Source organism: Herbaspirillum frisingense, assembly GCF_047325095.1.
Lineage (GTDB): Bacteria > Pseudomonadota > Gammaproteobacteria > Burkholderiales > Burkholderiaceae_D > Herbaspirillum > Herbaspirillum frisingense.
Window position 1 is genome coordinate 567,173 of sequence record NZ_CP168558.1, and the last position, 57,209, is coordinate 624,381.

Annotated in this window: 52 protein-coding genes and 2 tRNA genes (1 of these 54 cut by a window edge); 39 read left to right on the forward strand and 15 right to left on the reverse strand. The window is 62.2% G+C overall.

Annotated elements, in window-relative coordinates; translation table 11 throughout:
* The first annotated feature begins 51 nt into the window (after nt 1-51).
* From ACEOAC_RS02615 to ACEOAC_RS02635, 5 genes are all read left to right on the forward strand, one after another.
* A complete protein-coding gene (locus ACEOAC_RS02615; RefSeq protein ID WP_413628671.1) occupies nt 52-1,245 on the forward strand; it encodes a gamma-glutamyl-gamma-aminobutyrate hydrolase family protein in 1,194 nt (397 codons plus the stop codon).
* Between the two features lie 292 nt (nt 1,246-1,537).
* Complete coding sequence (locus tag ACEOAC_RS02620) at nt 1,538-1,846, forward strand: DUF883 family protein (protein ID WP_077236255.1); 309 nt, start codon at nt 1,538-1,540, stop codon at nt 1,844-1,846.
* 11 nt (nt 1,847-1,857) lie between these two features.
* Nucleotides 1,858-2,268, forward strand: coding sequence for a phage holin family protein (locus ACEOAC_RS02625; RefSeq protein WP_006461320.1), 411 nt, complete (start codon nt 1,858-1,860; stop codon nt 2,266-2,268).
* Between the two features lie 30 nt (nt 2,269-2,298).
* A complete protein-coding gene (locus ACEOAC_RS02630; protein WP_413444755.1) occupies nt 2,299-2,727 on the forward strand; it encodes a hypothetical protein in 429 nt (142 codons plus the stop codon).
* Between the two features lie 444 nt (nt 2,728-3,171).
* Entirely contained in the window at nt 3,172-3,897 is a 726-nt protein-coding gene (locus tag ACEOAC_RS02635; RefSeq protein WP_006461322.1) for an OmpA family protein, read from the forward strand.
* 147 nt (nt 3,898-4,044) lie between these two features.
* Here ACEOAC_RS02635 and ACEOAC_RS02640 read toward each other — a convergent pair whose 3' ends face one another.
* Nucleotides 4,045-4,605, reverse strand: a complete 561-nt coding sequence (locus tag ACEOAC_RS02640) for a c-type cytochrome (protein ID WP_006461323.1) — start codon at nt 4,603-4,605, stop codon at nt 4,045-4,047.
* 233 nt (nt 4,606-4,838) lie between these two features.
* Here ACEOAC_RS02640 and ACEOAC_RS02645 point away from each other — a divergent pair.
* A tRNA-Arg gene (locus ACEOAC_RS02645) sits at nt 4,839-4,914 on the forward strand.
* 293 nt (nt 4,915-5,207) lie between these two features.
* On the opposite strand, the gene rfbD is transcribed toward ACEOAC_RS02645, so the two are convergent.
* The 5 genes from rfbD to ACEOAC_RS02670 form a co-directional block, all read right to left on the reverse strand.
* A complete protein-coding gene (gene rfbD, locus ACEOAC_RS02650) occupies nt 5,208-6,128 on the reverse strand; it encodes a dTDP-4-dehydrorhamnose reductase (RefSeq protein ID WP_413444756.1) in 921 nt (306 codons plus the stop codon).
* On the reverse strand, nt 6,125-6,670 hold the full coding sequence (rfbC, locus tag ACEOAC_RS02655) for a dTDP-4-dehydrorhamnose 3,5-epimerase (RefSeq protein WP_241811257.1): 546 nt from the start codon (nt 6,668-6,670) through the stop codon (nt 6,125-6,127). Before rfbC ends, rfbD begins: the two co-directional genes overlap by 4 nt.
* Before the next feature lie 22 nt (nt 6,671-6,692).
* The gene (gene rfbA, locus ACEOAC_RS02660; protein WP_413444757.1) at nt 6,693-7,595 is read right to left on the reverse strand and encodes a glucose-1-phosphate thymidylyltransferase RfbA; all 903 of its coding nucleotides are present in this window, start codon (nt 7,593-7,595) and stop codon (nt 6,693-6,695) included.
* A complete protein-coding gene (gene rfbB / locus ACEOAC_RS02665) occupies nt 7,592-8,671 on the reverse strand; it encodes a dTDP-glucose 4,6-dehydratase (protein WP_077236249.1) in 1,080 nt (359 codons plus the stop codon). Before rfbB ends, rfbA begins: the two co-directional genes overlap by 4 nt.
* Before the next feature lie 237 nt (nt 8,672-8,908).
* Nucleotides 8,909-9,694 carry an alpha/beta fold hydrolase gene (locus tag ACEOAC_RS02670; protein ID WP_413444758.1) on the reverse strand — a complete coding sequence of 262 codons (786 nt, stop codon included), beginning with the start codon at nt 9,692-9,694 and terminating at the stop codon, nt 8,909-8,911.
* A 202-nt stretch (nt 9,695-9,896) separates the two neighbouring features.
* Between ACEOAC_RS02670 and ACEOAC_RS02675 the strand changes: the two genes are divergently transcribed.
* The 12 genes from ACEOAC_RS02675 (at nt 9,897) to ACEOAC_RS02730 (ending at nt 20,711) form a co-directional block, all read left to right on the forward strand.
* Nucleotides 9,897-11,414: an HD domain-containing phosphohydrolase gene (locus tag ACEOAC_RS02675; protein ID WP_413628672.1), complete on the forward strand. Its 1,518-nt coding sequence runs from the start codon at nt 9,897-9,899 to the stop codon at nt 11,412-11,414.
* Nucleotides 11,415-12,006: 592 nt separating this feature from the next.
* Entirely contained in the window at nt 12,007-12,351 is a 345-nt protein-coding gene (locus ACEOAC_RS02680) for an ATP synthase subunit I (protein WP_006461330.1), read from the forward strand.
* Nucleotides 12,348-13,169: a F0F1 ATP synthase subunit A gene (gene atpB / locus ACEOAC_RS02685; RefSeq protein WP_006461331.1), complete on the forward strand. Its 822-nt coding sequence runs from the start codon at nt 12,348-12,350 to the stop codon at nt 13,167-13,169. Before ACEOAC_RS02680 ends, atpB begins: the two co-directional genes overlap by 4 nt.
* Nucleotides 13,170-13,245: 76 nt before the next feature.
* Complete coding sequence (gene atpE / locus ACEOAC_RS02690) at nt 13,246-13,491, forward strand: F0F1 ATP synthase subunit C (protein WP_006461334.1); 246 nt, start codon at nt 13,246-13,248, stop codon at nt 13,489-13,491.
* Between the two features lie 74 nt (nt 13,492-13,565).
* Entirely contained in the window at nt 13,566-14,036 is a 471-nt protein-coding gene (locus ACEOAC_RS02695; RefSeq protein WP_006461335.1) for a F0F1 ATP synthase subunit B, read from the forward strand.
* A 1-nt stretch (nt 14,037) separates the two neighbouring features.
* Nucleotides 14,038-14,571, forward strand: a complete 534-nt coding sequence (locus tag ACEOAC_RS02700) for a F0F1 ATP synthase subunit delta (RefSeq protein ID WP_077236246.1) — start codon at nt 14,038-14,040, stop codon at nt 14,569-14,571.
* 45 nt (nt 14,572-14,616) lie between these two features.
* Nucleotides 14,617-16,158 (forward strand): F0F1 ATP synthase subunit alpha, encoded by a 1,542-nt coding sequence (atpA, locus tag ACEOAC_RS02705; protein WP_006461337.1) that lies wholly within the window; start codon nt 14,617-14,619, stop codon nt 16,156-16,158.
* Nucleotides 16,159-16,188: 30 nt separating this feature from the next.
* A complete protein-coding gene (atpG, locus tag ACEOAC_RS02710; RefSeq protein ID WP_077236245.1) occupies nt 16,189-17,061 on the forward strand; it encodes a F0F1 ATP synthase subunit gamma in 873 nt (290 codons plus the stop codon).
* Nucleotides 17,062-17,118: 57 nt separating this feature from the next.
* Entirely contained in the window at nt 17,119-18,519 is a 1,401-nt protein-coding gene (atpD, locus tag ACEOAC_RS02715) for a F0F1 ATP synthase subunit beta (RefSeq protein WP_006461339.1), read from the forward strand.
* 116 nt (nt 18,520-18,635) lie between these two features.
* The gene (locus ACEOAC_RS02720) at nt 18,636-19,058 is read left to right on the forward strand and encodes a F0F1 ATP synthase subunit epsilon (protein WP_006461340.1); all 423 of its coding nucleotides are present in this window, start codon (nt 18,636-18,638) and stop codon (nt 19,056-19,058) included.
* Nucleotides 19,059-19,384: 326 nt separating this feature from the next.
* On the forward strand, nt 19,385-19,846 hold the full coding sequence (locus ACEOAC_RS02725; protein WP_413444509.1) for a CoA-binding protein: 462 nt from the start codon (nt 19,385-19,387) through the stop codon (nt 19,844-19,846).
* A gap of 52 nt (nt 19,847-19,898) precedes the next feature.
* Nucleotides 19,899-20,711, forward strand: a complete 813-nt coding sequence (locus ACEOAC_RS02730) for a polyphosphate kinase 2 family protein (RefSeq protein ID WP_102662774.1) — start codon at nt 19,899-19,901, stop codon at nt 20,709-20,711.
* A 27-nt stretch (nt 20,712-20,738) separates the two neighbouring features.
* On the opposite strand, the gene ACEOAC_RS02735 is transcribed toward ACEOAC_RS02730, so the two are convergent.
* The gene (locus ACEOAC_RS02735) at nt 20,739-21,530 is read right to left on the reverse strand and encodes a transporter substrate-binding domain-containing protein (protein WP_077236243.1); all 792 of its coding nucleotides are present in this window, start codon (nt 21,528-21,530) and stop codon (nt 20,739-20,741) included.
* Nucleotides 21,531-21,770: 240 nt separating this feature from the next.
* Here ACEOAC_RS02735 and hemE point away from each other — a divergent pair, with 240 nt between their 5' ends.
* The 7 genes from hemE to fmt all read left to right on the forward strand — a co-directional run bounded on the left by hemE (nt 21,771) and on the right by fmt (nt 31,123).
* Complete coding sequence (gene hemE / locus ACEOAC_RS02740) at nt 21,771-22,880, forward strand: uroporphyrinogen decarboxylase (RefSeq protein WP_039873801.1); 1,110 nt, start codon at nt 21,771-21,773, stop codon at nt 22,878-22,880.
* A gap of 718 nt (nt 22,881-23,598) precedes the next feature.
* Nucleotides 23,599-25,776: a primosomal protein N' gene (locus ACEOAC_RS02745; protein WP_413628673.1), complete on the forward strand. Its 2,178-nt coding sequence runs from the start codon at nt 23,599-23,601 to the stop codon at nt 25,774-25,776.
* Between the two features lie 207 nt (nt 25,777-25,983).
* Nucleotides 25,984-27,717 carry an arginine--tRNA ligase gene (gene argS / locus ACEOAC_RS02750; protein WP_413445603.1) on the forward strand — a complete coding sequence of 578 codons (1,734 nt, stop codon included), beginning with the start codon at nt 25,984-25,986 and terminating at the stop codon, nt 27,715-27,717.
* A 20-nt stretch (nt 27,718-27,737) separates the two neighbouring features.
* Entirely contained in the window at nt 27,738-28,394 is a 657-nt protein-coding gene (locus tag ACEOAC_RS02755) for an SPOR domain-containing protein (protein WP_413628674.1), read from the forward strand.
* A 108-nt stretch (nt 28,395-28,502) separates the two neighbouring features.
* Nucleotides 28,503-29,210: a thiol:disulfide interchange protein DsbA/DsbL gene (locus ACEOAC_RS02760; protein WP_413443918.1), complete on the forward strand. Its 708-nt coding sequence runs from the start codon at nt 28,503-28,505 to the stop codon at nt 29,208-29,210.
* 109 nt (nt 29,211-29,319) lie between these two features.
* A complete protein-coding gene (locus ACEOAC_RS02765) occupies nt 29,320-30,126 on the forward strand; it encodes an SDR family oxidoreductase (protein ID WP_413443919.1) in 807 nt (268 codons plus the stop codon).
* A gap of 43 nt (nt 30,127-30,169) precedes the next feature.
* Entirely contained in the window at nt 30,170-31,123 is a 954-nt protein-coding gene (fmt, locus tag ACEOAC_RS02770; RefSeq protein WP_241811248.1) for a methionyl-tRNA formyltransferase, read from the forward strand.
* 10 nt (nt 31,124-31,133) lie between these two features.
* Here the strand turns inward: fmt and ACEOAC_RS02775 are convergent, their stop codons facing one another.
* Entirely contained in the window at nt 31,134-31,718 is a 585-nt protein-coding gene (locus ACEOAC_RS02775; protein ID WP_413443920.1) for a 5'-methylthioadenosine nucleosidase, read from the reverse strand.
* Nucleotides 31,719-31,932: 214 nt separating this feature from the next.
* On the opposite strand from ACEOAC_RS02775, the gene metH reads away from it, so the two are divergent.
* The 4 genes from metH to ACEOAC_RS02795 all read left to right on the forward strand — a co-directional run bounded on the left by metH (nt 31,933) and on the right by ACEOAC_RS02795 (nt 38,316).
* On the forward strand, nt 31,933-35,676 hold the full coding sequence (metH, locus tag ACEOAC_RS02780; protein WP_006461352.1) for a methionine synthase: 3,744 nt from the start codon (nt 31,933-31,935) through the stop codon (nt 35,674-35,676).
* Nucleotides 35,677-35,783: 107 nt separating this feature from the next.
* Entirely contained in the window at nt 35,784-36,068 is a 285-nt protein-coding gene (locus ACEOAC_RS02785) for a WGR domain-containing protein (RefSeq protein ID WP_077236299.1), read from the forward strand.
* A gap of 277 nt (nt 36,069-36,345) precedes the next feature.
* A complete protein-coding gene (locus tag ACEOAC_RS02790) occupies nt 36,346-37,509 on the forward strand; it encodes an MFS transporter (protein WP_274620020.1) in 1,164 nt (387 codons plus the stop codon).
* 117 nt (nt 37,510-37,626) lie between these two features.
* The gene (locus tag ACEOAC_RS02795) at nt 37,627-38,316 is read left to right on the forward strand and encodes a MarC family protein (RefSeq protein ID WP_006461355.1); all 690 of its coding nucleotides are present in this window, start codon (nt 37,627-37,629) and stop codon (nt 38,314-38,316) included.
* A 23-nt stretch (nt 38,317-38,339) separates the two neighbouring features.
* On the opposite strand, the gene ACEOAC_RS02800 is transcribed toward ACEOAC_RS02795, so the two are convergent.
* The 4 genes from ACEOAC_RS02800 to ACEOAC_RS02815 form a co-directional block, all read right to left on the reverse strand.
* Entirely contained in the window at nt 38,340-38,993 is a 654-nt protein-coding gene (locus ACEOAC_RS02800) for an LON peptidase substrate-binding domain-containing protein (RefSeq protein WP_077236298.1), read from the reverse strand.
* Between the two features lie 22 nt (nt 38,994-39,015).
* Nucleotides 39,016-40,545, reverse strand: coding sequence for a SpoVR family protein (locus ACEOAC_RS02805; RefSeq protein WP_077236230.1), 1,530 nt, complete (start codon nt 40,543-40,545; stop codon nt 39,016-39,018).
* Nucleotides 40,542-41,810 carry a YeaH/YhbH family protein gene (locus ACEOAC_RS02810; RefSeq protein ID WP_006461358.1) on the reverse strand — a complete coding sequence of 423 codons (1,269 nt, stop codon included), beginning with the start codon at nt 41,808-41,810 and terminating at the stop codon, nt 40,542-40,544. Before ACEOAC_RS02810 ends, ACEOAC_RS02805 begins: the two co-directional genes overlap by 4 nt.
* Nucleotides 41,811-41,912: 102 nt before the next feature.
* Nucleotides 41,913-43,835: a PrkA family serine protein kinase gene (locus tag ACEOAC_RS02815; protein WP_006461359.1), complete on the reverse strand. Its 1,923-nt coding sequence runs from the start codon at nt 43,833-43,835 to the stop codon at nt 41,913-41,915.
* A 1,184-nt stretch (nt 43,836-45,019) separates the two neighbouring features.
* Between ACEOAC_RS02815 and rpmH the strand changes: the two genes are divergently transcribed.
* The 7 genes from rpmH to ACEOAC_RS02850 all read left to right on the forward strand — a co-directional run bounded on the left by rpmH (nt 45,020) and on the right by ACEOAC_RS02850 (nt 50,334).
* On the forward strand, nt 45,020-45,157 hold the full coding sequence (rpmH, locus tag ACEOAC_RS02820; RefSeq protein ID WP_006461360.1) for a 50S ribosomal protein L34: 138 nt from the start codon (nt 45,020-45,022) through the stop codon (nt 45,155-45,157).
* 26 nt (nt 45,158-45,183) lie between these two features.
* A complete protein-coding gene (gene rnpA / locus ACEOAC_RS02825; protein ID WP_413443921.1) occupies nt 45,184-45,597 on the forward strand; it encodes a ribonuclease P protein component in 414 nt (137 codons plus the stop codon).
* 6 nt (nt 45,598-45,603) lie between these two features.
* Nucleotides 45,604-45,945 (forward strand): membrane protein insertion efficiency factor YidD, encoded by a 342-nt coding sequence (gene yidD / locus ACEOAC_RS02830; protein WP_102662790.1) that lies wholly within the window; start codon nt 45,604-45,606, stop codon nt 45,943-45,945.
* Nucleotides 45,946-45,961: 16 nt separating this feature from the next.
* Nucleotides 45,962-47,677, forward strand: a complete 1,716-nt coding sequence (yidC, locus tag ACEOAC_RS02835) for a membrane protein insertase YidC (protein ID WP_006461363.1) — start codon at nt 45,962-45,964, stop codon at nt 47,675-47,677.
* Nucleotides 47,678-47,827: 150 nt separating this feature from the next.
* Entirely contained in the window at nt 47,828-49,228 is a 1,401-nt protein-coding gene (mnmE, locus tag ACEOAC_RS02840) for a tRNA uridine-5-carboxymethylaminomethyl(34) synthesis GTPase MnmE (protein WP_241811241.1), read from the forward strand.
* A 326-nt stretch (nt 49,229-49,554) separates the two neighbouring features.
* The gene (locus tag ACEOAC_RS02845) at nt 49,555-50,148 is read left to right on the forward strand and encodes a nitroreductase family protein (protein ID WP_077236226.1); all 594 of its coding nucleotides are present in this window, start codon (nt 49,555-49,557) and stop codon (nt 50,146-50,148) included.
* A gap of 109 nt (nt 50,149-50,257) precedes the next feature.
* Nucleotides 50,258-50,334: transfer RNA gene (locus ACEOAC_RS02850), tRNA-Asp, on the forward strand.
* A 262-nt stretch (nt 50,335-50,596) separates the two neighbouring features.
* On the opposite strand, the gene ACEOAC_RS02855 is transcribed toward ACEOAC_RS02850, so the two are convergent.
* Nucleotides 50,597-51,484 (reverse strand): LysR substrate-binding domain-containing protein, encoded by an 888-nt coding sequence (locus ACEOAC_RS02855; RefSeq protein WP_077236225.1) that lies wholly within the window; start codon nt 51,482-51,484, stop codon nt 50,597-50,599.
* Between the two features lie 172 nt (nt 51,485-51,656).
* Here ACEOAC_RS02855 and ACEOAC_RS02860 point away from each other — a divergent pair, with 172 nt between their 5' ends.
* Both ACEOAC_RS02860 and ACEOAC_RS02865 read left to right on the forward strand, forming a co-directional pair.
* Nucleotides 51,657-52,469, forward strand: coding sequence for a class II aldolase/adducin family protein (locus tag ACEOAC_RS02860; RefSeq protein ID WP_413444993.1), 813 nt, complete (start codon nt 51,657-51,659; stop codon nt 52,467-52,469).
* Between the two features lie 68 nt (nt 52,470-52,537).
* The gene (locus ACEOAC_RS02865; RefSeq protein WP_413444992.1) at nt 52,538-53,851 is read left to right on the forward strand and encodes an MFS transporter; all 1,314 of its coding nucleotides are present in this window, start codon (nt 52,538-52,540) and stop codon (nt 53,849-53,851) included.
* 96 nt (nt 53,852-53,947) lie between these two features.
* On the opposite strand, the gene fusA is transcribed toward ACEOAC_RS02865, so the two are convergent.
* The gene (fusA, locus tag ACEOAC_RS02870) at nt 53,948-56,053 is read right to left on the reverse strand and encodes an elongation factor G (protein ID WP_006461379.1); all 2,106 of its coding nucleotides are present in this window, start codon (nt 56,051-56,053) and stop codon (nt 53,948-53,950) included.
* Nucleotides 56,054-56,283: 230 nt separating this feature from the next.
* On the opposite strand from fusA, the gene ACEOAC_RS02875 reads away from it, so the two are divergent.
* The gene (locus tag ACEOAC_RS02875) at nt 56,284-56,919 is read left to right on the forward strand and encodes a TetR/AcrR family transcriptional regulator (protein WP_006461380.1); all 636 of its coding nucleotides are present in this window, start codon (nt 56,284-56,286) and stop codon (nt 56,917-56,919) included.
* A 95-nt stretch (nt 56,920-57,014) separates the two neighbouring features.
* On the opposite strand, the gene ACEOAC_RS02880 is transcribed toward ACEOAC_RS02875, so the two are convergent.
* On the reverse strand, nt 57,015-57,209 hold the 3' end of the coding sequence (locus ACEOAC_RS02880) for a recombination-associated protein RdgC (protein ID WP_413444991.1). Its footprint extends 732 nt past the window's final position; the window shows 195 of its 927 coding nt (coding positions 733-927); its start codon lies off the right edge, out of view; the stop codon is at nt 57,015-57,017.

Consider the following 57,209-nt stretch of genomic DNA (forward strand, 5'->3'; position numbering starts at 1 on the left):
TGGCCCATGATGCGCGCGGCAGTTCATCCATCCAGATCACTTATTGCAGCCATGTCCGACATCCAAGATTCCGAAGCCAACCTGCCGCCTGACCGCACCCCGGGTACGGCCGCGGCCAAGCCTGTCTCCGCCGACGCCTCCGGGGCGCCGGCCGCCTCCCAGAACCCTGCCGGGACGCCGCCGGTTGCGGGCTCCACCGTGAGCGTTGCCGCCAGCCCCGTGGTCCAGCCCGTAGTGCCTACGCCGGTCGATCCTGCTGCTGCTGCCGCCGCTTCCGTGCAGCCTGGACCTGGTGCCCAGCCTGCAGCGGAAGCGACCCAGGCACAGGCGCAGCAAAGTCCGCAGCAAAGTCCCTATTCCTCCTTGCCCCCGCCGCCCCATCATGCCGGCGACGCGCCCTGGGCGCAGACCTGGCGTTTCCTCACGGCGCGCCTGCGCCAGCTGTCGGACAAGGCCGGTCGCCGGGTCATGCAGCGGACGTTGAAGATCGGCGTGTCGGCCCGTATCTTCCATCCGGAAAGCGGTGCCAAGGGCCTGCGCAGCAAGACCCTGCAATATCTGGAGGAATCGATTGCGCAGTGGGTCATGTCGCGCGATGTGCTGGTCTTCATGATCCCGACCGTCAATACCAATGGCCTGGTCCACCCCAGCAATATCCGCCTGCGGGACTATGCCAAGCACCTCGATGGGCTGGTCTTGCAGGGTGGGGCCGACGTCTCGCCGCAGAGCTATGCCCAGGCTGCCACGCGCCCGGAGTGGAGCGGTGACCGGGTGCGCGACATGTACGAACTGGAGCTGCTGCACGAGTTCATCGAGGCCGGCAAGCCGGTGCTGGGGATCTGCCGCGGTTGCCAGCTGATCAACGTGGCCTTTGGCGGCACGCTGTATCAGGACATCGCTACCGATGTGCCGACCGCCATCCTGCACGTCAATGACCAGTACGACAGCAATTATCACGCGCTGCATTTCCCCCAGGGCTCGTCGTTGGCAGGGATGGTCAAGACCGAGAATGCCATCGTCAACTCGATTCACCACCAGGCGGTACGTGACCTCGGGCGCGACCTGTCGGTGGAAGCGGTATCGGGCCCGGACCAGATCGTGGAGGCCATCCGCTATCGCAAGGCGCCGTTCGTGATGGGCCTGCAGTGGCACCCGGAATTCCACCGCGCCGGTGGAGCCGAGCTGCTGGATTGCACCCCCATCCTTGACAGTTTCCTGCGTGCCGCGCGGGAAACCCGCTTCTGATGGTCGGCCGGTTCTGGTTCTGATGGCCTCTCGACACGCCCTGTGTCGGGAGAATCCGCCGGAACCTAACGTCCACCGCATCATCGAACCAGTTTGCGCTGGCGCAAGCCTGCTCCAATGCATGTGCAGCAGGCTGGCAAGGCGCTATCCGCCAGGGAGCGGACTCTGTAGAATCAAAAGCTCGTCGCAACGCAGCAAACCTGCTCGCCTCAGCCTGGACATGGGGCAAGTGGCGAAAGGGATGCGACGACTTGCTAGTCTTTTCCATAACCGGCAAAAAAGGAGAATTTAAATGCCTCAATCCCCCGCACTGAAGACCGTCCGCAACGACATGAAGACCCTGGTCAAGGACGCCCAGGCATTGTTCGCCGAGGCCGCTGCTGCCACCGGTGAAAAGGCTGACGAATTGCGCGCCAAGGGCCTGACCCTGCTGGAAGCTGCTGCCGAAGCGGCCCAGGGCGCACAGGCTGCCGCCATCGAGAAGGGCAAGGAAGTGGCTGCCAAGACCGACGACTATGTCCACGAAAATCCGTGGCGCGCCGTGGCCATTTCGGCCGGGCTGGGCCTGCTGGTGGGCCTGGTCATCGGTCGTAGCAAGTAAGCGCCGCGCCGATGGCGACGCCCCACAAGGAAAGTCCGGCGGCTTCCACCGCCCAGGCCGCCCACCCCGGATTGACGGCGGGGCTCCTGGGCCTGGCCAAGAACCTGCTCGGCCTGATCATCAGCCGTATCGAGCTGGCATCGCTGGAGATGTCCGAAATCGGTGCCAACCTGCTGCGCTTTGCTGTCATCTTCGTGCTGGCGGCGGTGGGCTTGTGGTTTGCCATCGCCTTCTGGTCGGTGCTGATCGTGATGCTGGCCTGGGACGCCTGGGGCTGGAAGATCCTGGCCCTGCTGGGCGCCTTTTTCACTGCGGCGACGGTCGGGCTGGTGTGGTACGCCCGCTCGGTGCTGCAGCAGGGCAAGCTTTCGCTGCCGCAGACCATGACCGAGCTGCGCAAGGATCGTGATGCACTGTTGTAAGTGCAAGTTTTCCATCAGAACGAGGACAGCATGACAGACCTGGATCACGGCATGACCCATGAGGAGCGCAAGCGCAAGGTACTGGCGCAGGGTGCGCTGTATCGGCTGGGTGTGATGGAGTCGCGTGAGGTGGTGCGCGAAAATCTCAGCGCCGAGTCGCTGGCCAAGGGGGCCTTGAGCCGCGTTGGCCATTTTGCCGCTTCGCTGTTTGGCGGCGGCAAGACGGTTCAGTCGATCAAGTCGATCAGCAGCGGCGGGCTGGGCAACCTGAATCTGCAGACGGTGACGCCATTGCTGATGACAGGCGCCTCGCTGCTGTCGCGTCGCTGGCTGCGCAAGCCGCTGATGATGGGTGGCGTCATCGCCGCCGTGGGTGGGCTGGCCTATTATTTCAGCCAGCGCGGAGGGTCGGGCGGCAACGGGACGGTGGAACTGGAAGGACCGTCGCAGCCTGACTAGTTCTGCTTGGTTCTGTTTGCACCGGCCGTTTCACCCAAAGGCATCCGTTCATCCGGATGCCTTTGTAATTTGGCGGGTGCATTTCCCGAGCAGGAACATATCGGGCCGGCGAATGCTCTGAGGAAGACCGGCCGATGGCCCGGACAACAAGACTAGGGCCTGTTCACATTTAATCTGCGAGATGCGTTGGCGCCAGAAGGCGTGGTGGCAAGGCGCGCGTCAGGGCTGGTGGTGGTACCACCAGTCCTGACATGCAACGCCGCCAGCGCGCCTTCTGGCGCCAACCCTCCGGGAGAGGCCGCCAAGCGTCGCCTGCCGTTGTTGCAGCTCCTTGCCGTAGCACCACTACGGCGCGTCGCTGCGCCTAGGCAGTCAACGCTTGGCGACCTCTCGCACTCGTAGATTAAATGTGAACAGGCCCTAAAAGACAAGAAAGGACATGACATGAAGAAACTCTCCATTGCGGCGATCGCCGGTGTGCTGGCGCTTTCCGGCTGCGCCGACATGAGCCCGACGCAACGTGGCACGGCTACCGGTGCAGGTATCGGCGCCGGCCTGGGTGGCATCATCGGCGCAGCCACCGGTGGTGGTGGTGGCGGACGCGCCCTGGGTGGTGCGGCTATTGGTGGCGCCATCGGCGCGGTAGCGGGCAACATCTGGTCCAACCGTATGGAAAACCAGAAGCGCGCCATGGAACAGGCAACCCAGGGCACTGGCGTGCAGGTCACCCAGACCGCGGACAACCGCCTGAAGCTGGAAATCCCGAGTGACATCTCCTTTGATACGGGTCGTGCCGACATCAAGCCCGAGATGCGTCCGGTGCTGGATCGCTTCGCCGCCACGCTGGTGGAAAATCCGGCAACCACGGTCACCATCGTTGGCCACACCGACAACACCGGCAGTGATGCCATCAACGACCCGCTGTCCCAACAGCGTGCAGCCCGTACGCGCGACTACCTGAGCTCGCGCGGCGTAGCGGCCAATCGTTTCGTGATCATGGGGCGTGGTTCACATGAGCCGCTGGTGCCGAACAATTCGGATGCCAACCGCGCCAAGAACCGTCGTGTGGAAATCTTCGTGGCCGAGCAACAGGCTGCAGCACCCGCCCAGCAAGCTCCGGCAGGCTATGCGCCGGGTGGCTATCCCCCGCCGCCTCCGCCGCGTTATTGAGCTTGGGATGGCCAGCCGGAAGGTGCCATGCGCGCCGCCGGCAACTGGCGCCTTCGCAGCATGGCAGGGCGGCCGGAAATGAAAAATCCCCGAATTCGATTCGGGGATTTTTTTTGACGACGAATGATTTCCGGCGGGATGCAGGTCTTACTTGGCGGGTGCGTCTGCAGCGGGAGCGGCACCTTCAGCGGCGGCGGGCGCCTTTGCTTCCGGTTCCTTGAACTTGCCACCGGACTGGTTGGCCATGTAGGCCACGGTACGCTGGATTTCCACATCGTCCAGGTCCGGGTTGCCACCCTTGGCGGGCATGGCGCGCAGACCGTTGATGGCGTGCGTGACCAGGGTGTCATAGCCTTGTGCGATCCGGGCTTGCCAGGAAGCGGCATCGCCCACCTTGGGCGCGCCTGCCACGCCGGCGCCATGGCAGGCGGCACAGGTGGTCTTGTAGACTTCTTCGCCCGAGAGCAGTTGCTTGGGGCCGTTGGCATCGCGGAAAGTGAAGCCGTCATCGGAGACGGGCTTGATGCGCGCCGCGATCATCTCGGGCGTCTGACTGTCGGAGCCGGCCCCGGTCTTCTGGCCGTTGGTCACGTACTGCACCAGTAGCACGATGCACACGATGGGGACCATAAAACCTGCGACTACCGCTGCGATCAATTGCTTGGGAGTCTTGATTGCCGACTCGTGTTCATGCTGAGCTGAGCTCATTGGCGTCCCTCCGTAATGTTTCCTCGAAATTGGGGCGGAAAACGTCGGTTCCCTTTGTATCGCCTGGCATTGCGTGGAACTAGGATCAGGCAGGGCTTTCATTGCGCTCTCTCGCCGAACTCTTGATTATAGTCACAATGCTTTCCGTTTGACACGGAAAAACCGCGAGCGCCATGGACGTCCAGAGGGAAAGGGGGTATCCTTCAGGCCTTTCCGGGGTTCGCCCCGTCAGCGCGGCTGTAGCTCAGTGGATAGAGTATTGGCCTCCGAAGCCAAGGGTCGTGGGTTCGATCCCCGCCAGCCGCGCCACTTTCCCCCTTCGCCGTCACCTGCCCGCCGCCCTGTGCCCTGCAATGTCGGGCCGTCCTGTCCGGAACTCCTTCAGCCAGTCTGGAAAAGAATTAGTCATTCCGGCAAAGCAGACATCCATGCGATACAAAATTATCAAAACAGCAACGTATTCTGCTGGGAAATATTATCCTTTGCTTATACGGCAAATACTTTGCGCGATATCAATGTCCAGCCGGCGCAGGTCGACATTGTGAGATGTTTGATATGTCTCTCAGCCTGCAGGCTGCGGATGCGCGGCACGGCATTGACGCTTAGTCTTGTCCCGTTTCTTGTTTCATTTCGCGCAGACACTCATCCAGCGCCTGGTCCCAGTCGGGAAGAGTGATGCCGAAAACGCGCGTGAGCTTGTCCGTGCACAAGCGGGAATTGCTCGGACGTTGCGCCGGCGTCGGATACGCAGCACTGGAAATGGGTGCCACCTCGGCGGGCGATAGCTGTGCTTGCAGGCCCAGGGCAGGCATGGCTTCCACAATGCGGCAGGCGTACTGCTGCCAGTTGGTGGCGCCGCGCGAGCTGAGGTGATACACGCCGCAGGTGTGTTGCATGCGAGAGCTCAGCGTCATCCTGCCGTCGTCCCCCAGCATGCGCGCTACGACGTCCGCTATCGTGCGAGCCCAGGTCGGCGCTCCCCACTGGTCGGCAACAATGCTCAACTGCCTGCGCTGCTGCGCAAGTTGCAGGATGGTGTTCAGGAAATTGCGGCCGTGGGCAGAATAGACCCAGCTCGTTCGCAGTATCCAGGCGGCATCGCACTCTTCCAGCACGGCGATCTCACCATCCCGCTTGCTGCGACCGTAGACGTTCAGTGGTGCCGTCAGGTCATCTTCCCGGTAGGGTTCAGACTGCATGCCATCAAACACATAATCGGTCGAGAAGTGAATTAGCCCGATACCGTGGTGCCGGGCCGCGCGCGCCAGTACCCGGGGGGCGACGGCGTTGATGGCAATGGCCACCTCAGGTTCGCTTTCGGCCTTGTCGACAGCAGTGTAGGCCGCCGGATTGATGATCAGGTCGGGCCGGGTCCGGTCCACGTAGCGGAGGATGGCCGCACTGTCTTCAAGATTCAGCTCAGAGCGTGTGGGAGTGAATAATTCTTCGCCATGCAGTCGTTGCGCCAACGCTTGGCCCACCTGCCCCGATGCGCCAGTGAGCAGGATGCGCAAGCGCTTCATTCGAACACCGCGGCCTGCGCCAGCGGAATCCCGTTTCTATCCTTGTCGGACAGGATAGGTTCCCCTTGCAGTTGCCAATCGATGGCCAACGCCGGGTCATTCCAGAGAATGGTGTGTTCCTGTTCCGGCATCCAGTAATCGGTGGTCTTGTAAAGGCATTCGGTCTCATCTTCCAGGACCGAGAATCCATGCGCGAATCCCGCCGGCAGCCAGAGTTGCAGCTTGTTGCTTGCGCTCAGCACCTGGCTGAACCACTGACCGAAAGTGGGCGAGCTGCGACGGATATCAAGCACCACATCCAGCACTGCACCCCGGGTGACCCGCACCAGCTTGCCCTGTGCCTGCGGGAGCTGGTAGTGCAGACCGCGCACGACGCCGCGCGCGGAGAGGGAGTGGTTATCCTGTACGAAACGGACATCGGCCCCGGTCCGTGCGCGGAAGTCGCGCTCGTTGAAGCTTTCGTAGAAGAAGCCGCGACTGTCGCTGAAGACCTGGGGTTGGATCAGCATCAGGCCCGCTAGGGGAGTGGGGGTGACCAGCATGGAATGGTAGCCGCGATGGCAGTTAATAACTCATTTCGGTCAGCAGCTGAAGCAGATACTTGCCATAGGCATTGTTCTTCAACGGCTCGGCAAGCCTCTCCAGCTGGAGGGCATCGATATAGCCTCGACGATAGGCGATCTCTTCGGGGCAGGCGACTTTCAGGCCCTGACGCTTCTCGATGGTGGCGATGAACTGGCCTGCATCCAGCAGCGATTCATGGGTGCCGGTATCGAGCCAGGCGATGCCGCGTCCCATCAGTTCCACCTGCAATTGCCCACGTGCCAGGTAGCTGCGGTTGATATCGGTGATTTCCAGCTCCCCACGTGCCGAGGGGCGGATGGTGCGGGCAATGTCGACCACCTGGTTGTCGTAGAAGTAGAGGCCGGTCACTGCGAAATTGGATTTCGGCTGCGCCGGTTTTTCTTCGATGCCGATTACCCGGCGTGACGGGTCGAATTCGACCACACCGTAGCGTTCCGGATCCTGTACATGGTAGGCAAAGATGGTCGCGCCATCGGTACGAGCATTGGCCTGGCGCATCGGCGGTTCCAGGTCGCGTCCGTAGAATATGTTGTCTCCCAGAATGAGCGCACAAGGATCATTGCCGATGAAATCCTGGCCGATCAGGAAAGCCTGCGCCAGTCCGTCGGGCGAGGCCTGTACCGCATAGCGGATCTGCAGGCCCCATTGCTGGCCGTCTCCCAGCAGTTCGGCAAAGCGCGGCGTATCGCGCGGAGTGGAAATGAGCAGGATATCTCGGATGCCGGCCAGCATCAGGCTCGATAGCGGGTAGTACACCATCGGCTTGTCGTAGATCGGCATGAGCTGTTTGGAGGCAACCTGGGTGGCCGGGTAAAGCCGCGTGCCAGAGCCTCCGGCGAGGATGATGCCCTTGCGGCGCACCGGCGGGGTCGTATCGCTCATATCAGTGCTCCCGGTGGATGATCGCCGTATTGCTGCCGCAGCCAGTTCAGGTAATCGCCCGAGCGCACCTGGCGTACCCATTCACCATGCGCCAGATACCACTGCACCGTTTTGCGGATGCCGGTCTCGAAGGATTCCGCCGGTTGCCAGCCCAGTTCGCGTTTGATCTTTCCGGCGTCGATGGCATAGCGACGATCATGTCCGGGCCGGTCCTTGACGAAGGTGATCAGGTCGCGATAGCTGCCCTGCGGTCGCGCCGCGAGTTCATCCAGGATATCGCAGAGGGTGTGCACCACGTGCAGATTGGTATGTTCGTTGCCCCCGCCGATGTTGTAGGTCTCGCCTACCGTACCGTTGGCCAGAACTGTTCGCAATGCGGCACAGTGATCGGTCACGAACAGCCAGTCCCGAATCTGCATGCCGTCGCCGTAGACAGGAAGGGGATTTCCCGCGAGGGCGTTGGAAATGACCAGCGGGATCAGCTTTTCCGGGAAGTGAAAGGGACCGTAGTTGTTGGAGCAGTTGGTGGTCAGTGTCGGCAATCCATAGGTTTGATGATAGGCCCGCACCAGATGGTCGGATGCCGCCTTGGACGCCGAGTAGAGGCTATTGGGCGCATACGGTGAAGCTTCCGTAAATGGCGCATCTTCCGGCGCCAGGCTGCCATAGACTTCATCGGTGGAGATGTGCAGGAAGCGGAAGTCCGTTTTTTCCGGGCCCGGCAGCGTCAGCCAATACTGCAACGCCCTGTTGAGCAGATTGAAGGTGCCATTGACGTTGGTACGGATGAACTCGTCGGGACTGCGGATGGAACGATCGACGTGGCTTTCGGCGGCGAAGTGAATGATCGCGCGTGGCCGGTAGCGCGAGAGCAAGGTAGCCATCGCTGTCTCATCGCAGATGTCGGCTTGCACGAAGGCATAGCGCGTATCTTTCTCGACCGCATCCAGGTTATAGGGATTGCCGGCGTAGGTCAGCTTGTCGATGTTGAGCACGGGTTCGGCCGTGCTCTGCGTCAACCAGTCGAGGATGAAGTTGCTGCCGATGAAGCCGGCACCGCCAGTGATGAAAATCATGGGGCGGCCCGGTTCAGCAGGGTTGACGGCGGCAGACCACCTGCAGGTTGACGAGGGTAATCATGCTGGTCCTGTTGATTGGTACGGGATAGCGCGATTATGTCAGAGTCGCAGGCCGGTTCGCAGCATTTGGACGCAATCGTCTGCGGGGTCAGTCTGCATGCGCCGAAATCCGGCAAGGCAGCCGGGTGTGCCCCTGCCCCGGCCGAAGCAGCCGGGGCAGGGGGGGCAGCCTGCTTACCGGGTGGCCGCCACGGCATCCAGGATCACCTTGGCCACGTCGGCCGGACGCGATTGCTGCGGCACATGGCTGGTCGGCAGTTCGGTGGTCTTGGCGTTGATCTGCTTGGCGAAGGCGCGTTCCAGGTCGGGCTGGATCATGCGGTCGTTCTTGCTGACGATGTACCAGCTGGGACGGGTCTTCCAGGCGGCGGTCTCGACCTTGTCGCCGAAGGCTTTCAGGGCGATCGGACCTTGGGTCGCGGCCATCACGGCGGCCTGCTTGGCCGGCACGTCCTGGGCAAAGTCAGCGGCCAGAGCGGCCGGCGGCAAGCTGGCGAAGCCGGCCTTGTCCACCGACAGCTTGGCAATGCCCGGGGGAACCGGCAGGTCCTTGCCCAGATCGCCGGTGGCCTGGCCGGCGTCCGGTGCGAAGGCGGCCACATACACCAGGCTGGCGACCTTGTCATTGTTGCCGGCTTCGGTGATCACGGTGCCGCCCCAGGAGTGGCCGACCAGCACCACCTTGCCCGGTTGGTTGTCGATGGCGCGCTTGGCTGCAGCCACGTCGTCGGCCAGCGAGGTCAGCGGATTCTGCACGGCGGTGACCTTGATCCCCTTGGCTTGCAGCAGCGGGATTACCTTGGCCCAGTCGGAGCCGTCGGCGAAGGCGCCGTGGACGATCACCACCGATGGCTTTTCGGCAGGTTCGGCAGCCATGGCGCTGCTGCCGGTGAAGGCGGCGGCGATGGCGAGCATGCCGAGGCCGGTCTTGAGGCTGAAGAGGCGGGAAGTTGCTTTCATGATGTTCTCCTTGGGAAGGTGGTTGGGGTGTTCGTTTCAGTGAGGCCAGTATAGGAATGCGCTCCGGCCACCGGTATCGGTCAATTGACCGACCCGGGGTGGCAGCGGGTGCGGCGCAGCGATGGTGGCCCCTCATGCCGGCCCTGCCCATTCACCGAAGAGTTGATTGCCTCACGCTCGGAGTTGCCGCTACAGTGTCGGGATGCTTCCCGACGTCATTTCATCCGGCAGTGCCGCGCCTGCCCCAGCCAGCGATCTGGCTGCCTCCGATCCGCTTGCCTGCGGTGTTCCGATGATTTCCGCCGAGGTCGCAGTGCATGTCCTGGCGCTGGTGGGCGATCTCAGCATGGGGCAACCCCCCGCCCAGTCGCAGCGCGCCGCACGGTTGGCGGCCCAGGTGGCGCAGTTGGACGGCGCCGGTGCGCAAGACATCCTGCATGCGCGCCTGGTGGCCTTGCTGCGCTGGTCGGGCTGCACCGCCAATGCCGCAGGTTTCGCCAACCTGCTGGGCGACGACGTCGGTGGTCGGGAGGCCATGCTGCGTCATGGCTTGCCGCCAGACCATCCGCTGACCTTTTCCAATATCGAACCGCTGGCGCGCATCCATTGCGAGGTCGCCGGCGATGTGGCCGGCATGCTGGGCCTGCCGCCCGCGGTGGAGGCCGGACTGCGCCATGTCTGGGAGCACTTCGACGGCAGCGGGGCGCCACAACAACTGAGCGGCGACCAGGTGCCGGCACTGGTGTATTACACCAGCCTGGCGGGCGACCTCGACATCCTGGGCCGCACGCACGGTACTGACAGTGCCATCCGCATGCTGCTTGCCTCCGGTGGTATCAAGTACCCGGCACCCTTGGCAGAACGGGTAGCAGCGCAGGCCGGCGCATGGCTGGCTGCGCTGGACGGGCAGGACACGCTGGCATCCTCTGGTGAGCTGCCCGCCCATGAGGTGCCGCTGAGCATCGTGGCGGACCTGATCGAACTGAAGCTGCCCTGGTTGACCGGTTATTCGCGTCGCGTCAGCGAACTGGCGGCGCGGGCTGCCGCGCTGGCGGGTCTGCCACCCTTGCAACAGCAAGGGCTGGTGCGTGCCGCCTTGCTCCACGGCATCGGTCGGGTTTCCGTTTCCAACACCATCTGGGAGCGCGCGGGGCGTCCTGGCGTGGACGACTGGGAGCGCATCCGCCTGGCACCCTACTGGACGGCGCGCGCCGGCGCATTGATTCCGGCCCTGCGCGAGCACACGGCCCTGGCCTCCCAACTCTATGAGCGCCTGGATGGCACGGGCTATTTCCGCGGGTTGGACCGCGATACCCTCGGCCAACCCGCGCGCCTGCTGGCGGTGGCTGCCGCCCACGCCGCGCTCTGCGCCCGCCGCCCATGGCGGGCCGCGTTGACCATGGGCGAGGCTGCCGACCTGCTCACTCAGCAGGCGGCGGACGGCCTGTTCGACGCCGATGCCGTGCGCTGGGTGCTCGCTGCCGCCGCCGGCGACGCCGGCAATTCCTTGCCCGTGCCGGTCCGCAAAGGGTTGCTGTCGGAACGCGAGGTCGAGGTGTTGCGGCGCATCAGCCTGGGTGAAAGCAACAAGGAAGCCGCCCGGGTGATGCAGATCAGCCCGTCCACGGTGCGTACCCACGTGGAGAGCATTTTCCGCAAGCTGCATTGTTCTACGCGGGCTGCAGCCACACTCAAGGGCCTGAACCTGGGCCTGATCTGAAGACCGTATTTCTACTGCATGCCAGGCGGGCCGATCCTGCCCGTCGCGGTCCGGGCTCACGTTTCTTGAGTTGATTCGCTGTGCTGCAACATATGACCTCGAACGCGAGCTTGGTCGTCTGACAACTTCCAACTTCCTGACAAAATGTCAGTACAATCGCCGCTCGATTGCGAGCGCCCGGCTAATTTCCGTAAATCATTGAATTTGCGGGATATTTTTCTGGCCCTGCAGGACATTTTTGATTAAATTGAGCGCTGTTCGCAAAACCGGCGCCGTTTTTGGCCTTTTGTGCATTCTTGCCAGCAATTTCAGTGCAGCTTGTGCAAACCTGAACAAACAGTCAGCAGGGGAGAACCCGCTCCGCGCGAAAAGAGGAGGGCTGCCATGCATGGATCAGCAATCGCTCTTGTTGCAGTGCAAAAAATCGAAGTGGCTGCCTTTTTGCCACAACTCGCCGCGAAGTGCCCCAGATAAGGCCCCGATCTGGCCGCAAAAGGTTTGACTTACCGGAAAACGAACCTTTATAATCGCCGGGCTTTTAAGCTGCCGTCTGCCCTTAAGGGGTGCGGCGCATGCACGATATTGGATAGATATGCTGCGCATCATTCTCTTGCAGCTCGTAACCACGGTCGTCGCTGCTTTGGTCGCAGGTATGTTGGGTGGACTTTCGGCGCTTTGGTCTGCTCTGCTGGGCGGGATTTGCTGTGTCGTCCCCAACGCCCTGTTTGCCCTGCGACTCCATGTCAGTGCACAGAAACCCGGTGGTACCAACCCGATGGCCTTTTTCTTCGGGGAATTTATCAAGATTGCTACGACGTTTGCGCTCATGGGCGCGACCGTTTGGTTGTACCACGGTGTCAATTGGCTCGCATTTCTGCTGAGCTTCATCGTGGTGCTTAAGAGTTATTTCATTTTACTGTTTAGACACCGACCATGACCGTAGAAGCCGCTGAGCACGCGCCGACAGCCTCTGAATATATTGTCCACCACCTCGGACACCTTTCCACCCATCACCAGACCAAGATCGTCGATTTCTCGATCCTGAACGTGGACACCATTTTCTGGTCCGTGTTCTGCGGCGTGATTGCCTGCTTCTTCATGTTCCTGGCCGCCCGCAAGGCGACCTCGGGCGTGCCGGGCCGCTTCCAGGCCTTCGTCGAGATGGTCGTGGAAATGGTCGAAGACCAGTCCAAGGCCATCGTGCATGGCGACCGCACCTTCATCGCTCCAGTGGCACTGACCGTGTTCGTCTGGGTTGCCCTGATGAACTCGCTGGACTTCCTGCCGGTGGACCTGGCCTCCGGCATCCTGGGCCTGTTCGGCCTGGGTGAAATGCACCACCGCATCGTTCCGACCGCCGACCTCAACGGCACCCTGGGCATCGCCCTGGGCGTGCTGGCCCTGATGCTGTATTACAGCGTCAAGATCAAGGGTGCCGGTGGCTTCATCCACGAACTGTTCGCAGCACCGTTCGGCATCTACCTGGCGCCGTTCAACCTGCTGCTGAACATCATCGAATTCGCCGCCAAGACCGTGTCCCTGGGCATGCGACTGTTCGGCAACATGTATGCAGGCGAACTGTTGTTCCTGCTGATCGCATTGCTGGGATCGACCGCGACCGCATTCGGCTTCATCGGCCATGTGATCGCCGGTTCTATCTGGGCAATTTTCCACATCCTGATCGTGTTGCTCCAAGCATTCATCTTCATGATGTTGACACTGGTTTACCTGGGCCAGGCGCACGAAGCGCACTAACACAAGGCTTGCAGTACCTGTTTTTCAGTTTGTTTTTTTGGTTTTGTATTTAATTAACTTTTCTTAAGGAATTGTCATGACTGATGTCTCTTTCGTTGCTCTGGCTTGCGGTTTGATCATTGGCCTGGGTGCTATCGGCGCTTGTATCGGTATCGCGATCATGGGCGGTAAGTACCTCGAAGCATCCGCACGTCAGCCTGAACTGATGAACACCCTGCAAACCAAGATGTTCCTGCTGGCCGGCCTGATCGACGCCGCCTTCCTGATCGGCGTTGGTATCGCCATGCTGTTCGCATTCGCAAATCCGTTCATCGCCAAGTAATTCGCGCTTCATAGCCGATTCTCATCTGCCGGACGATTGGTTCCGGCACTCGTTATTCTGAGAAGGAAATTACCGTGAACTTAAATGCAACATTGATTGCGCAGTTCGTGGTCTTCTTCATCCTCGCCGGCTTCACGATGAAATTCGTGTGGCCGCCGTTGATCAAGGCGCTCGACGAACGCGCCAAGAAGATTGCGGACGGGCTGGCAGCCGCTGACCGCGGTAAGGCCGATCTGGCCGCCGCCGAAAAGCGCATCCAGGGCGAACTGGCATCGGCACGTGATGAAGGCCAGAAGCGCATCGGCGAAGCCGAAAAGCGCGCTCAGCTGATCATCGAAGAAGCGAAGAAGACGGCCGCTGAAGAAGCAGCCCGCATCGTCGCCGCTGCGCGTGCCGACGCCCAACAGCAAGTGAACCAGGCGCGTGAAGAACTGCGTGGCCAGGTCGCAACGCTCGCCGTCAAGGGCGCGGAACACATCCTCAAGCGCGAAGTGAATGCTGCGGCCCACGCCGACTTGCTGAATCAACTGAAGACAGAGCTGTAATATGGCCGAACTCGCAACGATCGCTCGTCCTTACGCTGAAGCCTTGTTCCGTGTGGCCAAGGCAGGCAGCCTGGCAGCCTGGTCCGATCTCGTCGACGAGATGGCCCAGGTGGCAGCGCATCCTGAGGTGCAGGCCCTGGCGCAGAACCCTTCCGTATCCCATGACAAGCTGGCTGACGTCTTCGCTGCCGCCTTGAAGACCCCGCTGTCCGTCGAGGCGCAGAACTTCGTCAAGACGCTGGCTGACAATGGCCGTCTGGTGCTGCTGCCGGAAATCGCCCAACAATTCCATGCGCTCAAGAACGCATCGGAAGGTTCGGCCGATGCGAACATCGTCAGCGCCTTCGAGCTCAGCGATGCCCAGGTCAAGGATGTGGTCTCGGCACTGGAGAAGAAGTTCGGCCGCAAGCTGAACCCTTCGGTGACGGTGGACAGCAGCCTGATCGGTGGTGTGCGCGTTGTGGTCGGCGATGAAGTGTTCGATACCTCCGTGCGCGCGAAGCTGCAGCAGCTGCAAGCTGCTCTGGCCGCGTAAGTGCCTCTGGCTGGCTAAGCGAAAGAACAATTTTTAGGAGTTAGTATGCAACTCAACGCATCTGAAATCAGCGAGCTGATCAAGAGCCGGATCCAAGGCCTTGGCGATACCGCTGAGATTCGCAATCAGGGCACGGTCATTTCCGTGTCCGACGGTATCTGCCGTATCCATGGTCTGTCCGACGTGATGCAAGGTGAGATGCTGGAATTCCCGGGCAACACCTTCGGCCTGGCGCTGAACCTGGAGCGTGACTCGGTGGGCGCCGTTATCCTGGGCGAATACGAACACATTTCCGAAGGCGACGTTGTCAAGTGCACCGGCCGCATCCTGGAAGTGCCCATCGGTCCTGAACTGAAGGGCCGCGTGGTTAACGCACTGGGCCAGCCGATCGATGGCAAGGGTCCGATCAACGCCAAGCTGACCGCCCCGATCGAAAAGATCGCTCCGGGCGTGATCGCGCGTCAGTCCGTGTCGCAACCGATGCAGACCGGCCTGAAGTCGATCGACTCCATGGTGCCCGTCGGCCGCGGCCAGCGCGAGCTGATCATTGGCGACCGCCAGACCGGCAAGACCGCTGTCGCGATCGACGCCATCATCAATCAAAAGGGTCAGAACATGACCTGCATCTACGTCGCGATCGGCCAGAAGGCTTCGTCGGTCAAGAACGTGGTGCGCGCACTGGAAGCGCACGGCGCGATGGAATACACCATCGTCGTGGCCGCTACCGCCTCCGAATCGGCTGCGATGCAATACGTTTCGGCCTACTCGGGTTGCGCCATGGGCGAATACTTCCGCGACCGCGGTCAAGATGCCCTGATCGTCTATGACGACCTGTCCAAGCAAGCCGTGGCCTACCGTCAGGTGTCGCTGCTGCTGCGCCGTCCGCCGGGCCGTGAAGCCTACCCTGGCGACGTGTTCTACCTGCACAGCCGCCTGCTGGAACGTGCTGCCCGCGTGAACGCCGACTACGTCGAGAAGTTCACCAACGGTGAAGTCAAGGGCCAGACCGGTTCCCTGACCGCACTGCCGATCATCGAAACCCAGGCGGGTGACGTGTCGGCCTTCGTTCCGACCAACGTGATCTCGATCACCGACGGCCAGATCTTCCTGGAAACCTCGCTGTTCAACGCCGGTATCCGTCCTGCGATCAACGCCGGTATCTCGGTGTCGCGCGTCGGTGGTGCTGCCCAGACCAAGGTCATCAAGAATCTGTCCGGCGGTATCCGTACCGACCTGGCACAGTACCGTGAACTGGCTGCCTTCGCGCAGTTCGCTTCCGACCTGGACGAAGCCACCCGCAAGCAGCTGGACCGCGGTGCACGTGTGACCGAACTGCTGAAGCAGGCTCAGTATACCCCGCAGTCGATCTCGATCATGGCCGTGACCCTGTTCGCCGTCAACAAGGGCTACATGGACGATGTCGAAGTGAAGAAGATCCTGGCCTTCGAAGCCGGTCTGCACAACTTCATGAAGACCAGCCACGCTGACCTGTTGAAGAAGATCGAAGACACCAAGCAACTGGATAAGGATGCTGAAGCAGCCCTGGCGGCCGCCATCGCTGACTTCAAGAAATCCGGCGCGTACTAATTTTTACTGAAGCTATAAGGAGTCTTACTCATGGCTACAGGTAAAGAGATACGTGGCAAGATCAAGAGCGTAGAAAATACGAAGAAGATCACCAAGGCGATGGAAATGGTCGCTGCATCCAAAATGCGCAAGGCGCAGGACCGGATGCACGCAGCCCGCCCGTACAGCGACAAGATCCGCAACATTGCGGCCAACCTGTCGCAGGCCAATCCGGAGTACGTGCACCCGTTCATGGTCCAGCAGGATACGGCCAAGCGCGTTGGTTTCATCGTCGTCACGACCGACAAGGGTCTGTGCGGCGGCATGAACACCAACTCGCTGCGTCTGTTGACCACCAAGTTCCGTGAACTGGAAGGCCAAGGCAAGTCCATCGAGACCGTCGCCATTGGCAACAAGGGTCTGGGTTTTCTGAATCGTATCGGCGCCCGCGTGGCCGCCAACGTGACGCAACTGGGCGATACGCCTCACCTGGAAAAGCTGATCGGCCCCGTCAAGGTGCTGCTCGACGCATACCAGGAAGGCAAGCTGGACGCGGTGTACCTGGTGTACACCAAGTTCATCAACACGATGAAGCAGGAAGCCACCCTGCAGCAGCTGCTGCCGCTGACCAGCGACAAGCTCAAGGCTGACGAGGGTGCGCACTCCTGGGACTACATCTATGAGCCCGATGTGCAATCCGTGGTGGACGAGCTGCTGGTGCGTTACGTCGAAGCACTGATCTATCAGGCCGTCGCCGAGAACATGGCGTCCGAGCAATCGGCGCGCATGGTGGCGATGAAGGCGGCGAGCGACAACGCCGGTAGCGTGATCGGCGAGTTGAAGTTGGTCTACAACAAGACTCGTCAGGCCGCGATTACCAAGGAACTGTCGGAAATCGTCGCCGGTGCGGCCGCAGTTGGCTGATCAGCTAACGTAGCGCAGCGAAGCAGAATTTAAATTTTATCTATTGAAGGAACGAAAATGGCTGATGGCAAAATCGTTCAGTGTATCGGCGCTGTGGTGGACGTGGAGTTTCCCCGCGATGCGATGCCCAAGGTTTACGATGCCTTGAAATTGGAAGGTTCGGATCTGACCCTGGAAGTCCAGCAGCAGCTGGGTGACGGCGTGGTTCGTACCATTGCGCTCGGTTCGTCGGACGGTCTGCGCCGCGGCCTGACCATCTCGAACACCGGCAAGGCAATCACGGTGCCGGTCGGCACTGCGACCCTGGGCCGCATCATGGACGTGCTGGGTAACCCGATCGATGAATGCGGTCCTGTCTCGCACGAGCAGACCGCTTCGATCCACCGCAAGGCTCCTGCATACGACGAACTGTCGCCGTCGCAAGAGCTGCTGGAAACCGGCATCAAGGTGATTGACCTGGTCTGCCCGTTCGCCAAGGGTGGTAAGGTCGGCCTGTTCGGTGGCGCCGGTGTCGGCAAGACCGTGAACATGATGGAACTGATCAACAACATCGCCAAGGCGCACAGCGGTCTGTCCGTGTTCGCCGGTGTTGGTGAGCGTACCCGTGAAGGTAACGACTTCTATCACGAAATGGCAGAAGCCAAGGTGGTGGACCTGGAAAACCCGGCCAACTCCAAGGTGGCCATGGTCTACGGTCAGATGAACGAACCGCCGGGCAACCGTCTGCGCGTGGCGCTGACCGGCCTGACCATCGCCGAAGGCTTCCGTGATGAAGGCAAGGACGTTCTGTTCTTCGTCGACAACATCTACCGTTACACCCTGGCCGGTACCGAAGTGTCCGCGCTGCTGGGTCGTATGCCGTCCGCCGTGGGCTACCAGCCGACGCTGGCCGAAGAAATGGGCCGTCTGCAAGAGCGCATCACCTCGACCAAGACCGGTTCGATCACCTCGATCCAGGCCGTCTACGTCCCTGCGGATGACTTGACCGACCCGTCGCCGGCAACCACCTTCGCCCACTTGGACTCGACCGTCGTTCTGTCCCGTGACATCGCCTCGCTGGGTATCTACCCCGCCGTCGATCCGCTGGACTCGACCTCGCGCCAGCTGGACCCGCAAGTGGTCGGCCAGGAACACTACGAGACCGCCCGCGCGGTCCAGGGTACCCTGCAGCGCTACAAGGAACTGCGTGACATCATCGCGATTCTGGGCATGGACGAACTGGCTCCGGAAGACAAGCTGCTGGTGGCACGTGCACGTAAGATGCAACGTTTCCTGTCGCAGCCCTTCCACGTCGCCGAAGTGTTCACCGGTTCCCCGGGCAAGTACGTTTCGCTGAAGGACACGATCAAGGGCTTCAAGATGATCGCCAGCGGCGAACTGGACCACCTGCCGGAACAAGCGTTCTACATGGTCGGTACCATCGAAGAAGCAATCGAAAAAGCCAAGAAGATCAACTAAGACTGACCGGCTTCGGCCGGTTCCGCTGTTTGGCGGGGCAGGCAGGGCAGGGAAGCATTCTTTGATTTTCGGCGCCGCCACCCTTAACGGTGGCGGTCCATCGACTAGGAAACGACATGGCACATACTATTCACGTGGACGTGGTCTCGGCGGAAGAGGAAATCTTCTCCGGCGAGGCGGAATTCGTCGCGTTGCCGGGCGAAGCGGGTGAGCTGGGTATCTACCCACGTCACACCCCGCTGATCACGCGCATCAAGCCAGGTGCTGTCCGTATCAAGGTGTCGGGTCAGGCGCACGAGGAATTCGTGTTCGTGGCCGGTGGCCTGCTGGAAGTGCAGCCGGACGCCGTGACCGTGCTGGCCGACACCGCGATCCGTGGTGCCGACCTGGACGAAGCCAAGGCCGCCGAAGCCAAGCGTCTGGCCGAGGAAGCGCTGGTCAATCGCGACTCCAAGATCGACCACGCCGCAGCCCAGGCCGAACTGGCCGCCGCAGTGGCACAGCTGGCTGCGATCCAGAAGTTGCGTCAGAAGCGCTGATCAACTCGGCGTGTCCTCACTCCAGTGGGGACGAAGGCAGTAAATCGAAAGGCAGCCTCGGCTGCCTTTTTTCATGCTCATCGCGAATCGGTCGCCGTACTCTGTACTGCATCTTGCGGCGCAAGCCGACCTTTCCCGTCCCAGACGTACCTCCTTCTGGCTGCCTTACTTAACCTGTATCAAGCTGCCTCTCGGCACGCCTGCCGTCATGCCCATGTTCGGGTAAAGTGAGCCCTTCGATGCGCCGTGGCGAACCAAATCGGCGTGCGTAAATCATTTAGATGATATGGGCCCCGAGCGCCCATTCATCCTCAGCAGGAGCACACATGTCTTCAGCCGTCTCGCCTTCTTCCTCCGCCGCCCTGTCCTCACGCGTCAATGGCAAGCACATCATCGCCGTGGTCGGACTGTCCAACCGCCCCGAGCGGGCCAGCTTCGACGTTGCCGCCTACCTCCAGTCGGCGGGCTATCGCATCGTTGCAGTCAATCCCATGTACGCCGGGCAGACCATACTGGGCGAACAGTGTCACGCCAGTTTGCAGGAGGCCAGCACGGCCTTGGCGGGGCAGGGCCTGAGGGTGAGCATCGTGGATTGCTTCCGCAAGTCGGCCGACATCCCACCGGTGGTGGAAGAAGCCATCGCCATCGGTGCCGACTGCGTCTGGATGCAGCTGGACATCGTCAATGAAGCAGCGGCGGCCCGCGCCCGCGCCGCAGGCCTGAAGGTCGTCATGGACAAGTGCATCAAGATCGAGCACGCCATGGGGGAATTGCACGGCGTGCTGTAAAGGGCTCCACCTGCAATACGGACATTCACTGATAGCGACAAAGCGAGATAGCATGGCAAAGAAGATCGGCCCACCATTCACCGTCCATCCCAAGTTCGTCCTGAAAGAGAGCGAAGCCTCCAACAAGCCCCTCTCCAGCGGCGACAAGGAAAAGGACAAGGCCACCGTCCAGGCCCTGGCCGCCAAGATCGGCCTGCAGCAGCAGATGCTCTACGCCGGTCACAAGCACAAGGTGCTGGTGATCCTGCAAGGCATGGATACCAGCGGCAAGGATGGCACCGTCAATGACGTGTTCGCCGCCGTCAATCCCCAAGGTATCCGCATCGCCAACTTCAAGGGGCCGACGGCCATCGAGCTGGCACACGATTACCTGTGGCGCGTACATGCGCAGGTACCGGTAGCGGGGGAGATTGCGGTGTTCAACCGCAGCCATTACGAGGACGTGCTCATCACCCGCGTCCATGACTGGATCGATGACAAGGAATGCCAGCGGCGCTATCGTCAGATCAACGATTTCGAGCGCATGCTGTGGGAAACCGGGACGGTGGTGTTGAAGTTCTTCCTGCACATCTCCAAGGCCGAGCAGAAATCACGCCTGCAATCCCGCATCGACGACCCCAACAAGCACTGGAAATTCGATCCCCAGGATCTGGCCGAGCGCAAGTTCTGGGATGCCTACCAGCAGCGCTATCAGGAGGTGCTGCGTGCCACCAGTACCCTGCATGCGCCCTGGTATGTGGTGCCGGCGGATTCCAAGACCCATCGCAACCTGCTGGTGGCCAATGTGGTCCTGGAAACACTGCAGAAGCTGAAGCTGAAATTCCCCGATGCCAAGCCGGAACTGAAGAACCTCAAGTTCGACTGAGCGCCCGGCCATCGGGATGCCGGCGGACTACTTCAGCCACTTGTCGAAGATCTGCTGGTATTCGCCAGTGGCCTTGGCCAGGTGCAGCCAGGTGTCCACATACGCCTTGAAGGCCACATCGCCACGCGGCAGCAGGTAGGCTTTTTCGGCGAACTGCAGCGGCTGGTCCGGAGTCACCGGGCAAAGTTCAGGATGCAGCTTGGATTGCCACAGGGTCTCGCTGGCATCGGTCACCATCACGTCGGCCTTGCCATCCACTATCTGCTGGAAGATCGTCACGTTGTCCGGGTGCAGCAGGAGCGTGGCGCGCTTGTAGCGGGCACGGGCGAAGCGCTCGTTGGTGCCGCCCGGATTGACGATGGCGCGGGTACCCGGCTGGTCGATCATGTCGAAGTTACGGAACTTGTCCTTGTCGGCACAGCGGATGATGGGGGCCTTGCCATCCACCATGGTGGGTTCCGAGAAGGCGGCCTTGCGGGCGCGGTCCAGGGTGATGGAGACGCCACCCATGGCGATGTCGCACTGGGCGATGAAGTCGTTCATCAACGTGCTCCAGGTGGTCTTGACGAACTGCGCCTCTACGCCCAGCGACTTGGCCAGCGCCTGCCCCAGTTCCACATCCATGCCTTCGAAGGTCTGGTCGGGCCGGTAATAGGTGAAGGGCTTGTAGTCGCCGGTCATGCAGATGCGCAGCTTGCCGGCCTTGAGTACCTGGTCCAGGCGCGACGCCGGGACGCTGTCCTCGGCGCGGGCCGATGACAAGGTCAGTGACAGCACAGCCAGACCTGCCAGCAGGACGGCGCGGATAGTGTTCTTCATGGATTCTCCTTGTGGATGATTGCGCGGGATCGGCCCGATCTCTGTTCGGTTCTTGTGCGGTTCTTGTTGATTTGAAAGGCCGGCTGGGCGAGTACTTCGCCAGCCGGGCCATCATAGCAAAACCCGCTGCCACGACCTGCATCAATATCAGCGCACGCCGATAGCGACAATTAGCCCGGAAGCCCCGCCCGTAGGATGCGATAATGCCGGATTGTCCTCAGAGCGCATTGCAGGCCGACCATGTCTTCTTCCACGTCTCCGTCCACCTCTCAGTCCACCTTCGCTCCGCTGAAGAACGATACCTTCCTGCGAGCCTTGTTGCGCCAGCCCACCGACTACACGCCGCTGTGGCTGATGCGCCAGGCCGGCCGCTACCTGCCCGAATACCGCGCCACCCGCAGTCGCGCAGGTTCCTTCATGGGCCTGGCGACCAACCCGGACTACGCGACCGAAGTCACGCTGCAGCCGCTGGAACGCTATCCCCTGGACGCCGCCATCCTGTTCTCGGACATCCTCACTGTTCCCGACGCCATGGGCCTGGGTCTCTATTTCGCCGAGGGCGAGGGCCCCAAGTTCGAGCGTCCCCTGCGCGATGAAGCCGCGATTCGTGCGCTGCAGGCCCCGGACCTGGAGCGCCTGGATTACGTCTTCAAGGCGGTCACCCAGATCCGGCGCGAGCTCGATGGCCGGGTTCCGCTGATCGGCTTCTCCGGCAGCCCCTGGACGCTGGCCTGCTACATGGTCGAAGGTGGTGGCTCGGACGATTTCCGCCTGGTCAAGAGCATGCTCTACAGCCGCCCTGACCTGATGCATCACATCCTCAAGACCAACGCCGCTGCGGTAGCCGCCTACCTGAATGCGCAGATTGCCGCCGGTGCGCAGGCCGTGATGATCTTCGATACCTGGGGCGGTGCGTTGGCCGATGGCATCTACCAGCAATTCTCCCTGGCCTACATGCAGCAGGTGGTCAGCCAGCTCCAGCGCAAGCAGGATGGCCAGCAGATTCCGGTGATTGTCTTCACCAAGGGCGGTGGCCTGTGGCTGGAGCAGATCGCCGCCATCGGCGCCGACGCCGTAGGCCTGGACTGGACCGTCAACCTGGGCGACGCACGGCGCCGTGTGGGCGACAAGGTCGCCCTGCAAGGCAACCTGGACCCCAACGTCCTCTTCGCCGGCGACGACGCCATCCGCGCTGAAGTCCGCAAGCTGCTGGAGTCATTCGGACGTCCTGGCCCCGGCAGTGGCCACGTCTTCAACCTGGGCCATGGCATCTCCCAGCACACCCCGCCGCAAGCCGTGGCGACCCTGGCGCAGGCGGTGCACGAGATGAGTCGTGCCATGCGCGGCTGATCGTGCGCGTATCTGTCGTTATCTGTTCATATCTGTGCAGCGGGATAAGTTAATATGCACATCCTTGCCGGTCGGACCTGACTTATACACATTCGCCGGCGTTTTCTGATTGAGAATCAAACTTATTGGAATATGAACGGCAAGTGCAAGAGGGTGTTTGTAAGTCCTTGATTTTCATGGATTTATTTTTCTCGAATAAACACCTGGTTTGTCCGTAAGCCGCTATGGTATTAGCTCTCGGACTTGTCAAGAGGCACTTGTCAACAAAGTTATCCACAGGCGCTGTGCATAATGGGCAAAAGCGTTTACAAAACCGCCGCTTATCGAAGTATTTGAAGAATTACTTTAAGTTTGTAGGACAGTACGCGTAGGTCGGTGCAGGAAAAAGCCGGGGTTTTTTTGTCAGCCAGCACTTGACAAATGCCCTCCGCTTGATCCGCAAACCGGGACTTATGCACATAAAAGGCATGCCGCATTTGCACAAACCGTCTAAGCAAATTTTTTTCCCGTGCTAAGGCGAACAATTTTAAGTCATTGATTTTATTGGACTAATTTTTTGCCCTGCATTTGGGCAGCGCGCCGTAAGCCTCGCCCAGTCTACGCGTGGCGATGTCAAGAGGCATTTGTCCCCAAAGTTATCCACAGGGTTTGTGGATAGGTTGAAAAATGACGATTAAACCGGGGCTTAGGCCGGTTTTTCAGGATTTACATTAAGTTCGTGGAACAACGTCTGCTTCAGGTCGCGCTCGATACGCCCCTGCATACCGTCTTTGATTACCGCTGGAAGGCCAGTTCGCCGGATGAGCCGTTGCCGGCGATCGGCCAACTGGTGGTGGTCCCCTTCGGCCGCCGCGAAGCCGTCGGCGTGGTCGTCGGCCAGGATGCGCAGACCGACCTGCAGGCCGACAAGATCAAGGACGTCATCGCCGTGCGGCACCAGTTGCCGCCGATGTCAGCGCATTGGATGGCACTGTGCGGCTTTGCCGCCGACTACTACCAGCGTCCGCTGGGTGAGGTGATGCTGCCGGGGCTGCCCAAGAATCTGCGGGCCCTCACCACGGTGGCGCTGGACAAGGCACTTAAGGCCCTGGGCCGGCTTGCGCCCGCGACCAAGGCCAAGCTCAGGTCCAGGAAAAAGGCGGCGGTGGCCCCCACGGTGGAGGAAGCCATCGTCGATCCTGTGATGGCCGACCCATCGCCGGACCTGCTGCAATTGGGTGTCGCGCCGTCGTTGAACCCGTCCCAGCAGCAGGCGGTCGATGCGATCGTCGGCGCCGAGGGTTTCGCCCCGTTGCTGCTGTATGGCGTCACCGGTAGCGGCAAGACCGAGGTCTACCTGCAGGCCGCCGCCGCTATCCTGCGTCGCGCGGCAGAGCAGGCCAGCTCATCCGGTTCGTCTGAGCCTGGCCAGCCGGCACCGGCCCCCGCCCCCGCACAGATCCTGGTGCTGGTGCCGGAAATCAACCTGACTCCGCAGCTGGAAGGCAACATCCGCGCACGTTTCCCGCATCTGAATGTGGTCGCCCTGCACAGCGGCCTGGCCGAGGGCGAGCGTGCCCGCAACTGGCTGGCGGCCCACCTGGGGCAGGCGCACATCGTGCTGGGGACGCGGCTGGCGATCCTGTCGTCGCTGCCGTCACTGAAGCTCATCGTCATCGACGAGGAACACGACCCCTCCTACAAGCAACAGGAAGGTCTGCGCTACTCCGCACGCGACCTGGCCGTCTGGCGTGCGCACCAGCTGGGCATCCCGGTGGTGCTGGGTTCGGCCACACCCTCGCTGGAAACCTGGCAGCACGCCCAGGCCGGCCGCTACCGCCGCCTGGAACTGCGCCAGCGCGCTGCGCTGCAGGCGGTGCTGCCCAGCGTCAAGGTGATCGACATGGAGCGCGACAAGCCCGTCGACGGCCTCACCTCGACCCTGATCGCGGCCGTGCGCAAGCGCCTGGAGCAGGGCGAGCAGTCGCTGCTGTTCCTCAACCGGCGTGGCTATGCGCCGGTGCTGGCCTGCGATGCCTGCGGCTGGATCAGCAACTGCATGCGCTGCGATGCCTTCATGGTGGTGCATCGCCCCGAGCGCCGCCTGCGCTGCCACCATTGCAGCCTGGAACTGCACATCCCACGCGCCTGCCCGACCTGCGGCAACGTCGACCTGCAACCGTTGGGACGCGGCACCCAGCGGGTCGAAGAGGGCCTGCATGGCATCTTCCCCGAGGCCCGCATCCTGCGCATCGATGCCGACTCCACCCGCCTCAAGGGCTCGGCCCAGAGCGCTTTCGACAGCGTGCACCGGGGCGAGGTCGATATCCTGATCGGCACCCAGATGGTGGCCAAGGGGCATGACTTCAAAAAGCTCACCCTGGTGGGCGTGCTCAATCCCGACACCGCCCTGTTCTCGCACGACTACCGCGCCAGCGAGCGCCTGTTCGCGCAACTGATGCAGGTGGCCGGCCGCGCCGGCCGTGCCGGGCTGTCGGCCGATGGCAGTTCGGGCGAAGTGCTGATCCAGACCCGCTATCCGCATCATCCGCTGTACCAGGCCGTGATCCGCCACGACTACGATGGCTTTGCCGGTGAATTGCTGGACGAGCGGCGCCAGGCGCATTTCCCGCCCTTCATGTACCAGGCACTGTTGCGCGCCGAAGGTCGCGAACTGGAGATCGCCATGGGCTTCCTGAAGGAAGCGGCCACCTTGCTGGACGCCCCGGCCATCACCATCAACGAACCGATCCCGATGACCATGATGCGGGTGGCCAATGTCGAGCGTGCCCAATTGCTGATCGAATGTCCCTCGCGTCCGACACTGCAGGCTTTCCTCAAGGAATGGCTGGCCTTGTTGCGGCAGATGAAGACCCGCGCGCGCTGGTCGCTGGAAGTCGATCCGGTCGATATCTGAGACGGCCCGGGCCGGTTTTTGTTGTGATTACGGCATCTTTGCCTCAGCAGGGCGCCGGACTGCACGCAAGCCGCTTGTTCATGCAGCCAACACGGTACGCCTAGCCGGTATAATCTCGGCTGCTCAACCAATTGCAAGCGATCCCTCCGCGCGGCGCCTCACAGCCGGTCCAGCGCCACGGCCGCTTCCGCTTTACCCCTCATTCCCATGCTCGCACAACAGAAACAACGCATCTCCGACCTGTTCTCGTCCGCCCTGCAGCCGCTGCTGGCCGACAGCGGCCTGACGCCGACCATCACCCTGGAGCGCCCGCGTGACGCCTCGCACGGCGACATCGCCTGCAACGTTGCCATGCAACTGGCCAAGCCGCTCAAGAAGAACCCGCGTGAGCTGGCCCAAGCCATCGTGGCCGCCGTGATGGCCGACCCGGCCCGCGAAGGCCTGGTGGAATCGGTCGAGATCGCCGGTCCGGGCTTCATCAACCTGCGCGTGGCCGCAGCCGCCAAGCAGGCGGTGGTGAAGGCGATCCACGAACAGGGCGAGGCCTTTGGTCGCGGCACTGCAGGCGCCGGCCAGAAGGTGCTGGTCGAGTTTGTCTCCGCCAACCCCACCGGTCCGCTGCACGTGGGCCACGGTCGTCAGGGTGCGCTGGGTGATGCGTTGTCGTCGCTGCTGGACGTGCAGGGCTACGATGTCCTGCGCGAGTTCTACTACAACGACGCCGGTGTCCAGATCGCTACGCTGGCAAGCTCGGTGCAGGCGCGTGCCCGCGGCTTCAAGCCGGGCGATGCGCAATGGCCGGAATCGGCCTACAACGGCGACTACATCGCCGACATCGCCCGCGACTTCCTCGACAAGAAGACCGTCGCCGCCAGCGATGGCGAACCCGTCACCGGCAGCGGTGATGTCGACGATATCGAATCGATCCGTCGCTTCGCCGTCGCCTACCTGCGTCATGAGCAGGACCTGGACCTGCAGGCCTTCGGCGTGAAGTTCGACAATTACTACCTGGAGTCCTCGCTCTATGCCGACGGCAAGGTGGCCGCTGCCGTGGACGCGCTGGTCAAGGCCGGCAAGACCTACGAGCAGGATGGCGCGCTGTGGCTGCGCACCACCGACTATGGCGACGACAAGGATCGCGTCATGAAGAAGACCGACGGCACCTATACCTACTTCGTGCCCGATGTCGCCTATCACATCAACAAGTGGCAACGTGGCTACGGCAAGGTCATCAATATCCAGGGCAGCGATCACCACGGCACCATCGCCCGCGTGCGTGCCGGCCTGCAGGCAGCCGGCGTGGGCATCCCGCAAGGCTATCCCGACTACGTGCTGCACAAGATGGTCACCGTCATGCGCAATGGCGAAGAGGTCAAGATCTCCAAGCGCGCCGGTTCCTACGTCACCCTGCGTGACCTGATCGAATGGTCGGCCGGCGAGGCCGTCGAAGGCGAGGAACGCGACCTCACCCGCGGCCGCGATGCCGTGCGCTTCTTCCTCATCTCGCGCAAGGCCGATACCGAGTTCGTCTTCGACGTCGACCTGGCCCTGGCCCAGTCCGACGAAAACCCGGTCTACTACGTGCAATACGCCCATGCGCGCATCTGCACCGTGCTGGGCAAGTGGGGTGGCAACGAGGATGAGCTCAAGGACGTGACCGACCTGTCGCCGCTGACCGCCCCGCGTGAAGCGACCCTGCTGGCCAAGCTGGCCGAATACCCGGACATGCTGGCGCATGCCCTGCAGGAGCTGGGACCGCACCAGGTTGCCTTCTACCTGCGCGATCTGGCAGGCGAACTGCATAGCTACTACAATGCGGAACGCGTGCTGGTCGACGATGTCCCAACCAGGTCCGCACGCCTGGCGCTGTTGTCCGCCACCCGTCAGGTACTGCGCAACGGCCTGGCCCTGCTGGGCGTATCGGCCCCGGCCAGAATGTAAACAAGCAGCTAAAGAGAAACGTGAAACCGTTGAACGCGAAACATCACAAGCAGGCCGGCGGCACGCTGCTCGGCCTGATCCTGGGTTTGATCGTCGGCCTGGGTATCGCCGTGGGCGTGGCCCTGATGATCACCAAGTCGCCCATTCCCTTCGTCAACAAGGTGGTGCGTCCCGAACGGGCCGATCCGACCCCGGCCCAGGCGGCCGACCCCAACCGTCCGCTCTACGGCAACCGCGACATCGCCCGCGAGGCCGCGCGTGACCAGCAGCAGTCGCAGACCCCGGTGCCGCCCAATACCGCCGCTGCCCAGCCGGTGCCGCCAGTAGCGCCAGCGCCGCAGGCCGCGACCCCGCCGGCCAAGCACCCTGACACCAGGACGGCGGACGCCAAGCCATCTGCCGCCGCGCCGTCGGCCTCCAAGAACGACAGCAACGACGACAAGTGGACCTACTTCCTGCAGACCGGTGCCTTCCGCGACCAGGCCGATGCCGAGAGCGCTCGCGCCAAGCTGGCCCTGCTCGGTTTCGAAGCCCGCGTCACTGAACGTACCGCCGACAGCGGCGTGCTCTATCGCGTGCGCATCGGTCCCTTCGACCATGCCGAAGCGATGAACCGCACGCGCAGCAAGCTGTCCGATAACGGGGTCGATGCCGCCATCGTGCGCATTCCCAAGTAATCCACAGCACACCCACGGTGCCGGCGGCAAGGGATGACCGGCCGGCACGGGGTACAGACCGGCGCACAGGCCGGTTCCAAACGACTATCCATCAGAGAGGGTAATACCATGCGTTTCCATCAAAAGCTGCTGGCAGCCGTCAGCTTTGGCGTACTGGCCTTCGCCGTCAGCGTCGGCGCCTCGGCCTCGCCTGCCAATCCGCAAGTGGGCAGCGACTACCGCGTGCTGGAACAGGCCCAGCCGACTGACTCCGGCAACAAGGTCGAAGTCACCGAATTCTTCTGGTTTGACTGCCCGCACTGCGCCGCATGGGACCCCTCGCTGACCGCCTGGGTCAAGAAGCAAGGCGACAAGATCAACTTCAAGAAGGTGCCGGTGGCCTTCCGCGACAGCTTCGTGCCGCAGCAGAAGCTGTACTACACGCTGGAAGCCATGGGCAAGGCGGATGAGCTGACCCCCAAGATCTTCCACGCCATCCACGTCGAGAACCAGCGCATCAACACCGACAAGACCATCCTGGCCTACATCGAGAAGATCGGTCTGGACAAGCAGAAATTCCTCGACCTGTACAACTCCTTCGGCGTGCAGACCAAGGCCCGCCGTGCTGCCCAGCTGCAGGAAGCCTACAAGGTGGATGGCGTGCCCATGATCGCCATCGACGGCCGTTACGTGACCTCGCCGGCCGTGGTCGGCGTGGCCCTGGCCAACCAGCCCGAGTCGATGCAGCAGGCCGCTGCCCTGCAGGTGATGGATCACCTGGTGGCCAAGGTCGCTGCCGAGAAGGCCGCCGGCGGCGCTGCAGCCAAAAAGAAGTAAGCTTCACCTGTCCTGCACGGTCCGCGTCCGCAAGGCCGCGGACCGTTGTCATTTGAGCCCGGGGCATGTTCGACCGGTCGCAACCCTTCATATCCCCTCAGGAGCCGGCATGGCCACCCTTCCCGTCGTCGCAGCCCAGGAACGCGTCTTCCTGACCGGAGCTTCCAGCGGCATCGGCATGGCCCTGGCGCGCGCCTATGCTCAGCGTGGCGCGGTCCTGGGGCTGGTGGCACGGCGTGGTGCCGAGCTGGACGCCTTGCGCGCTAGCCTGCCGCATCCTGAACGGCATCGCGTGTATGCGCTCGATGTCACCGATCACGCCGCCCTGGCCACTGCCGCAGAGTCTTTCATGACCGAGTTCGGTGGCGCCGACGTGGTCATCGCCAACGCCGGCATCTCCCAAGGCACGCTCACCGAATACCAGGAAGACCTGCGCGCCTTCGAGCGCATCCTGGCCGTCAATGTCACCGCCACCTTCGCCACCTTTACGCCCTTCGTGGCGCGCATGAAGGCACAACCCGAGGCACAGCGTCGCCGCTGCCGCCTGGTCGGCATCGGCAGCGTGGCCGGTATCCGTGGCCTGCCCGGTGCCGAGGCCTATAGCGCCTCCAAGGCTGCCGTGATCAGCTACTGCGAATCACTACGGGTGGAATTGCGCAGCTCCGGCATCAAGGTCGTGACCATCGCACCCGGCTATATCGACACCCCCATGACCCGCGTGAACACCTATCGCATGCCCTTCCTGATGCCGGTGGAGCGCTTCGCCGAACGCGCCGTACAGAGCATCGCCGAAGGCGTCAGCTACCGCGTCATTCCCTGGCAGATGGGGGTGGTGGCCAAGCTGCTCAGAATGCTGCCGAACTGGCTGTACGATATGGCCTTCGCCCGCGCCCCGCACAAGCCCCGCAATCTCTAGCCACCCGACATCGCGGCGCCCGGCGCCGCCTCTGGAGTTTTTCATGAAGATCATTTTCGCCGGCACGCCGGAATTTGCCGCCGTTGCTCTCGAAGCCCTGTACGCCGCCGGTCACGAGATCACCCTGGTCCTGACCCAGCCTGACCGTCCGGCCGGACGTGGCATGCAGCTGCAGGCCTCGCCGGTCAAGCAATGCGCGTTGAAGCACGGCACGCCTGTGGCGCAGCCGGTCTCGCTGCGCCTGAACGGCAAGTACCCCGAGGTCGCGCAGGAAGCGCATGCGCTGCTGCAATCGACCCCGCATGACGTGATGGTGGTCGCCGCCTATGGCCTGATCCTGCCGCGTAGCGTGCTCGACATCCCGCGTTACGGCTGCATCAACATCCATGGCTCGCTCCTGCCGCGCTGGCGCGGCGCCGCCCCCATCCACCGCGCCATCGAGGCCGGCGACACCGAGACCGGCATCACCATCATGCAGATGGAAGAAGGACTCGATACCGGCCCGATGATGTTGATCGAAAGCCTGCCCATCACTGACGAGGACACCACCGGCAGCCTGCATGACAAGCTCGCCGCGCTGGGCGGCCGGATGATCGTGGAAGCCATGGAAAAGCTGGAGCAGGGCGCATTGCCGGCCACGCCGCAACCGGAAGAGGGCGCCAACTACGCCGCCAAGATCGCCAAGGAAGAGGCCGCGCTGGACTTCAGCCAGAGCGCGCAACAACTGGCGCGCCGCATCCGCGCCTTCAATCCCTTCCCCGGTGCCACCGGCCGCTTCGGCGACACCGTGGTCAAGCTGTGGCAGGCGCGTCCGGTGACCGTGGCGCAGCAGGGTGAACCCGGCCAGGTGTTGTCGGCCGATGCCCAGGGCGGGATCGTGGTGGCCTGCGGCGAAGGCGCACTGCTGCTGACCGAATTGCAGAAGCCCGGCGGCAAGCGCCTGCCGGCGGCGGAATTCCTGAAGGGTTTCCCGCTGGAAGGCGGCCGCTTCGCCTGAGCGGGTGGGCTCAGGCGTATTGCTTGAGCACGTGCGGCAGATGCCGCCAGAACAGCTCTGCGCCCAGGTGGACGCGGGCCTGCCAGTCATCGGCGGCATCGTCGTCGGCGCCGTCGGTGACGAACTTGAAGGCCCGCCAGGGCAGCCCGAAATGGTGGCAGACACGGGCGATGGCAAACAACTCCATGTCCACCAGGTCGACCCCCTGCGTCACCAGCCAGTCGTCGGCTGCGGTGACGAAGCTGTCGCCGGTGCCGCACAGCACGCCGGGATGGCCGGATTCCAGGCGCGGCGGTTGCTGCTCCTGGTTCATCAGCGGCGTCACGCCACGTGGCGCCAGCGGCATGGCCGCCATGTCGCGCTGGATCACCGCCGCCACTTCCAGCAGGCCATCATGGTGCGGATCGATCTTGCCCGCGGTACCGAAGTTGATCACCAGGCGCGGCTGCCGCTCCAGGATGGCCCGGGTGGCATGCAGCGCGGCATTGACCTTGCCGACGCCGCAATAGAGCAGCTCTACGCCATCGGGCGCGTCAGTGGCCTGGAGTTCGCTTTCCAGGGCGGTCAGGATGAGGATCGGGCGAGGCGCTGTCATCTTTGTCAACAGTTAATGGATTGCAAGCAAATCCAGCCGCAAAGGCCGGCTGGCGCGGGGTGGTAGGGCGCTTTCGCGTATAATCTGGCTCTCATTTTTGCCTGTAAAACCGGTCGGTCCACGGTTGGTCCAGACCGGTTTTTTTGTCCCGCCAAAGCGTGGACAGTCCCGCAGACAGGCCCGCATTGTTGCCGCAACCAGAGAAAAACGCCAGATGAAGCCGAACGAACTGTGCCAGACCGAATTGCTGCTGCGCGACCTGATGTCGCAGCGCATCCTCATCCTCGATGGTGCCATGGGCACCATGATCCAGCGCTACAAGCTGACCGAAGAGGATTATCGTGGCCAGCGTTTTGCCGACTTCAGCGTTCCCGGCAAGGAGATGTTCGTCAAGGGCAACAACGAGTTGCTCTCGCTGACCCAGCCGCACATCATCCAGGAAATCCACGAGCAATACCTGGCTGCCGGTGCCGACCTGATCGAGACCAATACCTTCGGCGCCACCAGCGTGGCCCAGGACGATTACCACATGGCGCATCTGGTCTACGAGATGAACCTGGAATCGGCCCGCCTGGCCCGCGCCGCCTGCGACAAGTATTCGACCCCGGACAAGCCGCGCTTCGTGGCCGGCGCCCTTGGCCCTACGCCCAAGACTGCATCGATTTCTCCTGACGTCAACGATCCGGCAGCGCGTAACGTAACTTTCGATCAACTGGTGACCGCGTACCTGGAACAGACGCGCGCGCTGGTCGAAGGTGGCGCCGACGTGCTGCTGGTCGAGACCATCTTCGATACCCTGAACTGCAAGGCTGCGCTGTTCGCCATCGATACCTTCTTCGAGGAAAGCGGCAAGCGCCTGCCCATCATGATCTCCGGCACCGTCACCGACGCCTCTGGCCGCATCCTGTCGGGCCAGACCGTGACCGCCTTCTGGAACTCCATCCGTCACGCCCGCCCGCTGACGGTGGGCCTGAACTGCGCGCTGGGTGCAGCCCTCATGCGCCCCTATGCCGAAGAACTGTCGCGCATCGCCGATACCTACGTCTGCATCTACCCCAACGCCGGCCTGCCCAATCCGATGAGCGACACCGGCTTCGACGAAACCCCCGACGTCACCTCGGCCCTGCTGAAGGAATTCGCCGAGAGCGGTTTCGTCAACGTCGCCGGCGGCTGCTGCGGCACCACGCCGCCGCACATCAAGGCCATCGCCGAGACGGTGGCCACCATCGCTCCGCGCAAGGTCCCGGAAGCCACTCATGAGATGCGCCTGTCGGGCCTGGAACCCTTCACCATCAATGATGAATCCCTGTACGTCAACGTCGGCGAGCGCACCAACGTCACCGGTTCCAAGGCCTTCGCCCGCCTGATCCTCAACGAGCAGTACGACGAAGCCCTGGCCGTGGCCCGCCAGCAGGTCGAGAACGGCGCGCAGATCATCGACATCAACATGGACGAGGCGATGCTGGATTCGGTCGCCGCCATGACGCGCTTCCTGAACCTGATCGCTTCTGAACCGGACATCGCCCGCGTGCCCATCATGATCGACTCCTCCAAGTGGGAAGTCATCGAAGCCGGTCTCAAGTGCGTGCAGGGCAAGTCCATCGTCAACTCCATCTCGATGAAGGAAGGCGAAGAGAAATTCCTGCGCGAAGCCAAGCTGTGCCGTCGCTACGGCGCCGCCGTGATCGTCATGGCCTTCGACGAAGTGGGCCAGGCCGATACCTTCGCGCGCAAGATCGAAATCTGCGAGCGCGCCTATCGCCTGCTGGTGGACAAGCTGGACTTCCCGCCCGAGGACATCATCTTCGACCCCAACATCTTCGCGGTGGCAACGGGTATCGAGGAACACAACAACTACGCGGTCGACTTCATCGAAGCCACCCGCTGGATCCACGAGAACCTGCCCTACGCCAAGATCAGCGGCGGTGTCTCCAACGTGTCCTTCAGCTTCCGTGGCAACGACCCGGCGCGCGAGGCCATCCATACGGTCTTCCTGTACCACGCCATCAAGGCCGGCATGACCATGGGCATCGTCAATGCCGGCATGATCGGCGTCTATGACGACCTGCCGGCCGAACTGCGCGAGCGCGTGGAAGACGTGGTGCTGAACCGCCGTGACGACGCCACCGAGCGCATGATCGAATATGCCGCCACCTTGAAGGCCGGCGACAAGAAGGAAGAAGCCACCCTGGAATGGCGCAGTGAACCGGTCGCCAAGCGCCTCTCGCATGCGCTGGTGCACGGCATCACGCAATGGATCGTGGAAGACACCGAAGAGGTGCGCCAGCAGATCGCCGCCGATGGCGGCCGTCCCATCCATGTCATCGAAGGCCCGCTGATGGACGGCATGAACGTGGTCGGCGACCTGTTCGGCCAGGGCAAGATGTTCCTGCCGCAGGTGGTCAAGTCGGCCCGCGTGATGAAGCAGGCCGTGGCGCACCTGATCCCCTTCATCGAGGAAGAAAAGCGCCAGCTCGAAATCACCACCGGCGAGGTCGCCAAGCCCAAGGGCAAGATCGTGATCGCCACCGTCAAGGGCGACGTCCACGACATCGGCAAGAACATCGTCACCGTGGTCCTCCAGTGCAACAACTTCGAGGTGGTCAACATGGGCGTGATGGTGCCCTGCGCCGAGATCCTGGCCAAGGCCAAGGAAGAGAAGGCCGACATCATCGGCCTGTCGGGCCTGATCACCCCCTCGCTGGAAGAGATGGCCTACGTGGCCAAGGAAATGCAGCGCGACCCGTATTTCGCCGGCATCAAGATGCCGCTCATGATCGGTGGCGCCACCACCTCGCGCGCGCACACGGCGGTCAAGATCGCGCCCAACTACGAAGGCCCGGTGGTCTACGTGCCGGACGCCTCGCGTGCCGTGTCGGTGGCGCAATCGCTGCTGGCCGACGAGCAGAAGACACAGTACGTCAGCGAACTCAACGCCGACTACGAACGCATCCGCGAGCAGCACGCCAGCAAGAAGGCCGCACCCATGCTGTCGCTGGCAGCCGCCCGCGCCAACAAGACCCGGCTCGACTTCGCCCCGGTCAAGCCCAAGTTCATCGGCCGTCGCCTGTTCAAGAATGTCGACCTGGGCCTGCTGGCCAACTATATCGACTGGGGCCCGTTCTTCCAGACCTGGGACCTGGCCGGACCTTATCCCGCCATCCTGACCGATGAGGTCGTCGGGGAAGCCGCTACCAAGGTCTTCGAAGAAGCCCAGGCCATGCTCAAGAAGATCATCGATGGCCGCTGGCTCACCGCCAATGGTGTCATCTCGCTGCTGCCGGCCAATACCGTCAATGACGACGACATCGAGATCTATACCGACGACAGCCGCAGCCAGGTCGCCTTCACCTACTACGGCCTGCGCCAGCAGACCGAGAAGCCGGTGGTCGATGGCGTGGCGCGTCCCAACCAGTGCCTGTCGGACTTCATCGCGCCCAAGGATTCGGGCGTGCAGGACTACATCGGCATGTTCGCCGTCACCGCCGGCCTGGGCATCGAGAAGTACGAGAAGCGCTTCGAGGATGCGCATGACGATTACTCCTCCATCATGCTCAAGGCCCTGGCCGACCGCCTGGCCGAAGCCTTTGCCGAATACCTGCACGAGCGCGTGCGCAAGGACCTGTGGGGCTATGCCGCCGACGAGCAGTTGAGCAGCACCGACCTGATCAAGGAAAAATACCTCGGCATCCGCCCCGCGCCCGGCTATCCGGCCTGCCCGGAGCACACCGTCAAGGCTGACGCTTTCCGCACCATGCAGTGCGACGAGATCGGCATGCAGTTGACCGAGTCCTATGCCATGTTCCCTGGCGCGTCGGTGTCGGGCTTCTACTTTGCCCATCCGCAGTCGAAGTACTTCGTGGTCGGCAAGATCGGCGCCGACCAGGTCGAGGACATGGCCCGCCGTCGCCAGGTGTCCAGGGACGAGCTGGAGCGCTGGCTCGCGCCCAACCTGTAAGTCCTTCCATGCCCGGCCTGCGCGCCGGGCAGTTTTTCCTGTGGCTTGTATTCGGCAGCCGTCCTGCTATCATCCACGCCCGCCGTTCCGTAGCCCTTGCTTTAGCCATGATCGATTCCGCTGACCACGTCACCCATGCACTGCCCGTGACCGTGGCCACGCGCCTGCACTTCTCGGACGGCAAGTCGCGCGCCATCTTCACCGTGGACCTGGTCCAGGACCTCCTGGGGGACTGGGTACTCACGCAGGCCTGGGACGGCGCCGAGGGCCGCAGTGCGGTGCGTCGCGTGGTGGTCGAGGGCCATGAGCAGGGCCTGCAGATGCTGCAGAAGATCGCCCGCCACAAGGAGCGCCTGGGCTTTCGCCAGGTGCACTTGTATCACGTTGGCTGATCACGTTGGCTGAACACGTCGGCTGAACACGTGGATTGATCCCCCCACATCGCCGGCGCCAAGTACTCACCAGCAAGCCGGCGCGACCCATGTTAGGCTAGTCGGCCCGCACCAGTCGGGTGCAATTCTTGCGCGGCAGATAAAAACCAGAAACGCCGCAGCGATATCAATAATTAGTCCGGAGACCACCGTGCCACCCTCATTGCCCCCAGAGCCTGCTGCCGTTGACCGTCATCAGGTCGATTCCTCCTATGCCGTGCTGCGCCTGTGCATCACCATGGTCTTGATGGTCGTCGGGGCCAGCGGCATGTACGTGATGGCGGTGGTGCTGCCGGCGGTGCAGGCGCATTTCCAGGTGGATCGCGGCCTGGCGTCCATGCCCTACACGCTGACCATGCTCGGCGTGGGTGTGGGTGGCCTGCTGATGGGCCGCATGGCCGACCGCTCCGGCATCATGCGCCCCCTGCTGCTGGGCGGCGTCTGCCTGGGCGGAGGATTCATCGCTGCAGCGCTGGCGCCCAATATCTGGTTCTTCATGGCGGCGCACTGTGTGCTGATCGGCCTGCTGGGGACGGCCTGTACCTTTTCCCCGCTGGTGGCCGACACCTCGCTGTGGTTCCGCAAGCGACGAGGCATCGCCGTGGCGGTATGCGCCAGCGGCAACTACCTGGGTGGCGCGATCTGGCCACCCATCGTCCAGCATTTCGTCGACAGTGTCGGCTGGCAGCAGACCTATATCGGCCTGGGCATCACCTGTACGCTGATCATGTGCTCATTGGCCCTGCTGATGCGCGCCCGTCCTCCGGTGCAGGAAAGTGGCACGACCGGCGCCCGCATCGGCGGCGGACCGCGTCCCTTCGGCCTCTCGCCCGGTGCGGCGCAGTTGCTGCTATGCGTGGCCGGTGTGGCCTGTTGCGTGGCCATGGCCATGCCCCAGGTACACATCGTGGCCTACTGCGGCGATCTCGGTTACGGTCCGGCGCGGGGTGCCCAGATGCTGTCACTGATGCTGGCCTGCGGCGTGGTCAGCCGCCTGGTCTCGGGAGCCATCTGCGACCGCATCGGCGGCCTGCGCACGCTGTTGCTGGGTTCCATGCTGCAGGGCCTGTCGCTGCTGCTGTTCATCCCCTTCGACAGCCTGGCTTCGCTGTACATCATCTCGGCACTGTTCGGCCTGTTCCAGGGCGGCATCGTGCCGTCCTACGCCATCATCGTGCGCGAATACTTCCCGGCCGCCGAAGCCGGCCAGCGGGTGGGGGCGGTCATCATGGCGACCATGTTCGGCATGGCCCTGGGCGGTTGGATGTCGGGCAAGATCTTCGACCTGACCGGCTCCTATCACGCCGCCTTCGCCAACGGCATCGCCTGGAACCTGCTCAACCTCGGGATCGCGGTCCTGCTGCTGACCCGTGTGCGCGGCATGCGCTTGCGGGCGGCCTGATCAGGCCAGCAGCGGGCGAACATCGGGCGCACAGCACGGTCGTAGTTGGCAGCGTAGCGGCTTTCAGCTACGCTGCCGGGTCAACCGATCAATGCATTTCCGAGCGCCCATTCCGCCATGTTCATCCTCTTCCTCAAGGCCGTGGTCCTGATCCCGATCACGCTGCTGCCCATCCTCAATCCGCTGGGCATCGCACCGGTGTTCGCCAACCTGCTGGGCAACGTCAGCCGCAGCACCGAGAAGCGCATTGCGCGCCAGGTGGCCATCAATTGCTGGTTCATGCTGGTGGCGGCGATCTTCATCGGTTCGCATGTGCTGACCTTCTTCGGTATCTCGCTACCCATCGTGCGCGTGGGCGGTGGCCTGCTGGTGGCGGTATCGGGCTGGAAGCTGCTCAACGACAACAGCCAGGACAGTTCCATCCCCACGCAGGTCGCCAAGACCTATGACGAAGACCTGCCCGATGAAGAGATCAAGGCGCGCAGCTTCTATCCCATGAGCTTTCCCCTCACCGTGGGACCGGGCACGATTGCCGCCTCCATCACGCTGGGTGCCAATACGCCCACGCGCCTGCTGGACTGGGTGATTTCGGTGGGCAGCGCCGCGCTGGGGGCCGCGCTGACGGCGCTGGTGATCTTCCTCTGCTACAACTACGCCCACAAGCTGGTCAACCTGATGGGGCGCCTGGGCACCATGGTGGTGCTGCGCCTGTCGGCCTTCATCCTGTTGTGCATCGGTATCCAGATCTTCTGGTCGGGATTGTCGGCCTTGCTGGCCGAGGCGGGGATCAGCGGGGTCGCGCCGTAACGCAAGGGATAAGGGGTAGGCGGCTACTTCAGCCAGCCCAGTTCATCCAGCGCGTCCTGCACCAGCTCCAGGCGGAGCACGGGGTTGTCCAGCGCCAGCAGGCTCTGCTTGAGTTCGACTGTGATGGGCATCATCTCGGCCCAGCGGTTGGCGACCCAGCCGCAATCGTCCAGCCGGTAAGGCGCCGCGATCGGTACCTCGCTCTCCGGCAGGCCCTGGCGCAATACCGACTGCAGCAGGTTGTCCAGCGCCTGCGCGGTGTTGCCCAGTTCCTCGGGAATCGTCACGGCGCGATCGGCCTCCATCATTTCCACCTGGGCCGTCCACAGGCCATGCTTCTGCTGTTCGGCCTGCAGGATGCGGAAGCGCTCGTCACCCAGGCAGGCCACCCGCATCAGACCGGGGGATGGCGTACTCCACTCCTTGATGCGGGCCATCGTGCCTACGCCGACGAAACGCTCGCTCTGTCCCGGACGACGGACCTCGGAGCCTGCCGTCAGGGCCACCACGCCGAAGCCACTGCCTTCGGCGATGCACTTGCCGATCATGTCCAGATAGCGCACCTCGAAGATCTGCAGTGGCAGCCGCCCTTCGGGAAAGAGCGTGCTGGCCAGCGGAAACAGCGGGATGGTTCGGGCCGAGATCGGCGGGCGCGGGGTGGCGGGGGCAGCGGGCATCATCACTCCTGATGGCGATCAGTCATGAGCGCAGAGCATACCTGTTCTCGGCCACGCATTCATAGCGTTGCACAATGTAGCCGTTGTCATCCACGCTCTCCAGATAGACGTCGAACTGCCACAGCCGGGCCATGTGTCGCAGCACCTCATTGGTGCTGTCGCCCAGCGAGCGGCCGTCACTGCGGAAGTGGCGCAACGTCAGGCTGCGGTTGCCGCGCGTGTTGACCGACCAGACCTGGATGTTGGGCTCGCGGTGGTTGATGTCGTACTGCCGCGAGAGGGCCTGGCGCACATACTGGAAGCCGCGCTCGTTGTGGATGGCCGAGACCTCGATCTCGCTGCGCGTCTCATCGTCCAGCACGGCGAACATGCGCATGTCGCGCATGAGCTTGGGCGAAAGATACTGGGCGATGAAGCTCTCGTCCTTGTAGTTGCGCATCACGTATTGCAGGGTATCGAGCCAGTTGCTGCCGGCGATCTCGGGGAACCATTCGCGGTCTTCATCGCTGGGCTGTTCGCAGATGCGGCGGATGTCGCTCATCATCGAGAAGCCCAGGGCGTAGGGGTTGATGCCGTTGTAATAGGGCTTGGTGATGGGCGGCTGGAACACCACATTGCTGTGCGAATGCAGGAATTCCATCATGAAGCCATCGGTCAGGCGACCCTGGTCGTAGAGCGTATTCAACAGCGTGTAATGCCAGAAGGTGGCCCAGCCCTCGTTCATGACCTGGGTCTGGCGCTGCGGATAGAAATACTGGCCGACCTTGCGCACGATGCGGATCACTTCACGTTCCCAGGGCTCCAGCAAGGGCGCGTTCTTCTCGGCGAAGTAGAGCAGGTTTTCCTGCGGCTCGGAGGGGAAGCGGCCTTCGACAGCAGCGGCGGCCGTTTCCTTCTTCGCCGGCAGGGTGCGCCAGAGTTCGTTGACCTGCGACTGCATGTAGGCTTCGCGCTCGCGCTGACGCGCCTTTTCCTGCGCCAGCGACAGCCGTTGCGGGCGCTTGTAGCGATCCACGCCGTAATTCATCAGCGCATGGCAGGAGTCCAGCAGCTCCTCGACCCGCTCGAAGCCATGACGCTCTTCGCACTCGGCAATGTAATTGCGTGCATACACCAGGTAATCGATGATGGCACTGGCATCGGTCCACAACTGGAACAGGTAGTTACCCTTGAAGAAGGAGTTGTGTCCGTAGGCCGCGTGAGCGATGACCAGGGCCTGCATGGTCATCGTGTTCTCTTCCATCAGGTAGGCGATGCAAGGGTCGGAGTTGATCACGATCTCATAGGCCAGGCCCATCTGGCCCCGCTTGTAGTCGCGTTCGGTCAGCATGAAGTGCTTGCCGTAGGACCAGTGTCGATAGTTGACCGGCATGCCGTGCGAGGCATAGGCATCCATCATCTGTTCGGCCGAGATGATTTCCAGCTGGATGGGATAGATGTCCAGCTCGTAACCCTTGGCCACCCGGGCGATTTCATCGTTGTAGCGTTCGATCAGATCGAAGCTCCAGTCCGAGGGGCAGGGCAGGGGGTCATGCTTGAAGCGGCTGTTCATGCGTGCACCTGCTTTTCAAAGAGTTCGCGGAAGACCGGGTAGATCTCGGCGGCCGACTGCACCTTCTTCATGGCGAAGTGCGGGTGCGACTCGATCAGTTGCATGTACTCGGTCCACAGGTTCTGTTCCGGATCGGCCACCTGGATGTAGGCGAAGTAGCGCGTCAGCGGCAGGATGGCCGACTCCAGCAGCTCGCGGCATTTCGGGGAATCGTCGTTCCAGTTGTCGCCGTCGGAGGCCTGCGCACCGTAGATGTTCCATTCGCTGGGAGAGTAGCGCTTGGTGATGATGTCGTGCATCAGTTCCAGGGCGCTGGAGACGACGGTGCCCCCACTTTCCTGCGAGTGGAAGAAGGTGTTTTCATCGACCTCGTCAGCCCGTGTGTGGTGGCGGATGAAGACCACTTCGATGTGCTCGTAATTGCGCGTGAGGAAGAGATACAGCAGGATGAAGAAGCGCTTCGACAGATCCTTGCGCTGCTCATCCATCGAGCCCGACACGTCCATCACGCAGAACATCACCGCACGACTGGAGGGTTGCGGTTGACGCACCCGGTTCACATAGCGCAGGTCGAAGGGGTCGATGAAGGGGATGCGCAGGATGCGGGCGCGCAAATGCTTCACTTCCTCTTCCAGCAACTGGATGTCGGCGCTGTGCTCCTCGGGTTTGCGCTTCATCTCGGCCAGCGTTTCCTCGGCCACGTCGAGCTGGCGCTGCAAGGGACCACCCAGGGCGATGCGGCGGCCCAGCGAGGAGCGCAGCGAGCGCACCACGTCGATGTTGTTGGGCGAGCCATCCACCGAATAGCCGGCGCGCTGGTTCTTCCAGCTTGGTACCTGCAGCAGGTTGGTTTCCACCAGGCGCGGCAGTTCGAGGTCCTCGAAGAAGTAATGCATGAATTCTTCGCGGGTCAGTTCGAAGGTGAAATCGTCCTGTCCTTCGCCGTCGTTACTGGCACTGCTGCCGCCTCCGCCGCCGCTGCCACCGTTCTGGCGCGGGATGCGGTCACCCTGCAGGTAATCCTGGTTGCCCGGATGCACGGCTTCGCGCTTGCCGCCCTTGCCGTGATGGAAGAAGGGCTCCGAGACATCCTTGCGCGGGATGCTGATGCTCTTCGACTTTTCGAGATCGGTGATGCTGCGGTCGCGCACTGCGTCCGCCACCGAACGTTGGATATGCCCCTTGAAGCGCCGCAGGAAGCGCTCCCGGTTGGCGATGCTCTTGTTCTTGCCAGCCAGCCTGCGGTCGATGATCTGATGCAGCACTCGGTTCTCCTGCTAGTGGTCGGCGGTGCGCCAGGCGCACGGCGCCGAAGGGTCGCCACGCGCATCGCCACGCATGCCGCGGACGATGCGCAACAGCGGCGCTTACGAGGACTTGCGCACGCGCAGGTACCATTCGCACAGCAGGCGCACCTGCTTGGGCGTGTATCCCTTGCTGACCATGCGATTGACGAAGTCTTCGTGTTTCTGCATTTCCTCGGTGGAACCCTTGGCATTGAAGGAGATCACCGGCAGCAGGTCCTCGGTGTTGGAGAACATCTTCTTCTCGATCACCACACGCAGTTTTTCGTAGCTGGTCCACAGCGGGTTCTTGCCACCGTTGTTGACCCGGGCGCGCAGTACGAAGTTGACGATCTCGTTGCGGAAGTCCTTGGGATTGCTGATGCCGGCCGGCTTCTCGATCTTTTCCAGTTCCGCATTCAGGGCGGCGCGGTCGAAGCTCTCGCCGGTGTCGTGATCGCGGTATTCCTGGTCCTGGATCCAGAAGTCGGCATAGGTCACGTAACGATCGAAGACGTTCTGGCCATATTCCGAGTACGACTCCAGGTAGGCGGTCTGGATTTCCTTGCCGATGAATTCGGCATAGCGCGATGCCAGCGTGTCCTTCACGAAGGAGAGATATTTCTGCTCGGCTTCCTGCGGGAACTGTTCACGCTCGATCTGCTGTTCCAGCACATACATCAGGTGCACCGGATTGGCCGCGACCTCGGTGGTATCGAAGTTGAATACCCGCGACAGAATCTTGAAGGCGAAGCGGGTGGAGATACCGTTCATGCCCTCATCGACACCGGCATAGTCGCGGTACTCCTGATAGGACTTGGCCTTGGGATCGGTGTCCTTCAGGTTCTCGCCGTCATAGACCTGCATCTTGGAGAAGAGGCTGGAGTTTTCCGGCTCCTTCAGGCGGGTGAGGACCGAGAACTGCGCCATCATCTTCAGCGTGCCCGGTGCGCAAGTGGCCTTGGCCAGCGAAGAGCTGCGTATCAGTTTTTCATAGATCTTGATTTCTTCGGACACGCGCAGGCAATACGGCACTTTGACGATGAAGATACGGTCCAGCAGCGCTTCGTTGTTCTTGTTGTTGCGGAAGGCCTTCCACTCCGATTCGTTGGAGTGGGCCAGGATGACGCCATCGAATGGAATCGCGCCAAAGCCTTCGGTGCCCTTGAAGTTGCCTTCCTGGGTTGCCGTCAGCAGCGGGTGCAGGACCTTGATGGGCGCCTTGAACATTTCTACGAATTCCAGCAGGCCCTGGTTGGACAGGCACAGTCCGCCCGAATAGCTGTAGGCGTCGGCATCGTCCTGTGAATACTGTTCCAGCTTGCGGATATCGACCTTGCCCACCAGGGTCGAGATGTCCTGGTTGTTCTCGTCGCCCGGTTCGGTCTTGGAAATGCCGATCTGGCGCAGGATCGACGGGTAGCGCTTGACCACGCGGAACTGGCGGATGTCGCCGTTGTACTCGTGCAGGCGCTTGACGGCCCAGGGGCTCAGGATGGGCTTGAGGTAGCGGCGCGGGATGCCGTACTGTTCCTCCAGGATGGCGCCATCCTCGTCATAGTCGAACAAGCCCAGCGGCGATTCATTGACCGGCGAACCCTTGATGGAATAGAAGGGCACCTGCTCCATGAGCTGCTTCAGGCGCTCGGCGATGGAGGACTTGCCGCCGCCCACCGGACCCAGCAGGTAGAGAATCTGCTTCTTCTCTTCCAGGCCCTGGGCGGCATGGCGGAAATAGGAAACCACTTGCTCGATCACTTCTTCCGCGCCGTAGAACTCCTTGAAGGCGGGATAGACCTTGATGACCTTGTTGGCGAAGATGCGCGAGAGGCGCGGATCTTCCCGAGTGTCGACCTTCTCCGGCTCGCCGATGGCCATCAGCATCCGTTCGGCAGCCGATGCATAGACTGCCGGGTCGTTCTTGCAAAGATTCAGATACTCTTCAAGCGATAATTCTTCTTCTCTGGTCTTGTCGAACCGGCTTGCAAAGCTGCTGTAGATATCCATACCACCTCCGTCGCTCTCAAAAAAGTACGAAACAGATTCATATGTCTGGACTTGCCATCTGCGGTTATCGAAGAACGCGTCGGTGACTCGGAAAAGCGTCATTGCCGGTGTGTTCTTTGAAAGCCGTAGCGTCTACAGCGTGATGCGAAGAACTTTTCAGTTCTGTTTTTTATTCTAGTCCTTTTTTACTTCGTCTTTTGCTTCCAGGTAGTGATCCATTGTGACCGGCATGGTTCATCTGATGCGAAGATTTTCTGAACTGCCGGACGTCATGGCGAAAACGATCCATCTGATGAGAACGATCCCTTCGCGCCATTCTTACGCGCTATTTGCGAAGCAAGCTTCTGTCCATGCTCTTTCAATGTGCGGATTGCTGCAGCGGTTGACCTCACGGTGCGCTATTTTCGCGCAGCGTGCCATCGTAAAAACCCTGATGGCCGTCGGGAGAAAACCGGCAGACAATATCCGCCTGGTCAGATTGGCAGGCGTTCCCGCCTGTGTTTGTCGTCTCCTGGTTGCGGTGCGATTTGCACACTGATGACTACCCCTAGTCCCTTATAGCTGGAATCGTGCCAGCCCGGTATGACTTATTTCTACCAGCGGCGTGGAGCCAGCATCTTTTTTGTAACGAGGGCGGTCGCAAGCCTGGGGTGTTGCTGTTCTGCCTCATCCCTTGGGCCAGTACGGCGCTGTGAAATGCTTTAGATGATTTTCGCAGTTGAACATGAGGCGCACGCATGGGCTCCATGCGTTGACAGAATTGCAGTGGCGGGAGGGGATGGGAATCATGTCGTCATGGCAATTTCTTTCCTGTCCCTCTCGTCGGCGAGGCTAATCTGCCACGTTCCTGTCGCGAACTCGGCCGTTGGCTGCCATCAGCGGCCTCAAAAGCGCATAAGTCATTGACAGCTAAGTAGAAAATGCAGTCTAATTCAGGGTTCACCATCTGAAGAATTGCGCGCGGTGCCGTCGCAGTGCTGTTTCAGTTGCAGGTCGCCCGATTACCTCCGGTAAGCCAGGCCGCCAGCGACAGAGGCCAACAAATGGTGTCAGCGATGCAGGGGCTGCCGGCTTATATGGCGGCAGGGCATCGGTGATGCGGAACAGGCACACCGAAAGCGGTTCCAGAATTCCGATTTATTTTTGCTGTTTGCTCCAAGGCAGCCCAACTTAGCGAGTCCAACATGAAACGTACTTACCAACCTTCCGTCGTGCGTCGCAAGCGTACCCATGGTTTCCGTGCCCGTATGGCAACCCGTGGCGGCCGTGCCGTGATCAACGCCCGTCGCGCCAAGGGCCGCAAGCGTCTGGCTGCTGTTTAAGCCAGGGCATTGCGCTGCCGTTTCGAGTGACGGACGTCCGCTCACCGCTTCCAGCACGTCAAGCAGGCGACTTCCCACGCGATCGGCGAATCGTTAAAACGGATGAGTTTTCATCCGTTTTTCGTTTGCGCCCCGTGTATCGTACCGAGCACTTCGTGTTGTATGCGCGCCGTAACAGCCTGCCGCAGGCCCGCCTTGGCGTGGTTGCGGCCAAGCGGCTCGCGCCGCGTGCCGTGACCCGCAATACGATCAAGCGTGCCACGCGCGAGCTGTTCCGCCAGGCCGAATTGCCCGCCGTGGATTGCATCGTGCGCCTGTCGCGCCCGGTCAATTCACGCAAGGATCCGGCACGCAGCGCCAGCGTCAAGGCCATTCTGCGGGCCGAGTTGCTGCAGTTGTTCGCCTTCTTGCCGAACGCGCCGGCATTTGCCAGGAAATAGGAAGTGATGAAAACGCCTTTGCTCCTGCTGTTACGTGCCTACAAGCTGGGAGTAAGCCCGTTCCTGGGGCAGAATTGCCGTTTCTATCCCAGCTGTTCCGACTATGCCGCCGAGGCGGTGCGCGTACATGGCGCGCTCAAGGGCAGCCTCCTGGCCGGCAAGCGCCTGTGCAAATGCCATCCCTGGCATGCCGGCGGACTGGATTTCGTGCCGGGTTCGGCCGAAGCGCGGGCGCATGCGATGAGCCAGTCTTCCGCGTCTTCTCCCGATTTTCCGAATACTTCGTCGCAGCCCCCGGCTGCGCGGGTTTCTCCCCCTGTGGCCGCTGACGGTTGCAGCCACTCCTGAACTCATCAATACGCATATGGATATCAAACGTACCGTCCTGTGGGTTGTATTCTCCTTCTCCCTGCTGCTGCTCTGGGATAGCTGGATGCGCCATAACGGACATCAGTCGATGTTCTTCCCGTCGGCCACCCCGACTCAGGAGCAAGCCGCCGCCAATCCGGCCGCACCCACCGCCAGCCCGACCGGTTCGCCTGTCCCGCAGGCAGGTACGCCGGCTCCGGCCGCTGCCGGTACCCCTGGCGCAGTGCCGGGCGCGGACGGCAATGCCGTGGCGACCAAGGGCGAAACCATCACCATCACGACCGATCTGGTGAAGGCCAGCATCGACACCGTCGGTGGCGAACTGAAGCGCCTGGAACTGCTCAAGCAGCCGGACGTGGTCGATCCGACCAAGAACGTGGTGCTCTTCGATTCCGAACCCGGCCATATGTATCTGGCCGAGTCGGGCCTGATCGGCGGTCCCTTCCCCAACCACAAGACCATCTTCACCGCCCAGCCGGGTCCGCGTTCGCTGGACAACGGCAATGAAGTGCAGCTGGTGCTGGTGGCCGACCAGGGTGGCGTGAAGCTGACCAAGACCTACACCTTCAAGCGCGACAGCTACCTGATCGACGTCAAGCACACGGTGACCAACGCCACCGGCGCGGCCATCAATCCCTCGCTGTACCTGCAGCTGGTGCGCGACGGCAACAAGCCAGGCGGCGAGTCGCACTTCTACAGCACCTTCACCGGCCCGGCCGTCTACAGCGACAGCGAACACTTCGAAAAGCTGGACTTCGAGAAGATCGCCAACGGCAAGCAGCAGCACGTGAACAAGGCCGACAACGGCTGGATCGCGATGGTGCAGCACTACTTCGTCTCGGCCTTCATCCCGCCGGAGAAGGCCCAGCGCGACGTCTTCAGCAAGAAGGTCGGCGACAACCTGTATGCGGTCGGTTCCATCCTGCCGCTGGGTACCGTGGCGCCCAACGCCAGCGTGACCATGGACAGCCAGCTGTACTCCGGCCCCACCGTCTCCAAGACCCTGCAGGCCATCGCCCCGGGCCTGGACCTGGTGCGTGACTACGGCCACCTGACCGTGATCGCCGAGCCCATCTTCTGGCTGATGACCCACATCCACAACCTGGTGGGCAACTGGGGTTGGACCATCATCCTGTTGACGGTGCTGATCAAGCTGGTGTTCTTCCCGCTGTCGGCTGCCAGCTATCGCAGCATGGCCAAGATGAAGGCGGTCTCGCCCAAGATGCAATCCATCCGCGAACGCCACAAGGGTGATCCGCAGGCCATGAACCGCGAGATGATGGCGCTCTACAAGACCGAGAAGATCAACCCGCTGGGTGGCTGCCTGCCCATCGTGATCCAGATCCCGGTGTTCATCGCGCTGTACTCGGTGCTGCTGGCATCGGTGGAAATGCGTGGCGCGCCGTGGCTGGGCTGGGTGCATGACCTGACCGCACCGGACCGCCTGTTCGGCACCATCCCCTACTTCAACATGCCCATCGGCCTGCTGCCCATCATCATGGCTGCCTCGATGTTCCTGCAGACCAAGCTGAACCCGACCCCGCCGGATCCGGTGCAGGCCAAGGTGATGATGTTCATGCCGCTGGTGTTCTCGTTCATGTTCTTCTTCTTCCCGTCCGGCCTGGTGCTGTACTGGGTGACCAACAACATCCTGTCGATCGCGCAGCAATGGGTGATCACCCGCAATATCGAGAGCGGCAAGACCAAGTAAGCCGGTCCCTGTCGTCATCGAAGAAAAAACCCGTGGAATCCACGGGTTTTTTTTCGGTCCTACGCTCCTGTCGGGTTTAACATTGACCCTGCCGCCGGCCCGAAGGGGGGATCCGGCGTGTTTTGATCACACAACAACAAGTAGACGCAGATGACTTTCGATTCTTCTCCCATTGCCGCCATCGCCACCGCACCCGGACGCGGCGGCATCGGCGTGGTCCGCATTTCCGGCAAGAACCTGGCACCGGTGATCCGCGCGGTATGTGGGCGCGACAGCCTGGCGCCGCGCCACGCCACCTACCTGCCTTTCCTCAACGAGGACGGCAGCGCCATCGATCAGGGTCTGGCGATCCATTTCCCGGGCCCGCATTCCTACACCGGCGAAGACGTGCTCGAACTGCAGGGCCATGGCGGCCCGGTGGTGATGCAGATGTTGCTGGCACGCTGCGTCCATGCTGGCGCCGAGATCGGCCTGCGCCTGGCCGAGCCGGGTGAATTCACCCAGCGCGCCTTCCTCAACGACAAGATCGACCTGGCCCAGGCCGAGGCCGTGGCCGACCTGATCGAAGCCACCACCGAGGCGGCCGCCAAGTCGGCCTCGGAGTCGCTCTCCGGCGCATTTTCCAAGGTGATCCATGAGCTGGTCGATCAGGTCACCCGACTGCGCATGCTGGTGGAGGCCACGCTGGACTTCCCCGAGGAAGAGATCGACTTCCTCAAGCAGAGTGATGCGCGTGGTCAACTGGCCACCATCCGCAGCACGCTGGAAGATGTCTTCCGCCATGCCGCCCAGGGCGCCCTGCTGCGCGACGGTCTCAACGCCGTGCTGGCGGGCAAGCCCAATGTCGGCAAATCCTCGCTGCTCAATGTCCTGGCCGGTTCGGACGTGGCCATCGTCACCCCCATCGCCGGTACCACCCGCGACAAGGTGACCCAGACCATCCAGATCGAAGGCATGCCGCTGAACATCATCGACACCGCCGGCATCCGCGAGGCTGGCGCCGATGGCAGCGGCCCCGACGAGGTCGAGCGCATCGGCATCGAACGCACCTGGGCCGAGGTGGCCAAGGCCGATGTCATCCTGCACATGCTGGATGCCGACCGTGGACCGACACTGGAAGACGAAAATATCACCGCCCGTTTCCCCGAGGGCGTGCCGATCATCCGCATCTGGAACAAGATCGACCGCTCCGGCCACAAGCCGGCGGTGGACCAGATGCCCGACGCCACCCATGTCTACCTGTCGGCGGCCGAAGGGCAGGGCGTGGAGTTGCTGCGCGGCGAACTGCTGCGCATCGCCGGCTGGCAGCAGACGGTGGAATCGCGCTACCTGGCACGTGAGCGCCACCTGCTGGCCTTGAAGGCGGCCGATGAGCACCTGGCCCAGGCAGCGGCCCATGCGGCACTGGACAACGAGGCCGGCGAGCACGCGCTGGACCTGTTCGCCGAAGAGTTGCGGCTGGCGCAGGAGCGCCTGTCCAGCATCACCGGCAAGTTCACACCGGATGACCTGCTGGGCGTGATCTTCTCGCGCTTCTGTATCGGCAAGTAGGCGTGGCACCGATGGGACGGCGGATGGCGTGGATGCCATTCCTGACAGATTCCCCACAGTCCACTGCAGAATTGCAACGGATGTTACAGCGTGTAAAAAGCTTGGAGGCTGGAGGCGAGCATCGTTATTCTGAAGTTCCTCCCCCTCCAATTCATCACCCCTGAGAATTGGATTTAACCCGCCGCCGCAAGGTGCGCGGGTTTTTTTATGGCTGGAGCGGCCGTGCAGCCGCCGCCCTCTTTGCTGCCCTGCACGAAAAAGGCGGCGCTGCTAATATGCCTGCTGCCTGAATTCATCCCTCAAAAACAACTTCACAGGAAAAGAGCATGTCCGCCAATCCGCGTAACGCCGACTACCCCATCGATCCGCAATTCCTGAACCGATGGTCCCCCCGCGCCTACAACGGCGCCGAGATTGCCGAAGAAACCGTACTGACCTTCCTGGAAGCCGCCCGCTGGGCGCCCTCCGCCTACAATGCCCAGCCCTGGCGCTTCGTCTACGCCCGTCGCGGCACCCCTGCATGGGACAGCCTGCTGGGCCTGCTCAATGAATTCAACCGATCCTGGTGCGCCAACGCGTCGGTCCTGATCGTCGTGCTGTCGCGTACCGTCATGCTGCCCCCTGGCGCGACCGAAGTCGTCCCGGCCCCGACCCACTCCTTCGACACCGGCTCGGCCTGGGGCTACCTGGCCCTGCAAGCCTCGCTGTCCGGCTGGCATGCCCACGGCATGGCCGGTTTCGACAAGGACAAGGCCCGTACCGAACTGAACGTACCGGCCGAATTCTCGGTGGAAGCCATGGTCGTCATCGGCAAGCTGGGCGACAAGTCCGTCCTGCCGGAAGGCCTGCAAGCCCGCGAAGTCCCCAGCCCGCGCGAACCGCTGTCGAAGCTGGCATTCGAAGGCAAATTCAAGGCGTGAGCCTGACCGTAAAATATTTCGCAATTTTATGAAGAGGGGCTAGCTTTTTGAAAAAAGCTCTCCTATAATAGCGTTCTTTCAGCAAGCAAAGACAGCTGAAACGGTTTTAGGAGTGGTAGTTCAGTTGGTTAGAATACCGGCCTGTCACGCCGGGGGTCGCGGGTTCGAGCCCCGTCCGCTCCGCCAAATAAAACGCCTCGTTCGTAAGAACGGGGCGTTTTTGTTTTTGCGCAGCGAAAACATGCGGAGTGGAGGGAGCCGCCTGCGCGGCCCCCGGCGGGGCGAGAAGGGAATCGCTTGCAAGCGATTCCGCGGCCTGCGCATGTGTAGGAGAGCCCCTGCCGCTGTGCCAGATAAAACGCCTCGTTCGCAAGAACGGGGCGTTTTTGTTTGTTATGCGCTTGTATAAACAAGCGGACTAGCCGCGTTGCACGTGGTCTTCGCCGGTTTAGCCCGCAGCCGTACGTATCCATTCCCTGAATGCCTTCACCGCCCGCATGCCGGCGTCTCCCCGGCGATAGCACAGGAAGTGCATCTCTTTTTGGATGGACTTGAAGACATTCTCGTCCAGCCGCACCAGGTCGCCGCGCGCCAGTTCGGTCTCGGCGAAGCGCGCCGTCTCCAGCGCCACGCCCAGGCCATCGACGGCGGCGGCTACTGCCAGCGAGCCACGGTCGAAGGAGGGATGGGCGCGCGGCGGCAGGCGTACGCCGTGCAGGTCGAACCAGTCCTTCCAGCGCACCGGATTGAGCTTGGATTCGATCAGGGTGAGTTCCAGCAGATCCAGCGGCCCACGGATGGCATGACGCTGCAGCAGAGCCGGAGAGCACAGCGGTACGGTCGGTTCCATGCCCAGGGCTTCGACGAGGACGCCATCGCGGTGCGGCGGAGCGCCGTAGGCAATGTCGATATCGATGGCGGCATCGCGCTGCAGGTCGATGGGCTCGGCACTGGTGGACATCTGTAGGGTGATCGCCGGATGCGCCTGCATGAACTGCCCCAGGCGCGGACTCAACCACTTGCTGGCAAAGCTGGGCGCGCAATGCACCGCCAGTACGGCCCGCTCATCGGCCTGGCGGAACACCGCACAGGCGTCTTCGATCGCATCGAAGGCCGGGGAGAGCTTGCCCAGAAACAGCTGACCCTGGAGGGTCAGCGTCACCCGCCGGGTCTGGCGGATGAACAACTCCTTGCCGCACCACTCCTCGAGCGAGCGTACCTGGTGACTGATGGCCGAGGTGGTCAAGTGCAGCTCCTGTGCCGCCAGTGTGAAACTGCCCAGCCGGGCAGCAGCCTCGAAGGCACGTAGCGAGAAGAAGGAGGGCAGTTTGCGCATGGCGGATGGCTGGCAGGGTGGAGTGTGCGGCGGATGGGCTTATGGTTGAGCCGGATTCAACAATCGGTGAAAAGAGGTCTTTTGTCAACGCGCGGGCGTACTGCCACCATGGCAGCCAGCCGTCAGGAAGACTACCTGCGCCCCTTCATTCCCGATAACAGGAGACCGCATCATGCTCGACACCGTCAAACGCACCTCTGTCTACCAGCCCGAGCAATTGGGCCTGAGGTTCCCCGAGATTCCCGAGTTCAAGAGCTTCGACGAGCATCGCCTCTACCTCAAGAAGCGTCTGGTCGCGGCTTGCCGCGCCTTCGGCCAGCAAGGCTTCGACTATGGCTTCGCCGGCCACCTGACGGTGCGCGACCCGGAACGTCCCCACCTGTACTGGACCAATCCGATGGCGGTGCATTTCAACCAGGTGCGCATTTCCAACCTGATCCTGGTGGATCACGAAGGCCGCGTGGTCGAGGGCGATTACGCCGTCAACCGCGCTGGCTTCGTGTTGCACGCCGCCGTGCATGAAGCGCATCCCGAGATCGTCGCCATGTGCCATGCCCACACCGAGTACGGTACCGCCTTCTCCACGCTGGGCCAGCCGCTGTTGCCGATCAGCCAGGATGCCGCCGCCTTCTTCGAAGACCACGTGGTCATCGGCGACGAGGCCGGCCAGGTCGCCGTCGAGGTCAAGGCCGGGCATCGCGTGGCCAATGCCTTTGCCGGCGTGAAGGCAGCCATCCACCAGAACCACGGCCTGCTGACCGCCAGCCGCCACAGCATCGAATCGGCGGCCTTCTGGTTCATCGCCCTGGAACGCTGCTGCAAACAGCAGTTGCTCATCGCCGCCAGCGGCCAGACGCCACGCCTGGTGCCCGAAGACAAGGCCCGCTACAGCCGCGAACACGTCGGTAGCGACTATATCGGCTGGTTACACTTCCAGCCCATCTACGACGACCTGGTGGCGACCCAGCCCGACATGTTCACCTGAGCCGGCAATAGCGGCTGAGCCCCCGCAGAGGCGGCCGGCCAGCAGTACCCCATCACAACGGAGACCCCATGACCACCACTATCGCCACCGGCCAGGCCGGGCTTGCGCCGGCCGCCGAAGAGCGGCTCTATGCCAAAGTCACCTGGCGCCTGATTCCCTTCCTCTTCATCTGCTACGTGGTCGCCTACCTCGACCGCGTCAACGTCGGTTTCGCCAAGCTGCAGATGCTGAATGAACTGCAGTTTTCCGAGGCCGTGTACGGTCTGGGCGCCGGTATCTTCTTCCTCGGGTATTTCATCTTCGAAGTGCCCAGCAACCTGATGCTGCATCGCTTCGGCGCGCGTCGCTGGATTGCCCGCATCATGTTCAGCTGGGGCATCATCTCCGGCGCCATGATGTTCGTGCAGACGCCTACCGTCTTCTACATCATGCGCTTCCTCCTGGGCGTGGCCGAGGCCGGCTTCTTCCCTGGCATCATCCTCTACCTGACCTACTGGTATCCCTCGGCCCGACGCTCCAAGGTGACGTCGCTGTTCATGACCGGCATCCCCATGGCCGGGGTACTGGGCGGTCCGTTGTCGGGCTGGATCCTGGCGACCTTCGATGGTGCGCATGGCATGGCGGGATGGAAGTGGCTGTTCCTGATCGAAGCCTTGCCTTCGCTGCTGCTGGGCGTGATGGTGCTCAAATACCTGGACGACGGGATCAACAAGGCTTCCTGGCTCAACGATGACGAGAAGCGTCTGCTGCAGGCCAATATCGACGCCGACGACGCCAAGGTCAGCGAGCATTCGATGCTGGGTGGATTCCGCCATCCGATGGTGTGGGTGCTGTCGGCGGCCTACTTCGGTTTCATCATGGGCCTGTATGGCATCGGCTTCTGGTTGCCAACGTTGATCAAGGCTTCCGGTGTGAGCAGCCCTGAAACCATCGGCTGGCTGGTCGCCATCCCCTATGCTGCGGCCACCCTTGCAATGATCTGGACCAGCACGCATTCCGATCGCACCGGTGAACGCCGTTGGCACGTGGCCCTGCCGGCGCTGTTAGGGATGGTCGGCCTGATTGCCAGTACCCTGCTGCCGCAGACGCCGCTGGTGGCCGTGGCCACGCTGACGCTGGCGACCATGGGCATCATTACCGGCCTGGCGCAGTTCTGGTGTCTGCCACCGGCCTTCCTGCGGGGTGCCGCTGCCGCCGCAGGGATCGCAGTCATCAACTCGGTGGGTAACCTGGCCGGCTTTGTCAGCCCCTTCATCGTCGGCTGGATCAAGGACGTTACGCACAGCACCAACAACGGCCTGTATGTGATCTCGGCCAGCCTGGTCGTGGCAGCGGCGATTGCCCTGTCGATGGCCAGGGAGAAAGTCAACCAGCCACGTTGACTGGCCGTCTCTAAAAATAAAGCCGGGACATCGCAAGATGCCCCGGCTTTGTGACTACCCGGCGTAGTACCCCGGTTGCCTGCGCAGGCCAGGCAATCAGCCGCGGGCCTTGTTACCGGTCAATTGCTCCACCACCTGCCGTGGCGCCTCGGCATAGTGCTTGAACTCCATCGAGTAGGTGGCGCGACCCTGCGACAGTGAACGCAGCGTGGTCGAGTAGCCGAACATTTCCGACAGGGGGACTTCGGCGCGCACCAGCTTGCCGCCGCCGACCATGTCTTCCATGCCCTGCACCATCCCGCGCCGCGAGGACAGGTCGCCCATCACGTTGCCCATGAATTCCTCGGGCGTTTCCACCTCGACCTGCATCATCGGCTCCAGCAGCATGGGACCGGCGCGCTTCATCGCTTCCTTGAAGGCCATCGAGCCCGCCATGCGGAAGGCGTTTTCGTTGGAGTCCACGTCGTGATACGACCCGAAGGTCAGCGTGGCCTTCACGTCCACCACCGGGTAACCCGCCAGCACACCCGCCTTGAGCGATTCCTGGATACCCTTGTCCACCGCCGGGATGAATTCGCGCGGGACCACGCCACCCTTGATGGCATCGACGAATTCATAGCCCTTGCCGGCCGGTTGCGGCTCCAGCTTGATCACCACATGGCCGTACTGACCGCGTCCGCCCGACTGCTTGACGAACTTGCCTTCCACGTCTTCCACGCCCTTGCGGATCGCTTCGCGGTAGGCCACCTGCGGCTTGCCGACGGTGGCTTCGACGTTGAACTCGCGCTTCATGCGGTCCACCAGGATTTCCAGGTGCAGCTCGCCCATGCCCGACATGATGGTCTGGCCCGATTCCTCGTCGGTATGCACGCGGAAGGACGGATCCTCCTGCGCCAGGCGGTTCAGGGCAATGCCCATCTTTTCCTGGTCGGCCTTGGTCTTCGGTTCCACCGCCTGCGAGATCACCGGTTCCGGGAAGATCATGCGTTCCAGGATGATCGGGTGCTCCGGGTCCGACAGCGTGTCACCGGTGGTCACGTCCTTCAGGCCCACGGCCGCCGCGATATCGCCGGCGAACACTTCCTTGATCTCCTTGCGCTCGTTGGCGTGCATCTGCAGGATGCGGCCCAGGCGTTCCTTCCTGCCCTTCAGCGGGTTGTAGACCGTGTCGCCGGAGTTGATGAGGCCGGAATACACGCGGAAGAAGGTCAGCTGCCCCACGAACGGGTCGGTCATGATCTTGAAGGCCAGGGCCGAGAACGGTTCCTCGTCCGACGGATGGCGCTCGATCTCGCTGTCGTCCTCGGCATGGCCGGCGATGGCCGGCACGTCGATGGGCGAGGGCAGGTAGTCGATCACGGCATCCAGCATGGCCTGCACGCCCTTGTTCTTGAAGGCGCTGCCGGCCAGCATCGGCACGATCTCGTTGGCCACCGTGCGCAGGCGCAGGCCGCGCTTGATGTCGTCCTCGGTCAGGGGCGTACCGGAGAGGTATTTCTCCAGCAATTCCTCATTGGCCTCGGCGGCCTGCTCGACCATGCGGTCGCGCCATTCGCGTGCGGTCTCTTCCAGCTCCAGCGGGATGTCTTCGTACTTGAACAGCACGCCCTGGCTGGCCTCGTCCCAGATGATGGCCTTCATCTTGACCAGGTCGATCACACCCGAGAAGTGGTCTTCCGCGCCCACCGGAATCTGGATGGGGACGGCTTTGCCCTTCAGGCGTTCTTCGATCTGACGCTGCACGCGGAAGAAGTCTGCGCCGATGCGGTCCATCTTGTTGACGAAGGCGATGCGCGGCACCTTGTACTTGTTGGCCTGGCGCCAGACGGTCTCGGACTGCGGTTGCACGCCACCCACCGAGTCGTACACCATCACCGCGCCATCCAGCACGCGCATGGAACGCTCCACCTCGATGGTGAAGTCCACGTGGCCCGGGGTATCGATGATGTTGATGCGATGCTCGGGGTAATTGCCGGCCATGCCCTTCCAGAAGGCGGTGGTGGCGGCCGAGGTGATGGTGATGCCGCGTTCCTGCTCCTGCTCCATCCAGTCCATGGTGGCCGCACCGTTATGCACTTCGCCGATCTTGTGATTCACACCCGTATAAAAAAGAATGCGCTCGGTGGTCGTGGTCTTGCCCGCGTCGATGTGGGCGCTGATACCGATGTTGCGGTAGTTTTCTATTCGGGTCTTGCGGCTCATGGCATGTCCTTTCGATGGGTGCCTATTTGACTGATGAGGTGGGAAACAGGTGGTCATGGACCACCAATCCTGTTCGGTACACGCTTATTTATGTAACGAGCATTAGATAATAGAAACGACTGCGGGATTATTCAAGGGGTTTGCAATTATTTTTGTAACCCCGATTAAAATAAACTACACTGCCTGACGTATCCATTACCGATTGGGGTAACACCCCGCAAAGGACACCGATGATAAGAACCCGCGGCCGCCCGCGCAGTTTCGATCGCGATCAGGCATTGCGCCAGGCCATGCAAGTCTTCTGGAACAAGGGTTACGAAGGCACCACCATGGCCGACCTGACCGATGCCATCGGCGTGAAGGCCCCAAGCCTGTACGCCGCCTTTGGCGACAAGGATGCCTTGTTCCGCGAGGTGGTGGAAGTCTATTCGCGCACCGTCAGCGCCGAACCCTTGCGCCTGTTGCAGGCTGGAAAGGGCATACGCGAAGATCTGCAGGCCATGCTGCGCGCCAGCGTGCGCATGTATTCCGGCAAATCCGAGTTACCGGGATTGCCGGTTGGCAAAGGCTGCATGGTGGTGATTTCCGCCATCAACTGTGCCCCCGAGAACAGCGAACACAGTGATGCGCTGTCGCAACGCCGGCACAAGCGCCGCAACGAGATCCGTGCCCGCCTGCTGCAGGCGCAACGCGATGGCGAGATTCGCGCCGATGCCGACGTGACCGCGCTGGGCGATTTCTACACCAGCTTCCTCAATGGACTGGCGCTGGGCGCCCGGGACGGGGTGTCCAATGCGCGGCTGGCCGCCACGCTCAAGCACGCCATGCTGCCGCTGGAGAGCGTGCTGGTGGAAGCGGGCAGTTGACACTGCGATGCCAGTGCTGGCAAGGGACATAAAAAAACGGGAGCCGAGGCTCCCGTTGTTCATTGGCTTGCTTGCAGCAGCTCAGGCCTTAGTCCTCAGGCCGCTTGTGCCAGGGTGCCGTCATTTTCCTTCAACTGGCCGCCCAGGGCGTCCACCAGCGCGGCCAGCAGCTTGGCCAGTTCGCCGCTCATCAGCATGAAATCGCCGTCGAAGCGTTCATCGTCGTTCTTGCCGGCGATTTCGCTGTCTTCCTTGAGCACGTCCAGCGGCGCGATGCGCTTGACCGACAG

Coding starts and splice junctions, on each gene's coding strand:
- ACEOAC_RS02615 (WP_413628671.1), top strand. CDS start 52: ATGTCCGACATCCAAGATTCCGAAGCCAACCTGCCGCCTGACCGCACC.
- ACEOAC_RS02620 (WP_077236255.1), top strand. CDS start 1,538: ATGCCTCAATCCCCCGCACTGAAGACCGTCCGCAACGACATGAAGACC.
- ACEOAC_RS02625 (WP_006461320.1), top strand. CDS start 1,858: ATGGCGACGCCCCACAAGGAAAGTCCGGCGGCTTCCACCGCCCAGGCC.
- ACEOAC_RS02630 (WP_413444755.1), top strand. CDS start 2,299: ATGACAGACCTGGATCACGGCATGACCCATGAGGAGCGCAAGCGCAAG.
- ACEOAC_RS02635 (WP_006461322.1), top strand. CDS start 3,172: ATGAAGAAACTCTCCATTGCGGCGATCGCCGGTGTGCTGGCGCTTTCC.
- ACEOAC_RS02640 (WP_006461323.1), bottom strand. CDS start 4,605: ATGAGCTCAGCTCAGCATGAACACGAGTCGGCAATCAAGACTCCCAAG.
- rfbD (WP_413444756.1), bottom strand. CDS start 6,128: ATGAAGCGCTTGCGCATCCTGCTCACTGGCGCATCGGGGCAGGTGGGC.
- rfbC (WP_241811257.1), bottom strand. CDS start 6,670: ATGCTGGTCACCCCCACTCCCCTAGCGGGCCTGATGCTGATCCAACCC.
- rfbA (WP_413444757.1), bottom strand. CDS start 7,595: ATGAGCGATACGACCCCGCCGGTGCGCCGCAAGGGCATCATCCTCGCC.
- rfbB (WP_077236249.1), bottom strand. CDS start 8,671: ATGATTTTCATCACTGGCGGTGCCGGCTTCATCGGCAGCAACTTCATC.
- ACEOAC_RS02670 (WP_413444758.1), bottom strand. CDS start 9,694: ATGAAAGCAACTTCCCGCCTCTTCAGCCTCAAGACCGGCCTCGGCATG.
- ACEOAC_RS02675 (WP_413628672.1), top strand. CDS start 9,897: ATGCTTCCCGACGTCATTTCATCCGGCAGTGCCGCGCCTGCCCCAGCC.
- ACEOAC_RS02680 (WP_006461330.1), top strand. CDS start 12,007: ATGCTGCGCATCATTCTCTTGCAGCTCGTAACCACGGTCGTCGCTGCT.
- atpB (WP_006461331.1), top strand. CDS start 12,348: ATGACCGTAGAAGCCGCTGAGCACGCGCCGACAGCCTCTGAATATATT.
- atpE (WP_006461334.1), top strand. CDS start 13,246: ATGACTGATGTCTCTTTCGTTGCTCTGGCTTGCGGTTTGATCATTGGC.
- ACEOAC_RS02700 (WP_077236246.1), top strand. CDS start 14,038: ATGGCCGAACTCGCAACGATCGCTCGTCCTTACGCTGAAGCCTTGTTC.
- atpA (WP_006461337.1), top strand. CDS start 14,617: ATGCAACTCAACGCATCTGAAATCAGCGAGCTGATCAAGAGCCGGATC.
- atpG (WP_077236245.1), top strand. CDS start 16,189: ATGGCTACAGGTAAAGAGATACGTGGCAAGATCAAGAGCGTAGAAAAT.
- atpD (WP_006461339.1), top strand. CDS start 17,119: ATGGCTGATGGCAAAATCGTTCAGTGTATCGGCGCTGTGGTGGACGTG.
- ACEOAC_RS02720 (WP_006461340.1), top strand. CDS start 18,636: ATGGCACATACTATTCACGTGGACGTGGTCTCGGCGGAAGAGGAAATC.
- ACEOAC_RS02725 (WP_413444509.1), top strand. CDS start 19,385: ATGTCTTCAGCCGTCTCGCCTTCTTCCTCCGCCGCCCTGTCCTCACGC.
- ACEOAC_RS02730 (WP_102662774.1), top strand. CDS start 19,899: ATGGCAAAGAAGATCGGCCCACCATTCACCGTCCATCCCAAGTTCGTC.
- ACEOAC_RS02735 (WP_077236243.1), bottom strand. CDS start 21,530: ATGAAGAACACTATCCGCGCCGTCCTGCTGGCAGGTCTGGCTGTGCTG.
- hemE (WP_039873801.1), top strand. CDS start 21,771: ATGTCTTCTTCCACGTCTCCGTCCACCTCTCAGTCCACCTTCGCTCCG.
- argS (WP_413445603.1), top strand. CDS start 25,984: ATGCTCGCACAACAGAAACAACGCATCTCCGACCTGTTCTCGTCCGCC.
- ACEOAC_RS02760 (WP_413443918.1), top strand. CDS start 28,503: ATGCGTTTCCATCAAAAGCTGCTGGCAGCCGTCAGCTTTGGCGTACTG.
- ACEOAC_RS02765 (WP_413443919.1), top strand. CDS start 29,320: ATGGCCACCCTTCCCGTCGTCGCAGCCCAGGAACGCGTCTTCCTGACC.
- fmt (WP_241811248.1), top strand. CDS start 30,170: ATGAAGATCATTTTCGCCGGCACGCCGGAATTTGCCGCCGTTGCTCTC.
- ACEOAC_RS02775 (WP_413443920.1), bottom strand. CDS start 31,718: ATGACAGCGCCTCGCCCGATCCTCATCCTGACCGCCCTGGAAAGCGAA.
- metH (WP_006461352.1), top strand. CDS start 31,933: ATGAAGCCGAACGAACTGTGCCAGACCGAATTGCTGCTGCGCGACCTG.
- ACEOAC_RS02785 (WP_077236299.1), top strand. CDS start 35,784: ATGATCGATTCCGCTGACCACGTCACCCATGCACTGCCCGTGACCGTG.
- ACEOAC_RS02790 (WP_274620020.1), top strand. CDS start 36,346: ATGGTCTTGATGGTCGTCGGGGCCAGCGGCATGTACGTGATGGCGGTG.
- ACEOAC_RS02795 (WP_006461355.1), top strand. CDS start 37,627: ATGTTCATCCTCTTCCTCAAGGCCGTGGTCCTGATCCCGATCACGCTG.
- ACEOAC_RS02800 (WP_077236298.1), bottom strand. CDS start 38,993: ATGCCCGCTGCCCCCGCCACCCCGCGCCCGCCGATCTCGGCCCGAACC.
- ACEOAC_RS02805 (WP_077236230.1), bottom strand. CDS start 40,545: ATGAACAGCCGCTTCAAGCATGACCCCCTGCCCTGCCCCTCGGACTGG.
- ACEOAC_RS02815 (WP_006461359.1), bottom strand. CDS start 43,835: ATGGATATCTACAGCAGCTTTGCAAGCCGGTTCGACAAGACCAGAGAA.
- rpmH (WP_006461360.1), top strand. CDS start 45,020: ATGAAACGTACTTACCAACCTTCCGTCGTGCGTCGCAAGCGTACCCAT.
- yidD (WP_102662790.1), top strand. CDS start 45,604: ATGAAAACGCCTTTGCTCCTGCTGTTACGTGCCTACAAGCTGGGAGTA.
- yidC (WP_006461363.1), top strand. CDS start 45,962: ATGGATATCAAACGTACCGTCCTGTGGGTTGTATTCTCCTTCTCCCTG.
- mnmE (WP_241811241.1), top strand. CDS start 47,828: ATGACTTTCGATTCTTCTCCCATTGCCGCCATCGCCACCGCACCCGGA.
- ACEOAC_RS02845 (WP_077236226.1), top strand. CDS start 49,555: ATGTCCGCCAATCCGCGTAACGCCGACTACCCCATCGATCCGCAATTC.
- ACEOAC_RS02855 (WP_077236225.1), bottom strand. CDS start 51,484: ATGCGCAAACTGCCCTCCTTCTTCTCGCTACGTGCCTTCGAGGCTGCT.
- ACEOAC_RS02860 (WP_413444993.1), top strand. CDS start 51,657: ATGCTCGACACCGTCAAACGCACCTCTGTCTACCAGCCCGAGCAATTG.
- ACEOAC_RS02865 (WP_413444992.1), top strand. CDS start 52,538: ATGACCACCACTATCGCCACCGGCCAGGCCGGGCTTGCGCCGGCCGCC.
- fusA (WP_006461379.1), bottom strand. CDS start 56,053: ATGAGCCGCAAGACCCGAATAGAAAACTACCGCAACATCGGTATCAGC.
- ACEOAC_RS02875 (WP_006461380.1), top strand. CDS start 56,284: ATGATAAGAACCCGCGGCCGCCCGCGCAGTTTCGATCGCGATCAGGCA.